Source organism: Chryseobacillus diguaensis (assembly GCF_049220665.1).
Lineage (GTDB): Bacteria > Bacillota > Bacilli > Bacillales > Bacillaceae > Metabacillus_B.
Window position 1 is genome coordinate 222,674 of sequence record NZ_JBMKNV010000005.1, and the last position, 57,671, is coordinate 280,344.

The window sequence follows — 57,671 nt, forward strand, 5'->3', positions numbered from 1 at the left end:
AATGCTCATACCCAATAAGCTTTTTGCATTAACCGTTGTTTCGCTTGTTTCCACAAGGATATAGCTGTTCAGCTGACTCATTTTCTCTACATAAGACAATATTTTCTTAAGATGAATGCCTGAAGAAATTTCACAAGGGATTGTCAGTTCCGGTGCTTTCATTTTCAAGTCATCTCCTTTTTTATAGCTGCTCTTGCAGCTTCCTTGAGAAGAGTATCCCATATGCAGGAATAGCTTTCTTTCCTTTTGTCAGATAACTTTACAAGGAATTTTAAAAAGCTGACAAAAGATCCAAAGAAAGGAGCTTCTGTCAGCTTTTTTGGAGTTATTTAGCCAGCGTGATGCCTGAATCATTTGTCTTATTCTGAGCAGGTGGATGAAATTCATTTTCTGATTTAGAAATGACGACTGTTGCCACACTGTTCCCAATAATGTTGGTAATAGCTCTCGCTTCTGACATAAAGCGGTCTATACCGATAATCAGGGCAATTCCCGCTACAGGCACCATTGGAAAGGCTGTAAGGGTCGCAGCAAGCGTAATGAATCCTGAACCAGTAACCCCAGCGGCTCCTTTTGAGGTTAGCATCAAAACAGCAATTAAGGTAATTGTCTGACCAAGGGACAGATTTTTATGGTAGGCCTGTGCGATAAACATCGCTGCCATGGACAAATAGATGGATGTTCCATCTAAGTTAAACGAGTAGCCAGTAGGCACAACGAGTCCGACAACAGACTTAGAACATCCATAATTCTCGAGCTTCTTCATAAGGCTTGGAAGAGCAGATTCGGAAGAAGATGTTCCTAAAACAAGAAGCAGCTCTTCTTTTATATAAGAAATAAACTTAAAAATATTGAATCCATAAAATTTCGCGATTCCTCCGAGAATGACGATAATAAACAAAAACATTGTTAAATAGACAGAGCCCATTAATTTTCCAAGAGATACAAGTGAGCCCAGGCCAAACTGACCTATTGTATAGGCCATGGCACCAGCTGCAGCTATAGGTGAAACCTTCATCACAATTTTGACAATTCCAAAAAAGATATCTGTCAGCCTTTCAAAAAAATTTAGTACTGGCTTTGATTTCTCACCTAACCCTGCTGCTGACACACCAAACAAAACAGCAAAAAAGAGAATAGGAAGCAAATCTCCGCTGGCCATTGCACTAACAACATTATCAGGCACGATATCAGTAAGAAAGCCTACAACCCCGTGGCTAGTTTCAGAGGTAGCCGCCTCAGAATACTGTGCAACATCACCTTCATTTACTGAATTTGTTGAAATCCCTGCTCCAGGCTGCACCAGATTGACAACAATGATCCCAATTGCAAGGGCCAGCGTAGTTACAATCTCAAAATAGATAAGCGCTTTTCCTCCAATGCGCCCTGCCTTTTTTAAATCCCCCATACCGCCAATCCCAACGACAATCGTCATGAATATGATCGGTGCAATTACCATTTTGATCATTTTAATAAAAACGTCAGCAAGAACCTTTAGCTGAACGCCGAATGATGGAAAAATAAATCCCACGCCGATCCCGATCAGAATCCCAATGATTACCTGTATGGTGAGATTCTTAAAATTAACTCTCACTCCTATTCACACCTTCCCTCTGTTTGTCACCGCTTACACAAGTAATTCTATCAATATGTACGGAAAATTTAAACTTAAGGGCCCTAAGAGGATTTCTAATCCCTCTTCCTTCACAAGGAAAAAGGACTCAATTTTCAGAATTAAACGGATAAAAAAAAGAGGAATGCCTGTTGGCATCCCTCTTTTCTACTATTATAATATGCGCAAGCTTCATACCGTATGGACATTTGCTGGGTGTTATGAATCAAATTGCAATGGTTAGCCAAAAATTAGTTGCTGACTGGTACGACAGCACCCTTGTATTTTTGTTTAATAAAGTCTTGAATTTCTTTGCTGTGAAGAACCTCAACAAGTGTTTTGATTTCTTTTCTGTTCTCGTCGCCTTTGCGCACTGCAATGATGTTTACATATGGAGAATCCGCACCTTCAAGCGCAATAGCATCTTTAAGAGGATTCAAGCCTGCAGAGATGGCATAGTTTGTGTTGATTAGGACTGCATCCCCTTCACCGCTTTTGTAAGCTTGAGGAAGATAACTTGCTTCTACATCTGTTTTAAACTTAAGGTTTTTAGGATTTTCAGCAATGTCTTTTACTGTAGCTGTTGTTTTATCAACGCCTGGCTTTAATTTAATCAAACCTTTGCTCTCAAGAAGTGTCAGCATGCGGCCATGATCGGCTACAGAAGAACTCATGATAATTTGGGCGTTGTTAGGAAGCTCTTCAAGCTTTTTATATTTTTTAGAATAAACACCGATCGGCTCAATGTGAATACCGCCTGCATTTACAAAATTGTAATCTTTGTTTTCAGCCATTTGGGCCTTCATATAAGGCATGTGCTGGAAGTAGTTGGCATCAAGTTCTTTGCTTGCTAAAGATTTGTTCGGCAATACATAGTCTTTGAATTTAATAATTTTCAGCTTAACGCCTTTTTTCTCAAGAAGCGGTTCCGCTTTTTCAAGTATTTCAGCATGTGGTACGTTGGATGCCCCAATGACAAGGGTTCCTTTTTGGCCAGCTCCACCGCTTGTGCCGCATGCAGCAAGCGCTGCAACAGTTAAAACAGTAATAAAGGTTAATAATAATTTTCTCATTCTTTTTTCCCCCTAGCGTTTATCCAGTTTTTTAGTAAGTAAGTCTCCAATAATTTGGATGATAAAAACAATGATCAATATGAACACGGTGGCAATAGCCGTTACCTGGATGCTGTCGCGCTGGAATCCGTCTAAGAATGCGTAATCCCCAAGTCCGCCAGCACCAACGAACCCTGCCATTGCAGTAAAGCCTACAGTCGCAATCGCTGTTACGGTAATGCCTGATACTAAAGCAGGCATTGCTTCAGGCAGCAGCACTTTAAAAATAATTGTACTGGTTTTTGCCCCCATTGATTTAGCTGCTTCAATAACACCTTTATCAATTTCTCGAAGGGCAATTTCAACCATTCTTCCATAGAAGGGTGCCGCACCGATAATTAAAGCGGGCAGGGCAGCATCTGCACCAAGAATGGTACCAACAAGAATTTTAGTAAATGGAAGGAGCAATATGATTAAGATAATGAATGGAATCGACCGGAACACATTGACAATGGCTGAGACGATAATATATAAAACTTTGTTTTCCCACAGGTTTCCCCGTCCTGTTAAAAACAGAAGCAATCCTAGGAGCATTCCGAGGACAAAGGTAAACACAACGGAAATGACTGTCATATAGAGCGTTTCATAGGTGGCATTCCAAAGATCACTCCAAACCACGTCAGGTAAAAGCTGACTAAGCATTCGGAATCACCTCCACTTCTACTTTCTGCTGTTTAAGAAAGACAAGAGCATGGTTCAATTCGCTGTCTTCTCCTTCAAGATGAAGAAATAATGTTCCATATGCACCGCTTTGGGTCTGAGTAATTTTCCCATGAAGAATGTTTACGTTCACTTGGTGCTCTCTGATCAGCTCATTAATGACCGGCTGGCCGGTTGAGTCTCCTACAAATGTCAGCTGAACCACTTTGCCTGTCTGATATTGCTTGATCAATAGGTCAATGGTTTCTTTTGCATCTTCCGGCTCTGTAATCTGCTGAACGAACCGCTTTGTAATTGGCTGTTCAGGACGCTGGAAAACCTGCAGCACTTTACCCTCTTCTACAATTCTTCCGTTTTCCATAACCGCTACCCTGTGGCAGATTTTCCTGATTACATGCATCTCATGTGTTATTAAAACAATCGTCAAGCCAAGTCTTTTGTTAATATCTACCAAAAGATCTAAGATTGAATCTGTTGTTTGAGGATCCAGCGCTGAGGTAGCCTCATCACAAAGGAGTACCTGAGGATTGTTGGCCAGCGCTCTCGCAATGCCGACACGCTGTTTTTGTCCTCCGCTTAGCTGTGATGGGTAGGCATTTTCTCTGCCTTCAAGTCCAACCAGATTAATTAATTCTTTCACCCGCTGCAGCCTTTTAGCTTTTGGAACTCCCGCAATTTCAAGAGGAAACCCAATATTTTCACTGACGGTTCTGGACCAGAGGAGATTAAAATGCTGGAAGATCATACTGATTTGCTGCCGTGCTTTTCTTAATCCAGATTCTCCGATCTGATCCATCCTTTTCCCCGCAACCTCAACAGTCCCGCCAGTAGGTTTTTCCAAGCCATTGAGCAGGCGGATCAAGGAACTTTTTCCAGCACCGCTGTATCCAATAATGCCGTATATCTCGCCTTTATCAACTTGAATGTTTACATTGTCAACAGCTGTAATATTCCCTGTTTTTGTAGAATAGGTTTTTGAAACTTCGGATAGTTTAATCATTAAATCACCTTCTTTAGCATTTAAATTAGTAAACGATTGGGAACAGAAAAAGCCTTTCTGCACAAATGAGCAGAAAGGCTTGAATAGGAGTCTTCGCCTTTCTCTCATCTTTCAAAACAGCCAGCTGCTTTGAGTGAATTGGCACCATTTCAGATTAACTGACGGTTGCCGGGTTTCATAGGGCACGTCCCTCCACCTCTCTTGATAAGAGAACAATCGTTTATTCAATTAGCGCATTAATACGCTTAATTAGGTTCGAAGGTGATTATAACACGGATATTTTCTTCCGTCAACTATTAGAATTGTTTTTTCAGAAGGTTTTGTCATGCCTGAGGCACAAGGTAATCCGATTTTTTTCCTGTCGCTTTCTCAATTGCCTGCTCTAAATCCTCAAGCAGATCATCAATGTGTTCAATCCCTACAGAGAGTCGAATGAGGTCTTCCGTCACTCCTGATTGAATCAGCTCATCATGGTCAAGCTGCTGATGAGTTGTGCTCGCAGGATGAATAATCAGGCTCTTCGCATCTCCTACGTTGGCAACATGCGACCATAGCTTGACATTGTTGATGAGTTCGCTGCCTGCCTCTCTTCCGCCGGATATCCCAAACACCGCTACAGCGCCGGCCCCTTTTGGCAAATACTTGTCTGCAAGCGGCTTTGAAGGATGATTTTCGAGACCTGGATATAACACCCAGTCAACGCCTGGATGTTCCTCTAAATAGGCAACCACTTTTTTCGTATTGGCAATATGTTCTTTCATTCTGACATGCAGAGTTTCAAGGCCAAGGGTAAATTGAAAGGCATTGAACGGGCTAATTGCTGGACCTAAATCCCTAAGCAGCTGAACCCTTGCTTTTGCTATGTAAGCAGCCTCCCCAAGTGCTTCAGCATATACGAGGTTGTTATAGCTCGGATCAGGTGTGACAAATCCAGGGAACTTTTCAGAATTCCAATTAAATTTACCGCCATCAACAATAATTCCCCCAAGTGTTGTTCCATTCCCTAAGAGCCACTTCGTTGCAGAGTGGACAACAATGTCCGCTCCAAAATCGATCGGCTTGCATAAATAAGGGGTACCAAATGTGTTATCCACGATTAACGGAATATTTGATTCATGAGCTATATCTGCTATAGCTTCAATATCAATAACCAGTAAACTTGGATTTCCAATTGTTTCTGCAAATACAGCCTTTGTTTTTGGCGTAATAGCACTGCGGAAATTTTCAGGGTTTGAAGGATTGACGAAGGTCGTTTTTATACCATATTTCGGAAGGGTGTTTGCAAATAAATTATAGGTTCCGCCATATAAAGTAGAAGCCGCAACTACTTCATCACCAGCTTCTGCAATATTCAAAATGGAAAGAGTAATAGCCGCCATCCCGCTTGCAACGGCAAGCGCCCCGATTCCTCCTTCAAGTTCTGCTATTCTCTCCTCAAGTACTGTTGCTGTCGGATTATGAATTCGTGTATAAATATAACCCTGTTCCTGCAAAGCAAATAAATTGGCTGCATGATCTGTATTGTTAAATAAATAGGCATTAGACTGATAAATGGGCACAGCTCTCGCACCTGTTATCGGGTCCGCATTCAATCCTCCATGAATTCCAACTGTTTCCTGGCGATATTGTTTGTCTGACATTTTTCTTCCTCCTTCTCATTGTTCAAGCTTATTTTCATGCTGTTCTGAACACACTCGAGTTGTAAAAATTGGACATTATGCTGCAAACAAATTCGGATTCATGCAAAAAACCTCTTCAAAGAAGAGGCTTTCATCCGCTCACCCTTCTTATCTGTCAGAGCATTTCACTCTGCTGGAATTAGCACCGTGTCAATTGACCGGTTGCCGGGCTTCATCGGGCCATTCCCTCCGCCACTCTTGATAAGTAATACGATTGAATTTTCTTAATTTTAAATCAAATTAAAAAAGATTTCAACTAAAACGGTTTTTCTTTTGATCACTATTTTTTTAAAAGCCACAATATGGATTCCAGCCGGAGGAGATTGTGAATCGTTCCCTCAGCTTTAACACGTTTATGATTAACACCATCCTGGAGCTTTACTTCTCCTTTGAAAATATCCATTAAGTCTTCTTCAATACCGATCAAAATCACATCTACATCAGGAACAAACTTTTTTTGGTGTATACCTGCCTGGTTAATTTCAACATACATAACGTCTTCTGAATCACTGGCTAAAAGCTTTAAATAGATAGGTGATTTCCTTAATAAGGGTTTCACATGTCTTGCAGGATCATACACTTTTTCAGCGGTAAATCCCAGTTCCATCCTATTCCTCCATTACCTTTTATGAAGGAGTTCCGTAAACATTTCGAATTTCCTTTTATTTTCCATCGACAATTTCATCATGGGAATTTATTTTCCGGGAAATATGTCATTTCTGCTGAATGTCGTGTTAAGTTTACTGAAGATTTGTGATGTTTCATGTCGGTGATAAAAGGCATGGTGGAAAGTTGTAAAACATGACAACTGTTAAGCAAAAATACGAGAATATAATGTCGAATTTTTAGAATGCTACAAAAAATATAAGAAAAGAAAACGTTGAAAAACCAATTTGATTGTTTCCATCTTCGTAAATCAGCAGACTTTATTATGTTACTTTGTTTTATTGGAGACATAAAGTGTTACCAGCTCTCAAACAAATGGACTTCAACACATTTTCAGGGATTGTAGAGATGGATTCTCAACTAATGTTACATATGATACGCTTAGATTAACAAAATTTGGTATTCAAAGGTACCTTGCATTAGTTTCTCATTTCAATAGCCACTCAAAACCGTCACGGGAATTTTCTTCATCCAATAAAACCTCCCTAAATCGTAAACATTACGATTTAACAATAATACAATATTCATTTTGTGAAAAGTTTTATATGTTCTTTGGTATTATTTATTATTTATTTAGCTATCGTTAATTCTGCATACGCATCGTGAAGATGAATCGACTCTTCATTTCTGCATTCCACCCGGAATGCATTGATATACTCGATTTCATATAGATCCTTAAAATAGGAGGCTTTCTTCGATTTTAACTCGTGTTAAGGAACATTTTTATTTAACAGGGGGATGATTTTTTTGCTAATTTCCACTATTGTTTTGCGGATACATTTATCTCTTTACTTTTCAAAGAAACACTCAAAATCAAGAGGTGGGTTTGTACATAAGATTCAGTTCCTGACCTTTTTTGAGAGCATTTCCAGGTTTATTTTCTTATTTCCATCTTTTATTTGCTATTTTCGACATTTTTAATCAATATCCAACTTTTTTTCTTATAGGGATGCCGATTATGTTATTAATCATTTTCTGCATGTTTTTATTTTCTGTTGGTTTACTTATGATATGGCTCGCTATTTTCGGAAAAGGGTCTAGCATGAATGTAATTCGTTCTATTTATTTTCTGATTGCTTTTCGCAATTGATTAAAAATAAAAAAACGGCACTTAAGAAGGACCGTTCTCTATTTGAGCAAATTATATAAGTATTCTACAGACTGAAACCCATAAACCTTATCTGTAGGCTTCCCATTTTGAAAAATTAACAAACAAGGAACACTTTCAATTTCCCAGGCTGCGGCTTGCTCAGGGAGATAATTCAAATTACTTGAATAGAGCTCCAAATCAGGCAATGTTTCTTCTACTATAGTCAGCATGCGCTTAGCAAGCTGGCATGTTCCGCAAAAAGGGGTATACAAATAAAGGATAAAACGGTCTTTGTCTGTCATTGCAGAAGTTATTTCCTGTTTCGTTAAGTCAATCATTTTAAAGAAAGGTACACCTCTTTATTTGTGCATGGCATTCAATCTTATAAAAATTTTGCCTGCACATCTATATTAGCGCCAAGCAGGATGGAAGCAATATGCTGTTCTGGTGCTGAAGCAACTTCTCTGTACATTTTATCGACATATAAATGAGAGGCCTTCGGGAATTCCCTTTTAAATTGCTTTCTCAGCTTTTCACCTGCTTCGTCCGAATCAACGAGTACATAAACATCTTTATTAAAATAAATATCAATTAACTCATCAAGCTTTGTTAGGCTAATGGTTCCGTTTGTACAAATAATTTCAACATTTTCATTAATAACATCCATGAGTTTTCTTTTATCTGATTTACCCTCGACGATAATTACTTTTTCCAGCTCAGCTAATGACATATAATCACCTGTTAAAAGAGTATTTCTTTACTATATTCATTAAACAAAGGGTGTTTCCTTATTTTTTAAGTTTGGTTCTGCTAAACTTGACTGCTGATTTCCGCTTCAGGCACTCATCTTAAGCGGGCGGTCCGGGAGTCTCGCGCCTTCCCTCCTTAATCAGCACAGAATCAACATTTAGCTTTAACTGGGACTTAAGTTTAATAAGCAATAAAGAAAGTAAGAAGCCCTTTTGAAGAAAACGCAAAACAGCAGTGGAACAATCCACTGCCGTCAAGCTTAGCACCAGCCGTTTTCGTCATCACAGTCAACATACTGCTGGGTTGTTCCTGAAGGTATATCTGCCATTTGATAAAAGCGGTTCTGATCGTGTTCATAGCCCTCTTTTAATTCAAATTTGCTCCCATCAGGTCCAGATGTCATGCGGCCGATTTGTTCGTCATTTGCATATAAATGAAATTGTCCATCAGAAAACTTTCCAGTTACACGGTTTGTTATTTCTACTCTCTGTTTTTCTATAGCCAACTTGAACACCCCCCTTACTGGTAGGTTGTCCAAGTCAAGAATTCATCATGCTTATTACGCTTCTTTTGTCATTTCCTCATATTGCTCAGAAGTCATCAGGTTTTCAATTTCAGTTGCATCTTTCGGTTCGATCACGATCATCCATGCTTTTTCATATGGTGACTCATTTACGAATTCTGGGCTGTCATCAAGGTCTTCATTAATTTCAACAACCTTGCCGCTGATTGGTGCATATAGCTCAGAAACGGTTTTAACTGATTCGACGCTGCCGAATGGCTCGTCTGCTTTAATTTCGTCTCCAACTGAAGGAAGTTCAACAAATACGATATCGCCTAATTCAGATTGTGCAAAATCGGTAATCCCAACGCGTACTTTATCGCCTTCTACTTTAACCCATTCGTGTTCTTCAGAATAACGCAAGTCTTTTGGTGTACTCATTTTATTTCCCTCCAGATTACTCATTAGTATTTATGGAAAAGGCAGCAATGACCTTCCCTTTATAACCAAACTTCTTGAAATTGCTCTTCTTTGAAGCCAACCGTTACGCTTTTTCCATCAGTTGTAATAGGACGCTTAATAAGCATTCCGTCTGATGCAAGAATCTCACGCATCTCTTCTTCCTTCATATGAGGCAGCTTATCTTTTAAGCCAAGCTCACGGTATTTCTGGCCGCTTGTATTAAAAAATTTTTTTAATTCAATACCGCTTTTTTCCTGCAATGATTTCAATTCTTCTTTTGAAGGCGGATGCTCCACAATATGTATCTCATTTACAGACTTATTATGGTCTTCTAGCCACTTTTTGGCTTTTCGGCATGTACCGCATTTTGGATACCAATAAAATGATAGGCTCATGTATTCACCACCTGAAATCAACAATCCATATCAACATATTATCACAATCAACTGTACAAGCATAACAGGAAGTGCCGAAAGTTTCTTCATTCCTTTTCCTAGCTTCACTTTTTGATGATGAAGAGATATTTCCTATGAAAACAAATCAGCCCATCCATATAGGATGGGCTGATTTGTTCAAATTTATTAATTTACATAACGGTTTGCTTCATTAATTTTCGCTGCAATCTCGCGTTTCTTCGCAATCACGTTAATTGGAGTGTGACGTGTGAATTTTCTTAGAGCTGAGATCATCATGCGAAGCGTATCTCCATTTTCGATTGCTACAAGGGATTCTTTCGCATGGCCTTCAATTTGGTTAAATGCTTCCTGGCAGAAAACTTGTGTATAAAGAAGTTTTTGCTTGCTTTTTTCTTCTCCTGATACTGAAATAGCTTTTTCAGTTCGAAGGATTGCAGATTCCATTGCATATACTGCACTGACAATGTCAGCGATATTCACAAGGATCTCTTGTTCCTGCTGAAGTTTTTCGCCATATTTCTGAGCAGCAAGGCCCATAATCATCAAACCGATTTTTTTCGCATTTTTCAGCAAGTATTTTTCTTGCTCAAGTGTACCTTCGCCAACTTCTTCAGGCATCAGCATCATTAGCTCTTCCTGCAGAGCCTGTGCTTTTTGAAGCAATGGAAGCTCACCCTTCATTGCTTTGCGCAGGTAAGTTCCGGGAACAATCAAACGGTTAATTTCATTTGTTCCTTCGAAAATACGGTTAATACGGGAATCGCGGTAAGCTCTTTCTACTTCATACTCCTGCATAAATCCATATCCTCCGTGAATTTGTACGCCTTCATCCACAATATAATCAAGTGTTTCAGATCCAAACACTTTATTTAAAGAGCATTCAATCGCGTATTCTGCAATTGATGCTGCGACTGCACGGCCGTCCTTTGCCTCTTCTTCTGATAAGAGGCTCATGCGGCTTTCAAATAAACCAACTGTACGGTATACAGAGCTTTCCATTGCATACAGTCTGGAAGCCATGTTAGCGAGCTTTTCCTGAATAAGAGAGAATTTAGCGATAGGTGTTTTAAATTGCTGGCGCTGATTGGCATAATTGACGGAAACATCAATGATGCGTTTTGAACCGCCGATCGTTCCAACAGCCAATTTGTAGCGGCCGATGTTCAAAATGTTGAATGCAATCACATGGCCTTTTCCAAGTTCGCCAAGAAGATTTTCTTTTGGAACCTGTGCATCTTCAAGGATTAATGTCCTTGTAGAAGACCCTTTAATCCCCATTTTCTTTTCTTCAGGCCCTGTTGAAACGCCAGGGAATTCGCGTTCTACAATAAATGCTGAGAAATGCTCGCCGTCAACTTTTGCATATACAACGAATACGTCAGCAAAAGCTGAGTTTGTAATCCATTGTTTTTCTCCATTTAGGATGTAGTGAGTTCCTTCGGCATTCAATTTAGCTGTTGTTTTTGCACCAAGTGCGTCAGAACCTGAACCTGGTTCAGTAAGGGCATAAGCAGCCAATTTTTCTCCAGTAGCGAGATATGGAAGATATTTTTTCTTCTGGTCTTCGTTACCGAACAAAACGATTGGAAGTGACCCTATCCCTACATGAGCACCATAGGACAAGGCAAATCCTCCAGCACGAGAGAATTTCTCGTTAATCAATGCTGAACTGATTTTATCCAGGCCGATGCCGCCGTATTCTTCAGGAACATCTGCACCTAGCAATCCTAGTTCTCCAGCCTGCTTCAAAAGTTTTACAGAAAGATCAAACTGATGGTTTTCAATTTCATCAATGTGCGGCAAAACGTCATTTACAACAAAATCTTCTGTTGTTTTCGCAATCATTTTATGTTCTTCAGTAAAGTCCTCCGGAGTAAAAACCTGATCGTATGTGACTTCCTCAATCAGAAAGCTTCCGCCCTTAAAAATCTTTTGTTCCGTTTGTGCCATGATATGATCCCCCATCTTCTTATTAGTTTTTCCAAATTGAAAAAGTGGTTTAAACGAGTTCAAATACTCCTGCTGCTCCCATACCGCCGCCGATACACATCGTTACAACACCAAATTGCTGGTTACGGCGCTTCATTTCATGAATGAGTGAAAGAGTCAGCTTAGCACCAGTACAGCCAAGCGGATGTCCTAGTGCAATAGCTCCGCCGTTAACATTCACCTTTTCTTCATCAATTCCAAGCTCGCGTATAACTTGAATCGCCTGTGAAGCAAATGCTTCATTTAATTCAAAGAGACCAATATCATTCAGCTCAAGTCCTGCAAGCTTTAATGCTTTTGGAATAGCAGCAACAGGGCCTATTCCCATAATTTCGGGCGGCACTCCTCCTACAGCAAAAGAGCGGAATTTAACCATCGGTGCCAGGCCAAGAGCATTTGCTTTTTCAGCATCCATAACCATTACGGCTGCTGCCCCGTCACTTGTTTGGGATGAGTTTCCTGCAGTAACTGTTCCTCTTGCTGAGAAAGCTGTTTTAAGCTTTCCAAGAGTTTGGATATTCGTGTCTGCCCGAACACCTTCGTCTTTTGAAAACAGAATCGTTTTTTCTTTCAGTTTGTTATCTGGTCCAACCGTTCGGCGTGTGACTTCAACCGGAACAATTTCATCATCAAATTTTCCTTCTTTAATGGCTGCTGCTGCTTTTTGATGGCTTCGTACAGCAAAAGCATCCTGATCTTCTCTGGATACGCCGAACTTGTTCGCTACCTGTTCCGCTGTATGCCCCATGCTCATGTAGTATTCCGGCGCTTCTTCAGCCAGCCTGATGTTAGGACGGACTGTGTGGCCCATCATTGGCACAAGGCTCATGGATTCGGCTCCGCCTGCAATAATCGTATCAGCGTGGCCAAGCATAATTCTTTCCGCTGCATAGGCAATGGTTTGAAGACCAGAAGAACAGTATCTGTTTATCGTGATTCCCGGTACATCTTCCGGAAGTCCAGCAAGAGCCCCAATATTTCTGGCCATGTTCAATCCCTGCTCAGCCTCCGGCATTGCGCATCCAATAATTAAGTCATCAATATTGCCTTCATATCCGCTTGCACGCTTAAGAGTTTCTCTTACTGTAAGTGCTCCTAAATCATCAGGCCGGACACTTGCCAATGTTCCTTTTTTTGCTTTTCCAACAGGCGTCCTTGCACCTGCTACGATAACCGCTTCCCTCATTTTTGCTGCCCCCTTTTAGTTGCGTAACGGTTTGCCTTTCACGAGCATATGCTGCATCCGCTGCTGTGATTTCCCTTCGCTAACAAGACTTAAAAACGCTTCTTTCTCAAGATCCAGCAGGTATTGCTCATCAACTTCCGTGCCAAACGGAACTCTTCCTCCTGCAATGACAAAAGCAAGCTTGTTGGCAATTTTCACATCGTGTTCAGAAATAAAGCCTGAAAGCTGCATAGAGTGTGCCGCTAATCGTAATGCTGCATATCCAGATTCACCTGTCACAGGTATTTTCTTGCGTGCAGGCGGCAAATAGCCATTATCATGCAGCTGAAGAACTGAGCGTTTCGCATCATGAAGAAGATGATCGGCATTATGGCTGATAAGATCTCTTGCATTCAGGAAGTTTGTTTCCCTTGCTTCTGCTGCAGAAGTAGAGACCTTAGCCATTGCAATGGTTTCGAAAACTTTATTCGCTACATCCTGCAGATCATAATGCATGCCTTTAGGAATATTATCGAGATGGCTAATGTACAATTCTTTATTGCCTCCGCCTCCAGGAATCAGGCCCACCCCTACCTCAACAAGCCCCATGTAGGTTTCCGGCGCTGCCTGAACTCTAGCTGCAGGAAGACAAATTTCCGCTCCCCCTCCAAGAGTCATTGCAAATGGTGCTGCTACTACAGGCTTTGGACTGTATTTGATTTTCATCATTGCCTGCTGAAAATGACTGACAACCATTTCAATTTCAAAGAAATTATCATCCTGAGCTTCCATCAGCATCATCGCAAGATTAGCGCCTACACAGAAGTTCTTTCCTTGGTTGCCGATGACAAGCCCTTTATAATTCCGGTCTGCTTCATCTACTGCATAGTTGATCATTTGTATAATATCAAGGCCGATTGCATTATTCGGAGAATGGAATTCAAGAAGAGCTACATCATCCCCGATATCAATGAGGCTTGCCCCCGTATTCTTTTTAATAACTCCATTTGTTTGCTTGAGTGCTTTCAAATGAATGGTTTTCGGATTTTGGTTAATACGGCGATATTCTCCGTCCTTATAGTAAAACTGGACCCCATTTTCATTTATATAGAAAGAATGTTGATCCTTAGACAGCATATCCTTAATCCAGCCAGGTACTTCAAGTCCTTCTTCTTCAGCACGCAGCACAGATTTTTCAAGTCCGATAGCATCCCAGATTTCAAAGGGTCCTTTATCCCAGCCAAATCCCCATTTCATTGCCTGGTCGATTGCTACAATGTCATCAGATATTTCCCCTAATAATTTTGCAGAATAGAGCAATGTAGGAAGGGTGATTTTCCATAGCAGGGAGCCCGCTTTGTCCCCAGAATAAATAAGCGCATTCAATTTTGCCTCTAAACCCTTAGCCTGCTTGGCAGCTTCCATGCTAGGTGTTTGAAGCCTTTTACGCTGGCCATATTCGAGCGTTTCTGGATCCAATTCAAGAATTTCTTTTCCTTCCTTCTTGAAAAATCCCTGTCCTGACTTGCTTCCAAGCCAGCCATTATCGATCATTTTTTTCATAAATTCCGGTATATTAAAGACCTCTTTTTCTTTGTCTTCAATGCTATCATATACGTTTTTAGTCACGTGGTTAAACGTATCCAATCCAACGACATCAAGCGTTCTGAATGTCGCACTTTTCGGGCGCCCGACCAAAGGACCTGTTACGGAATCAACTTCGCCTACACTGTATCCGCCCTCAAGCATTTCTTTCACAGTCACAAGAATTCCGTATGTGCCGATTCTGTTGGCAATAAAGTTCGGAGTATCTTTAGCAAGAACAACTCCTTTACCGAGTACATTTTCACCAAATTGCTTCATAAACTGAACAATATCCGGATCTGTTTCGTCAGTTGGGATGACCTCCAAAAGCTTAAGATAGCGAGGGGGATTAAAAAAGTGTGTACCCAAAAAGTTTTTTCTGAAATCTTCGGAACATCCTTCTGCCATCGCGTTCACAGAAATCCCGGATGTATTGGAGCTGATAATGCTTCCTTGCTTTCTGTACTGGTCTACCTGCTCGAAAACCTTTTTCTTTATGTCCAGATTCTCAACGACAACCTCTATTACCCAATCAACATCGTTCAGACGATTCATGTCATCTTCAAAATTTCCAGGTTCTATAAGATTCAAACTGTCCCGGGAAGCAAGCGGTGCGGGCTTTTGCTTAATCAGTTTCTGAATGGCACCAGCGGAAAGCCGGTTTCGGACAGCCTTATCTTCTATTGATAAGCCTTTTTTCTTTTCTTCTTCCGTAGCTTCTTTCGGTACGATATCCAAAAGCATTACAGGGATTCCGATGTTTGCCAAATGTGCGGCAATACCTGAACCCATAACCCCTGAGCCCAGGACAGCTGCCTTCTTAATTTGCTGGACCATTTGTTTTCCCCCTCATTTGAATGAATACTCATTCATTTTTTTTACAAAAAAAATGTTCCTCTGTTACTAATATAAAAGATTTAGAAAATTTGTTCAATACAATTCCCCAAATTTCATGTAAAGATTTGGCACATTCCTGAATGATCTTAGATTCATATGGCATGTTAAGAATGGGAGGTGATTGATTATGGCAAGGTTAAAAAAAGACCCATCAAAGGCAGGCGTCAGCTCTGCAAGTGTAAAGGGCAATGCAGGGCCGACAAATGAAATGGATGGCGGCGGCAAAAGAACAAGCACCAACCAGCAATACGGAAAGCAGAATATGGATCGAAACAAATAACCGATAATGGGTCATTTATTCATCAAGGTGAGGATGGCCCATTCCATTTAATGTATAAAGGGATCCCTTTCATCATTTAAAAGGTTCCGATGATAAGCTGCAGAGACGCCTTAAAATATGAAGCGAGCGTTTTGATGCAAATGCTGCCTCTACGATTAATGCAGAAATTCTCAGCTCCTTCTTGAAATTGTGATTGAAGAATAAAGATAGATAAAAATCCAAAAGAAAAACCGCCTTATTATAAGGCGGCCTAGTCATTTATTTTTTTAATACGCCTTTAAGTACAAACGCAACATTTGCAGGACGTTCAGCAAGCCTTCTCATGAAATATCCGTACCAGTCTGTTCCGTATGGTACATATACTCTCATCCTGTAGCCTTCATTGACAAGCTCAAGCTGTCTTTCAGGGCGGATGCCGTATAGCATTTGGAACTCGAACTGATCATATGGAATGTTATGCTCTTCAACAAGCTGCTTTGTATATTCGATAATGGCTTCATCATGGGAAGCGATTGCTGTGTAATTTCCATTCAGCAGGTGCATTTTAATGATTTTTTTGAAATTCTCGTCTACATCCTTTTTCTCAGGAAAAGCAACCTTTGGCGATTCTTTGTAAGCGCCTTTTACGAGTCTGAGATTTGGGCTGTATGGATTGAGGTCTTTCATATCATTCTCTGTTCTGTACAAGTAAGCTTGAATGACCGTTCCAATATTGTCATAGTCTTTTTTCAATTCTTTAAAAATCTCAATGGTTTTGCCGCAGCGAGAATAATCTTCCATATCAATCGTGACAAAAACACCATTTCTTTTTGCTGCCTCGAGTATTCTGCGCATATTATCCATTACAAGCTGCTCAGAAATATCCAGCCCCATTGATGTCAGTTTTAAAGACAGCTGGGATTTAAGATTATTTTTTCCGATCGCTTCAATAGCTTTAATTGAATTATCTGCCATTTCATTGGCTTCACTAGCATTATCCACAAACTCTCCCAAGTAATCAATCGTAACATCCAATCCTTTAGTGTTAAGTTTCTGAATAACCTGGACTGCTTTATCAACTGTTTCTCCTGCAACAAAACGGCCTGCACCAAAGCGTAAACCATATTTCTTTGCCACTTTAGTCAAACCGCGGTTTTTAGAAAGAAATAAGAAGAAATCACGCATAACTTGTTCCATAAGATGGACCCCCTTGCAACCGCATACATTAATATTTTTAAAAAATAAAATTTTACAAATTTACCTTATAAAGCGCATTCATTCATTATTTTAATTGTATCATCTTTTTTAAAATTTGGATATATGAAAACGAACATTCTGTCGTATATTGTCACTTCAATTTTTATATGGCATTTCGTATAAATTCTTCCTTTCGAGGAACGCTAATTCTGAATCTATTCTCTAGGAGGAATTTGATACATGCAGCAGCAAAACAGCCAAAATCAGCAGGGTATTATGCAGCAGCCCCCTGCTATGATCTCTTCTAAGGATCATTTGTATATTACTGACATGCTTACATGGAATCTGCTTGCCATGAAAAAAGCTCATTTTTTCGCTTCCCAATGTCAAAATCAGGAACTTTCAGACTCCTTGAACAAGGCAGGAGAAATGCACAGCAGGCACTATGAGCAAATTTTAAATCTTTTGCAGACAAATAATAATCAGCAGCAAGTTCAATAATGAAAGAGGTGAATCTGTTATGAATCAGAATCAGAAGCAAAGTCAGAACAAGGTCGGAAATCCAGAAACCCAGATTCCAAAAACTCCCCAAATGAATGAACGGGATTTCGTCAATGATATGCTTGCAACGGAGAAATATATGACTAATTCCTACAGCACAGCTTTGCATGAATTCTCGAACAGCCATCTCTATCAGGAAGTGCTTGGGATTTATAATGAAACAGAAAAATGCCAAAGAGACTTATATGACTTGATGTTTAAAAATGGCTGGTATAATCTTGAAATGGCTGAGCAGCAAAAATTGCAGCAAAGCTACAAGCAATTCTCGGATTATGCTGAGCAGCAGTCTCCTTATAAAAATATGAAGCATTAATAACAGAGTGATTTTAATCAAGAGCCCGGAATATTATTTTCCGGGCTTTTTGCCATTCACTTCTCTATGCAGATCATTCAGCTTTTTTATTTCTTTTATGATCTTCATTATCTTTTCTTTTCCTTCAGGGTACTCACTGTTCCAATGCTTAACCAATGGAGGCATTGACTTGGATATAAAGGTATAAAGAGCCCACATTTGTATCTTCTCCTTATATTCAGGAGCAGTCTCACCAAGCATTAATTCAGTATATTTTTCAAGCAATCCATCAAATTGCTCTTTCAGCCTTTCTTCCATAATATAATGCACTCTCCTTTACTCACTTTTTAGAACAGGTTTCACATTTTGGGCTATTTGCATACAGCAGGCGGTTTAGCTGTTTTTAGTGATTTTTATTTAAGAAGACCGATGCTCTGTCCCCATTGTACTAGCAAACTAAAGATATGTCCCCCATTCCTTTATACCCTTAATATTATTGTGCCAATTATCTTTAGGACCTGTCCACGCTGCTTTAAAGGGTCCTGGTTAATGGGTACAGTATAACAATCAACAACCCGTTTACTCATCTGCCAGTGCACCTTAAAATCCGAGTTTACGCCCTGCCTCAAAGTGGAAATAGGGTATAGAAATGATTTTATCGAGAGCAGGTGGGGGTTATGACCAATAGTAGGCATGATCTCCTCGCTTGGCCTATTGTGCTCGCTCGTACTTTCTCAGCTGCAATGAGTTCAATAGTAAAAAACAAAAGGCTGCAGAATGTCTGCAGCCTTTTGGATTCACCCTGTAAGAATATCCTCCTGAGGGTGAACTGTCCGCTCTTTTCTTCTATACTATTTCTTTTTTGCCTTTTCTCTTTACCAAAATATAAACAACCATAACAATGATAAAAATCACAATAAGCGGCACAACAAAAGGCTGTGCCTTTTCCTTCACTTCTTTCCAGTTGCCGCCAAGCCTCATGCCGAGATTCAAAAATAGTATTGTCCACGGTATGATCGCAGCTACTGTATAGCCGGTAAAGCGCCAAACAGACATTTTGGCAATTCCCGCAGGAATGGAAATCGCATGCCTGACGACAGGTATGAATCTCGCTGAAAAAATAACACCAGGCCCGTACCTTTGAAACCATTTTTCAGAAAGATCCAGATGCTTTTTTCTTATTAATAGATATTTCCCATACTTTTCAAGAACAGGTCTCCCGCCATAGTACCCAATCCAATAAAGGAATAACTGGGCAATGGTCCCACCGATTGTACCTGCAAGTAAAGCACCAAAGAAATTTATTTTGCCCAGGGAAATCAGATAACCCCCGTAACCGAGGACGATCTCACTCGGAATAATTTCAATCATTAAGCCGATTGCCACACCAAAATAACCAAGTCCGGCAAGCCAATCCAGAATGCTGTAAAATAAAGTCCCCATATTGTACTCCTCTTCTTATCAATCTACTCTTTCTATCTTACTTCTCATCGTAATATCTATTCAACCATTAATTAATAGATGTTTTCAATAGGAAACATCATAAGAGTGATTTTTTAGGAGATTTAGGGAAACTTGATTACTATCAAAAAATTTGAAATGATTGCTGAAATTAATAAAAAGACTTCTCTACAAAATTCCACACTGAGATGGAATTGGCAACTCAAGGCCAAAAAGTTAACATGACTCAGAAAATGGATGGTACAATCAATGACTATAATAAAGTAGGGGCATTAGATTCCTAAAGAAGTTATGGAGAAATGCTTTTGATATGAAGGAAGCGGGGAAATAAACAGAGTTCATCAAAGGCTGCTTTCGCAAAGATTGTTGCTATTGGTATGGGTTTAGAACTAGGAACAAAAAGTTTTGATTTTTCAAAAAATAAAGGCTAGACCATCTGGCCCAGCCATTCTAAGAAAATTATTCAGGTTTTTTAACCTGTTTCTCATCTTCATCCTCCATAATGCCTTTAGTAGCATTCTTGAACTCCCTGAGTGTTTTCCCTGCTGCTTTCCCTAATTCAGGAAGTTTCTTTGGACCGAACAAAAGCAGTGCCACAAAAACAATTAATAGAATTTCCCCAAATCCTAAGTTTGGCATTTTTTCTCCCACCTTTTGCGGTCAGTTTTTCATACATTTACTATAGAAAATTATAGGCTATTGCTTTATAATTTGCAAAGTGAATTCTTTTTTTCACAAGAAAAATATTCCATAAGTCAGAGGATGTGTACGAAGGTATATGGACATTATTAAAGCAATAATTATGGGTCTGGTTGAAGGACTGACCGAATTTTTGCCAGTTTCCTCCACAGGCCATTTAATTTTAGTGGGAAGTTTACTTGGTTTTACCGGTGAAAAAGCATCAGTTTTCGAAGTAGTGATCCAGCTGGGTTCCATTCTGGCTGTTGTCGTCGTTTTCTGGAAAAGGCTATGGAGTTTATTCGGATTTTATAAAAATGATCACCATTCTGTAAGCGGAAAACTGAATCTGATCCATGTTATTTTGGCAATGATTCCGGCAGTAATCGTAGGGCTCTTGCTGCGTGATTTCATTAAAAATGTCTTGTTCCACCCAATTCCTGTGCTTTGCGCTCTTGTTGTCGGCGGTATTTTCATGATTTTTGCAGAAAAAAAGAAAACACCTGTTACGGCTGCAAGTCTTGATGAAGTCACTTATAAGCAAGCCTTTGGCGTTGGGCTGTTCCAAGTACTTGCTCTCTGGTCAGGTTTTTCCCGTTCAGGTGCAACGATTGCAGGCGGACTTCTTCTTGGAATGACGCATAAAACAGCTGCAGAATTTACCTTTATCGTTGCAGTTCCGATCATGTTTGCAGCAAGCGGACTTGATCTTGTCAAAAGCATGGACATTCTTTCAGCAAGTGACATTCCAATGTTTGCTGCTGGTTTTATTTCAGCCTTCATCGTTGCGATGATTGCAATTGTTTCCTTCTTGAGACTTCTATCAAAAGTGAAACTGACTCCTTTTGCCATCTATCGTTTCGTACTGGCCATTGTATTCTTGATTTTCCAAGTACTATAAGATTGATTTACTTTTATAAAAAATGGCTGTCACATATTGTGACAGCCATTTTTATTTTATGCAGATTTCACTTTTGACTCTTTCAATGCATCTGGATTTTGTTTAAATTGACCTTCCCATTTTGCAATAACAACAGTAGCGAGTGAGTTTCCAACTACGTTAACGACTGTTCTTGCCATATCAAGAATCCGGTCAATCCCTGCAATAATGGCTAATCCTTCCGGCGGTATGCCTACAGAACCTAATGTAGCCAGGAGGACGACAAAGGAAACGCCAGGAACGCCTGCAATACCTTTAGACGTAACCATAAGTACAAGCACTAATGTAATTTGTGTACCAATCGACAAATGAATATTATACATTTGAGCTATAAAGACCGCTGCGATCGCCTGATAGAGTGTGGATCCATCCAGGTTGAAAGAGTAGCCTGTTGGCACGACAAAGGATACGATCGGCTTTGGCACTCCGAACTTCTCCATTTTCTCCATAATTCTAGGCAAAACCGTTTCAGAGCTTGATGTTGAGTAGGCTAAAATCAATTCGTCTTTGAGAAGACGGATAATGTGAAAAATATTAACCCCAACAAATTTTGCAACAAGCCCCAGCACCACGATAATAAAGAAGGCCATACTGACGTACACAAGAACTGCCAGCTTACTTAAAGAAACGAGAGAATCGAGTCCGAATTTCGACACCGTTACCCCAATCAATGCAAAAACCCCTAAGGGCGCAAACTTCATGACTTGATTCGTTACATAGAACATAGCGTTAGCTGTTCCCTCGAAAAAAGCCAAAACTGGTTTGCCTTTTTCTCCAATGGCCGTAATTCCCAAACCGAATAGTACAGAGAAGAAAATAATCGGCAGCATATCGCCTTTTACGATAGATTCAAACACATTGCTTGGAACAATATGAACGAAGGTTTCCGCAAGGCCTTGACTGCCAACTTCACTAGCTGTTCCTTTATAGCTAGAAATATCTGTTTTTTGCATGTGATTCATATCTATGCCGCTGCCTGGATGAAATACGTTAGCGGCGAATAATCCGATAACAATCGCTGCCGTTGTAATAATTTCAAAATAGAGGATGGTTTTAAAGCCCAGCTTCCCAAGCTTTTTTGTATCTCCTACACTTGCTACCCCAACAATGATGGTAGAAATGACAATTGGAATAACAATCATTTTGATCAAGTGAAGAAAGATATCACCGATCGGCTGAAGATATGTTGGAAGATCAGGATTGCCGTAAAAAATTGCGCCAACCGTAATTCCGAGAATCAGACCTATTAAGATTTGCCATGCCAGTCCAATTTTCTTCAATAAAATCACCCCTGAATCATAAATTTTTTAATTAAGGCTGGTTCTAAAGCCTGGTTGCGTTCAACTCTTATTTAGATATTCTAAAAAGAGATTTTTCCTGAATAATTAAGAAGAGATGCCTCATGGAAAAGTGCTGGTTCGAGCTTCTTAAGGTCATGGAACCTTAATGACTCTTGTGAGACAGCCTAAATAAAAGAGAACATTGCCAAAAAACGAGGTTTATACAGCATGAGGACAAGTATAAAAAAGCGCTGATATTTCTGTATATTATATTAAAAATTAAATTTTCTCAACATTTTTTCGACAAATTCCGTAAATTTTGCGCTCTCAATTGCGCTTATTTTTCGTTTACACCCTTTAAAATCAAGATTTTCCTAGTGGATTTTATCCACAAATTACTAGAAATATTTAATTCATTTTATACTTTTTTAAACTAAAAAATCTAGAATGTGCTATTTAACATTATATTTGAAAAAGGTTTTTTTGTATACATAGAATTGCACAATATAGAAGAAAATTGTGGTACACCTAAAATGAAATGGCGTGCCAATCGGCACGCCATTCTTCTATTGCTAGTTTATAACTAACCATTATTCACTATAACGGAAAACTTTCATAACCTCTTAGCCTGCAGAAAAAATACTGCGCCAAATAGCATGACGAATACGATCGAGAGCAGGATAACCCAGTGAAAATGACTGGTCAGAATGGCTGAAGGAGATACGTCTTTTGAAACTGTTGCTGCACTCAGGAGCTTTTCTTTCATTTGCTTTTTATCAGGTTCTAAAGAGCTGGAAGTTAGTACTCTGCCATCCTCGCCTTTCACTTCCAGTACTCCCGCAGATGTCACATTCGTTTTAATGGTTTCATTTTTTCTTTTCGTATAAAAGAGCGGCTCCTTCAGATGGAATTCCTTCCCTTGATCATTTTCAAAAGCAATTGAATTTGAAATTCTCCCTGATTGAAAGTGAGAGAATCCATCATTCAGCAGTCTGATTGTATCATCATACGAGGCTTGATCAGATGGCGCTTTGAGAGTTACTGCGATCAGATTTAAACCATTTTTTTCAGCTGCCGTTACTAGAGTAAAACCTGCCTGAGCAACATAGCCGTTCTTCCCGCCAGTAATGTTACTGTAGTGTTCATGCAGAAGCCTGTGATGATTATAAAGAGTTGTTTTCCACTTTTCGCCTGTCCATTTCAGCTTAACTGTTCCAAAGATTTTCCTGAATTCCGGATATTGCAGCGCGTGCTTCGTAATGATAGCCATATCTTCAGCAGTGGTGTAATGTTCTGGGTTGTAGAGTCCATGAGGATTAGTGAAATGAGTATGTTTAACTCCAATTTCATTCGCTAAATAGGCATTTAAATCCTTTGCAAAAGCTTCCGTGCTCCCGCTCATATGCTCAGCAATAGCCACTCCTGCATCGTTTCCTGAATTAATAAGCAGCCCTTGAATAAGATGCTTGAGAGTGACCCTCTCGCCAGCTTCAAGATAAACTCTTGTTCCGTCTACATTCCTTGCTTTTTGGCTTACTGTTACTTCATCATTCAGATTTCCTTTTTCGATCGCGTATATCGCTGTTGCTACTTTTGTGATACTTGCCGGACTCATTTTCGAACGGCTGTTTTTTGCATCTAGTATCTGTCCTGATTTGCTGTCAATCAGTACTGCTGCCTCGCTCTCTAAATGAGGGCTTTTCTGTTCTGCAGCTTTAGCTGGCAGCTGGTTGGCAGCCAGTATCATTGCGGTTATAAAAAAGGTCATCCATCTGAAAATTTTGTTCATGTTATGTACCCCTCAAGTATCCTGTTCCTTAAAATCCTACATTAGGATAACAACTGAAAAGATAAATAACAATGTAAAAATATTCAATGATTTGTATATTGTTTCATTAAAAGCAATGATCAGGAAGTGATTGAAATAAGTAACTTTCGGAAACAGGACTATTTATCTATCATTCAAATATCTATTTCTTTCCCAGTAGATCATTTCCTCGTCAGAGTGCGTCTGCATCATACCAAGCTTTTTCAAAACCTTTATAGAAGCCGCATTTTCCTTCAGACATTGAGCAATGACTTTATGTACTTTACCTGTTGCGAAAGCCCATTCCATTAAAGCTTTGGCAGCCTCTGTAGCATAGCCATTATTCCGGACTGAAGGCGCTAAACCATAACCAATTTCAACACTGCCATCAAGATTTGGTTTCCCTTTAAACCCTAAATCACCAATCATATGATCATCTTCTCTTCGAATGATTGCCCATACTCCCCACCCTATAATGGCATTATTTGCAGCAACATCACGAAGGTAATTTTTAACATGGTCCCCTAGTTCATAATCCGATACAAGCTGTAAAGGTTTATTAGGTACTGGTAAAAGCTTTAGTCTTTCCGTTAAAATCTCCATTATTTTCCCCCATCGCGTTGTTATGTCCTATATTTATTTTAGTTTTTCAAGGATGTTAATACTAGATAAACTAATACAAAACTTATTTCTAAGCCTTTTTTCTCAAATTAGTTAAAAAAGTTCTTTTTTTGTAATATCACTCAATTGTGAAGTCTAAAACTGCTTTAACAGCTCCATTGATCATAATAGATAAAGTGTGAATTCCTTTGTAATGTTTTCTTGTCGTTAAATTTTTAAAAGAGTGACTGCGGTTTATGACTGCAGATTCGTTTTCCTTCAATTCAAATGTTTTCAAATGAAAGATCTTGCGGCTTCTTTCCCCCCTCGATTTTACATAATCAATTCCATATTCCACTCTTAAAGGCAGTGTTTTTAAAGTGGTTATCTCAAATGAAAAGCTGATGCTTTCACCAATCCTAATCGTTTCGTGATCAGCAGCTAAATTGTTTATTATGATCCCTGGTTCATCATTGTATCCAAAGAGTGACAGAGCTTGCTTGTTCCCCTTCTTCAGTAAAGACCGGCAAGCATGCTTGATGATCCAATTTGTATGTTTACTCGCGCCAAACCATTCGCCAGCAAGTCTAAGGACAAGCTCCGGTTTGATGTAAGAAATATCATTTAGATGATTAGCAACGCTTTTGCGGACATAAAGAGAAGGATCTTCCTTTAGATTGTTAAGAATGGGAAGAGTTTGTTTAGGATTTTGTTTTATAGAAGGAACGGCCATTCCCCATGGAAGCCGCGGCCTGCTTCCTTCGCTTGCTAATCTTCTGACATGTTCATTTGAATCAAGTGACCATGTGATCATTTGGCCCATCATTCGCTGATGATCCTTTAGAAAAAAAGAACGGACTGCAAATTCAGCTGTCGAATATTTTGTTAAAAAGGCCAATGCCTCTATTGATTCATTCCAGTAATCCAGTCCAAATTGTTCAACATAATCAGGGAAAATAATACCTCTCAGCCCTCCTGAGAATTGTGGAGCAGTGATGCATATAATTTTCAGTGCTCTTGTATATTCACTTGGCAGTACTTCTTTTAATGAATTGGTTATTCTTCTCATACGCTGTTTGAGGGTAAGATCTTTCCAGTCCTCTTGAAAAATTAGGTTATAAAATTTCAGACTGTCAAATAAGCTGTACTCTTTTTTAAAAGACAGACTCAACTCTTTTATAAACTCCTCATTAAAAACATTTCGTAATTCTTCAGCCATCTAATTACCTCATTTCCTTTTCTCTGCTTCTATCATTTTGACGATTTTATTATTCATAAGTCAAATCTCTAGAGGGTTCTAAGTAGCACATCTAAATGGTATAAAACCACAGGTAAAGAAAATTCGACATAACGAGGCATTCGATTTCAAAGCCTGTTATTAATGCTCATCGAAATGGAATGCTGACTAAAAAAGGTTCTAGCTGTAAATCTTAAAACTAAAGAGAATCTAGATAGGAGTTGATGCACTTGTCGAATAATCAAACACAGTCGGCTATTGAGGAAGCAGGCTTCACCCCTTTTCATCTAAGGCTCACCATCTATTCCTCAGGAGGACCCTTTTTGGATGGCTATATATTAAGCATTATTGGGGTGGCCTTAACCCAGTTAACGCCTCAATTGCATTTGGGTCCTTTCTGGAGCGGATTGATTGGAGCATCTGCTTTGCTTGGAATTTTCTTAGGCGGTTTTTTCGGATATTTGACTGACAAGATTGGAAGGCAATTAATGTATACGCTGGATTTTATCATTTTAATTGTTGCTTCTGTTTTGCAGTTTTGGGTTCAAGAGGGATGGCAGCTGTTTCTCCTCAGGCTCATTCTAGGAATAGCCGTTGGAGCAGATTACCCGATCGCTACCTCCCTGCTGACGGAATTTGCACCTAAAAAACATCGGGGAGCAATGGTTGGAGTAACACTTTTTTCATACTATATTGGAGCTACAGTTGCCTACTTAGCGGGGGAGTGGATGTTACAGATTGGGCCTGATGCCTGGAGATGGATACTGGCCAGCAGTGCAATTCCTGCTGTTATTCTTGTTTTATTAAGAGCTGGAACACCTGAATCTCCCCGCTGGCTGCTAAGCAGGGGACGGAAAGATGAAGCAGATAGAATTATTAAAAAAGTCTATGGCCCTGAAGCTTCCGTAGACGAAATTGATGTACCTGATAAAGAACTGGAAAAAACAAGCTTTAAAAAAGTTTTTTCCAAAGGTTATTTTAAAAGGATTATGTATATTGGGTTGTTTGAAATGTGTCAGGTAGCTCCGCTATTCGCTATGCTCACCTTTGGTCCTGATATGCTGAAGGCCTATCATTTATTTGAAGGGTCTGCCGGATACGGACTTGCTATCATCAGTTCCTTCTTCCTTGTTGGCTGCATACCTGCTTTGCTTCTTGTGAATAAATTGGGGCGCAGGCCTTTGATGATTACTTCATTTTCGGCAATGACAGTCGGAATATTGCTTCTTGGCATTTTCCCTAAAGGGCCTGCGTTCATCATTCTTGCCGGTTTCCTTATTTATGCTATTTTTTCCGGGGGCCCGAATGTAATGGACTGGCTTGCACCTAATGAGTTATTTCCAACGGAAATTCGAGGAACAGCAGTCGGAGCAGCAACCTCAATCAGCAGGGTAGGCGCATTCTTCGGAACTTATTTATTCCCTATAGGCCTCGGAAGACTTGGCATCGGTCCAACGATGCTCATCGGAGCAGCTATCACCTTTCTTGGGTTGATTGTGTGTATCGCACTCGCTCCTGAAACAACGAATAAAACTCTCAATGAATCGAGCTCCATCTAACAAAAAGAATCCGCTGGCAAACGCCAGCGGGTTCTTTTGTAATATCAGAATTTATATCATTTCTTAAGCTTTAGGACCAATCATCTCTTCAGGACGGACAATTCTATCAAAATCTTCTTCTGAAAGAAGGTCAAGCTTTAATGCAGCTTCTTTTAAGGTAAGCCCTTCCTTATGAGCATACTTGGCTATTTTAGCGGCATTTTCATAACCGATATGAGGATTCAAAGCCGTGACAAGCATCAGGGAATTGCTTAAATTTCTGCTGATGACTTCTGTGTTGGGCTCGATGCCGATTGCACAGTGATCATTAAAGGAATGAATCGCATCACTCAGCAGGTTGACCGACTGCAGGAAGTTGTATAGAATGACTGGCTTAAACACGTTCAGTTCAAAATTACCCTGACTTGCAGCAAACCCGATCGCTGCGTCATTTCCCATAACCTGTACAGCAACCATTGTTAATGCTTCACATTGAGTAGGATTGACTTTTCCCGGCATAATTGAGCTGCCTGGCTCATTTTCCGGAATGAGGATTTCACCTAACCCGCTTCTTGGACCGCTTGCAAGCCATCTGACATCATTGGCAATCTTCATTAAGTCAGCAGCAAGCCCCTTTATCGCCCCATGTACAAAAACGGTCTCATCATGGGAGGTTAACGCATGAAATTTGTTAACTGATGACCGGAAAGGAATGGTTGTATAGCTCTCAATTTCCTTCGCAACCATCTTTCCGAACTCAGGATGTGCATTGATTCCTGTGCCGACTGCAGTTCCTCCGATTGCTAGATCTAATAGATGCTCTGATGACTCCTGAATCATCTTTTTGGATTTGGACAGCATATGTACCCATCCGCTAATTTCCTGCCCAAGTGTGAGCGGCGTTGCATCCTGAAGATGTGTCCGGCCGATCTTTACCACAGACGAAAATGCCTCAGATTTTTCTTTCAGCGTTTTTTCCAGAACTTTTATGGAATCCAAAAGCTTGTCTTTTACTGCGAGCACTGCTGCTATGTGCATGGCTGTCGGATAGGTATCATTCGAGCTTTGGCTCATGTTAACGTCATCATTTGGGTGAATGGAGGCATCAATGCCTTTTTCCTTAAGCCATTGGTTACCGCGCCGGGCCACAACTTCATTAACGTTCATGTTGCTTTGCGTACCGCTCCCTGTTTGCCATACAGCTAAAGGGAAATGGTCATCCAGCCTCCCTGACAGGATCTCATCGCATGCCAGCTGAATCGCCGCAGATTTTTCTTCGCTTAATTTCCCAAGCTCTTTATTGGCCAGGGCAGCACTTCTTTTTAGTACAGCAAAAGCACGAATAGCCTCCATTGGCATTTTTTCCGAACCGATGCGAAAGTTCTGCTTGCTCCTCTGTGTCTGTGCTCCCCATAGCTTATCGGCAGGTACTTCTATTTCTCCCATTGTATCTTTTTCAATTCTCGTTTCCATCTTTATCCCTCCTAATTTGTCATTTCCCCTAAAGCAGCCAAAAAAATCCCTTTTTTCTGTCTTTTTCGAGCAATATCTAGTAAAGTCCTTCCTCTTTTAGCTTTGAATACATGGCTACATCCTGGTAAATATCCTTTGTATATTCGTGCTGTCTGAGAATTCCTTCAAAATAGAACCCTAGTTTTTCAAGAAGCCTGATTGAATTTTTATTTTCAGGCATTACTTTAGCTTCAATCCGGTTATAGCCCATTTCTTCGGTGATGATTTGAAGAATCCATAATAGAGCCTCACGCATCAGGCCTTTTCCCCATTGTTCTCTCGCAAGTTCATAGCCGATTTCTGTTCTTTTATTATACTCATCTAAATAATTAAAACCGCACGTTCCTATAATTCTGCTTGAATCCTTTAGCATAATCGTCCATCTGAAGCCTGCCTTTTTTTCAGTAAGCGCCTCTAGAATAAGAATCATAGAGCGTGCATCCTCAATAGTCTCCATCGCAGAAATATTCATAAATTTAATGACCTCAGGGTGGGACCAGATTTCGAATAGCGCTTCAGAATCCCGTTCTTTTATTGCTCTTAATATTAGCCGATCTGTTTCGATAATTTTTGGAATTCCCATCCGGCTCCCCCATTCACCATCTGTTATTTGCCAAAGTTTTAATCCTTCAGCTTTTTTTCCATCATAATCATATCCGCTGCCTTTATGCCATTTTCCAAAATGGCCTCCGGGTACTTGTCTAGCTGCAAGCTATACATTCTTCCTTTATTGATACCCTTGTATTATTTTTTTCGCTTTCATCAGCAAGAAGAAGCAAATTCAAGTAATTCTTTCTTTCTGCACGGTTTATTTCTTTCATCTGCAATCTTATTTCTTTTTCACCTTAATCACTGAAACTGCCATCTTTCATCCGCTTCATAAACCGGAAAAACTCCATTATTAAAATACTCAGGCTTAACCATAGGCCTCCAAAGGCATAGCCTCCTGAAATATCACTTGGATACTGCAGGTGAAAATAGACCCTGCTAATGCCGATAAACGCAAGAAGAGCGATAACAAGAAGAGGTATGGCGGTTTGAGCAATTGCCCTTTTTGAGTGTCTGACAAGCAAGTATGCGACAGCCCCATAAATAATAAAGGCCAATAGGGTTTGTTCATTTGGAAATGGCGAAGAATCACTTGCTGCCAATGCTGTCAGATCCGGATGAAAATATTGAAAAATTCGTCTTACCAATTCTTCGTAATAAACGCCGCCAGCAGCAGCTCCAGCAAGAAATATTCCTTCGATTACTCTTTCCCTGCCTCTGAACATAATCCAAATTAAAGAAACAGCAGTGAGAGAAATCAATACTCTTGGAGAGGTGCAATAATAGAAAAAGGACATGACCGGTTTCCACTTTTCATCAAAAACAAGCGGAACAATAGTATCGATAAATATATTAAATTTCTGAAATTCATTATCAAGGTAACTTTCTGAAAGACTAATAACTGAAACAGTAAAAAGAAGGAAAATCAGTGAAGCAGCTACCATAAGAATTTTCATTTTCCTTATCGAATGAAACCTTTTTACTCCTCTGCCCAGCTGATTTAAAAAATAAGATTCAATCTGCTTCCGATAGTTTTTGTAAATATATATCAGAGCAAATAGAATAATGGCAATCAGACTGCCGATCAGAAGATACTTTTTTATTGAGCTGTGAAATTGCTCCCATTTAGGCCCAAGCAGCTTCCCCAGTGATATAAATGAACCTGTCCAAATGAACGCTCCAATATAGGCATAAACAGCATATGTACGAAAAGAGGTCTGGGTCATGCCGGAAAAGTAGCCGGTAATATGCCTGATTCCTGGTATAAAGTAGGCAATAATCAGCAATTTGTTTCCATATTCTTCAAACCAGGAAGATAGTTTTTCAAGCCTTTCGGGCCCCATATGTACGCGATGGCCATATTTTTGGAAAAAGCGCGGACCTAGCTTGTAGCCGATCCAATAAGATATGGTCATACCGATGCATGCGCCAAGGGATGCAGCGCCAATGGAAAGCACCCAATTCAATTTATGCTGATAGATTAAAAAGCCGCTGTACCCCATTAGAAATTCACCTGGAAGGGGCAAAGCAATAAGCTCTAATAGAAGGGCAATAACCAGGACAGCATAACCATACTGTTCAATTAAACCCGTAAAAAACTGCATCATATTAATCACCTTTAACTGGCTTGCCGCTGTATTGAAACAGCATTGCCCCATTTATGAACCTTTTTAAAAGGATCGCTCGTATTTAATATAGAAAAAAGAGTTTTGATACAGAATAGCTCGCCTTATTATTGTCCTCATTTTATCAAAATAAAGAAACATTTACATTTTTGCCGAATTCCTTCTTCTGCAAGCTGTCAACTTTTTGGTTTTGCAGGGTATATAGGGAATAATAGCAATATACTCCATTTAAGAGAGAGGTTTTGCATTTGATCGAATCAAAAGAAGAATTGCTTGGTTATTTAAAAGAAATTGAAAAATGGGAAAAAGACCAAAAAGGCCTTTGGTTTTGGGAGCGCATCGGGAGAATTCCCTTTAAAATTCTGGACAAGCTGACTCCGGCTTTTATTCAGAATAAAATCAGCGCTGTGCTTGATGAATTAGGGCATTATCTTTAATCAGGCGGAAAGTACCTGACTCAAACGAAATGGGTGCTGAAAAAACTCCAGGAAGAAACCCCTTCAGAAACTGTTCAATCTATTGAAGACGTTAAAAAAGTTCCTCTCTCTTCTATGAAGAAGGTTTGCCTTAGCTTAATCACCAGCCGAAAAACTGCGGCAACACTGCAAGGAGCTACAACCGGTTTCGGAGGAATGTTTACACTGGCTGCAGACATTCCAGTTCTTCTTGGTTTGTCTCTTAAAACCCTTCAGGAAATTGCTGTTGCTCATGGATATGAACCAAACTCTAAGGAAGAGAGAGTTTTTATCGTCAAATGTCTTCAGTTTGCATCAGCAGACACGATAGGAAAAGAATCCATTTTAAACGAACTGGCGGCTTATCACAATAGAACTCCTTCGAGTGAAATGGTTTCCCAGCTTCAGGGCTGGCGGGAAGTGATTTATACCTACAGGGATAATTATGGATGGAAAAAGCTGCTTCAAATGGTTCCAGTGGCAGGAATGGTGTTCGGCGCATTTACAAACCGGTCAATGATTAAAGACATTGCTGAAACAGGAACGATGCTTTATCAAAAGAGAAGAACTCTCAATCGCTTGGAGAAATTGGAGGAATCTATTTCATTGCCTGCTCCTGAATAATGAATTGATAAAAATGAATGGTTGAATCGATTTAAACATGGTTTAATAAAACACCCCTAGCATATTAGTCATATGTTTAAGTTTATCTTCCTGTTTTTCGGGAATCTAATAAGCATAAACTCAGGAGGTGGTAAAAAATGGAGAACCAAACGAAAGATTCATCCATTAATGAAGAGAAGGTCACTTCAAAACTCGACTCTATGGGTAAAGAGGATATGGATCAAGTCCTTAGCAATTTTCAGCATTTCAAAGGTTATTTAGCTGACAAAGTCAGCAAAGGAGAAAAATTGGGGCTTAGTGAAGATGTTATGGCTACAGCAGCAAAAAAGACAGCTGATTATTTAGCTGACAATGAGGAGCCAAGAAATCGCGAAGAATATTTGCTGAATCAGTTATGGAATGTAAGCAATGAGGAAGAGAAAAAGCATTTCAGTCACATTCTGGTGAAACTCGCACAAGATGAAAAATAAGCTTGCATGCAAATTGAATCCGGAAATTCAGGAGTTACCGGACTGAAAATGCTTTTCATAAGAAGTGAACCGAACTGCTTTTTTTGAAAAGTGCAGTAAAAACTTTGTTTTATTCATACCTGCAGCCCTGCCTAAGGATGCAGGTTTTTTAAATCTTTAATTTTTTGGCACAGACCTTAATTTTACTTTCAAGCGTATCAGCCATTCCCAAAAGCAATATTTATTATAACTGCTGATATAGAAATTCTTTTTCATTTGTTTCTATAAGACAATGAACATTATACAGTTACTCCCACCCTTTTTAAGAAGCTAATCAAGTAACCTATTAAACCTCCTGCGATAGCAGGAAGAATCCATCCCATTCCTTCTTTATATAAAGGAATCAATCTCATTATAGGATCGAGCGAATTCGAAAGTAAGTTGTGATTAGCAAACTCGATCACGCTGTAGATTCCTGTAAAAGCAATCCCGGCAGAATAGACAGTCTGATGTTCGCGCAAATAAGGATACATTAATCCCAGCAAGATTAATACGACAATTACCGGATAGATAATGCTTAAGATTGGTGCAGAGACACTTAGGATCTGATCTAAGCCAAGATTGGCAATCAGCATGCTCACCAGAGTAAAAATAATGACCCATTTATGATACGCAATTTTTGGCAGCAGTTTATGAAAATATTGACTGCAGGAGATCACAAGACCAATTGAAACACATAAACACGCCAATATAAACAAGATCCCCAAGAAAACTAAACCAGTTTCTCCAAACAGATTATTGACGATAATGCTTAAGACACCTGCACCGTTTTTGGCATTTCCTGTTCCTGAAACCGACGCTCCCAAATAGGCAAGAATACTGTAAATAGATGCCAAAAGCACACCTGCTCCAATTCCAATCCAGATCATATTTCTAGAAACGCTATTTTGATTTGCAATGCCTCTTGAACGGACTGTATTGGCGATAAAAACCCCAAACACAAGTGCCCCAAGTGCATCCATCGTTAAATAGCCGTCCAGAAAGCCCTGGAAAAATGAATTCCCCTGATAAAGCTCAGCTGGTGCAGCAAACTTTCCACCCGGAATAAATAATTTTCTAATAAAAATAAGAGCGATAATGCCAAGCGTAACTGGCGCCAGGATTTTTCCAAATCGATCCACTAACTTAGAAGGGCTTAGTGAAAACCATAAAACAATGGCGAAAAAAACCAGACTGAAGCCTGCAAGCATAAATGGACTGCCTGCAAGAGTCACCGGTAAAAAAGGCTTCATCCCCATTTCGTAAGCAATTGTACCGGCTCTTGGAATAGCAAGGCCTGGTCCAATACAAAGGTAAATGATGATCGGGAAAATAAGGGCAAATAGCGGATGAACCCGCTTATTTAAATCCTCAAAACTTCCATTTACAGCCACTGCTATAACAGCTAAAACTGGAAGTCCTACTGCAGAAAAAATAAATCCAGTCATGGAAGACCATACAGATTCCCCTGCCGAATATCCTAAATAGGTAGGAAAGATGAGGTTGCCTGCACCAAAAAACATTGAAAATAACATAAAACTGATCAAAATAATTTCATTTCTCCTAAGAAGCTCCATTTTTCTCTCTTCCCTTCCTAATTAGACAGGCCAATACTCCTTTATCGCCCTAAAGCAAACACGCACTAAAAACTATTAATGTAGTATAACAACTACACAAGAGTTTTTCTACTATATTTGTAAAATACTAAAATTTGATAGTTTTCGGTGTGGTTTGCTGAATTTTATTTTCATAGAGAAAATAGAATTCAGTATTTTGGATGAGTATCTGTTCGTTATAAAAGAATTAGAGGTAATTAAATTTTATTGTATCTTTCCTATAAAGCATCACTCGCTGAAGAGAAAGCTATTGTTTTTAATAATATAAAAAGAAGTTAGGGTGCTCAGGGTATTTTTCCCAATACTTTAATCTAGTCAGCAAATTATAGGGGCCTATTAGAGACTGTAATAGGCATCTGGAACTTAGATTTCACTAAGCAAATCTTTAAGAATATTTCAAGATAGATAGCAGCAATCTATACCCAAACATCCAAAAGTAATAGCAAGCCTCTAGTATACACCTGGCTAACTCTAATTGATTCCTGTCTTTCAACACTGCAAAGTTCCATTTTATCGTTTATTTTATGCTCCTTAAAAGCCTTACTGCCCGGAACTGGGGTTTAATGTCCAAACTCAGCTTTTTACTGGCCGGAACCATCTTCTTAACCGAACTGCTTATCTAACAAGCCAAACACGCCTTCTTACAAGCGGAACTCAACCTGTTGCAAGCGGGGACGGAGTACACAAACAAACTCCGGTTTTATATGAACCAAGCATAAAAAAACCAGCACCTCCGAAGAAGTGCTGGTCTCATCTACACGTATCTCATTACTTGCCGATATAAACCATTCCTGCTGAATTATCCCTTGCTTCTCCAAGAACAGTGATCTTAAGACCATTGTTTGGAAGGATGCGTCCTGCGTCAGGAAGCAGGGAATCGATGTAAGAATTGGAATCACTGAAGCGTTTTACTCCAGGCAGGCTGTCAAATTGGAACAATCCTCTTGTAGGAGAGTTAATAGTGAAGCCAGGAGTCTTGTCATAAGAGAATGCTGCATCTGCTATTTGGTAGCGAGTGCTGTTTGCAACAGTTGGTTTTCCATTCAAGCTTCCAACTACAACATTCGGATGAGAATCAACTACACCAAGGAAGCCATATCCAGGATGGTAACCAGGGCCTGTCCAGTTGTCAGTGTAGCTTTCGTCACCATACCATACAACCATTCCAGTATTATATGGGACGCCGCGTCCATATTTCAATGATTCGTCAGAGCCCGCATAGTTTCTCCACTCGAGGTAATAGTAGTTGTCTTTGTAGAAGTTACCGTTAGATTGAATAAAACCGTTCAAAGTCATTTTTGGCGTTCCTTCAGCATCATCAGAGAATACAGTTTTGCCGTCAACAGTCAGCTCTGCATTATCAAGAGCAAAACCATCCATTGCAAGGCCTCCGTCTGTAATATAGTCAAACTGAAGCTTCACTTTCTTTCCTTTGAACTGGCTTAGGTCATAGGATTTGTCTACCCATTGGCCTTTTGTAGAATCAGCGCCATTATTCGTGTCTTCATCACCAATTTTATCAATCAGTGTTTTTGTTCCATCACTTGTAACTGCATTTACTTCAAGAAAATCATAATCATATTCCACATCGTAATGCGCTTTAAAGTTAAATGTCGCATTAGTCGCATTTGTCAGATCAAACTCAGGCGTGCTCATAGAGGTATGAAGGTCGTCACCTTTGTTGCTGTAGTAATACTTCTGTCCGAAAGCAGGTGCAATGCCTTTTACTGCTTTCTTAGGAAGATTTACTCTCACGATACCAGGGTTTTTAGATTTCGTTACAGCCTGGTCAATAACTGTTGCAACACCATGATTTTGCAGGTCATCATAGTTTACTTCAGCAATATTAGCCCAGTTGCCGCCAATTGTTTTCTGAAAGAACTCACGGTTTTGAGGTGAGAAGCTTGTTGGCTGTGTGCCGGCAATTTTTCCTGCCCAGCTTCCGCCGCTCATAATAGACCATGCTTCAACCGGTTCACCTGCTCCTGTATATTGTGTATCATACTCATCAGGAAGACCAAGGTCATGGCCGAATTCATGAGCGAATACGCCGACTGCACCGTCTTCAGGCTCTACTGTGTAATCGAATGCAGCCATTTGTCCCTTCCAGTAAGGAACAGATGCTGTTGTATTTGGAATAGCATAAGGCTGTTGGCCAATTGTCCAGCGGTGGGACCAGATCGCATCGTTTCCTAGTTTGCCTCCGCCAGCTTCTTGTCCAACACCTGCATGGATAACCATCAAGTGATCAACAAGGCCGTCCGGCTCATTGTAGTTTCCGTCGCCATCCAAATCATACTTATCGAAATGGTCATAATCTGATATATTCACACCAGCTTGCACCGCTGCATTTAAAGAATCCTTAATCAAGTCGCGAGGCCCTTTTGGACCTAAGTTATCATGACCAGTCTTAGCATCTGCGCCGTAATCTGCTGCTTTACCAGGCACTGTCAGCCAGTCATGAACCGTCCCCTCTACATCATAGCTTCCGCCGGATTGCTCATTATAGTATTGTTTAAATGTTTTGATTTTATCTCCATTGAACAGTTTGAAGTCTTTATCACCAAAAATCATATTTTGATAGTGCTGCTGATTAAAGTCACTTGACCACATATAGCCAGGTGTCTGGTCAATATTGTTGTGTTTATAATCTTGGAAATCTACTAATAATACAAGTACTTTATCAGTGCGAACAGATCCGTTATATTTGGCTTGTTTGGCAGGATCTACTTTTACATATCCATTGCCGCTGTTAGGACCTAAGTTCCCGTGGCCCTTGCGCTTAAATTTATTAAACGCTTCTTTCTTAGTATCCTTTGCTTTTACGTTCACACCATTCAAGCTTTGATCTTCTTGTGCTTTTGGGCCTTGTTTAGATTGTACATAATTCTTGATTGCTGCCTGTGTTTCAGCAACAGTGGCATTGTTTTTAAGCAGGCCATTTTTCTTTAAGGCTTCTGCAAGTCTATCCTCAGGGATTAACCCTGCATCAATAGGAGCAGACTCTGCTACCTGTTCTGAATTTGAAGCTGTCTTGGCTGATGCATGTGCAGCAGGCAGGAGACTTCCTAAAAAGAATCCGCCTGACAGCATGGCTGCTGCTGTTACCTTAGCGGCTTTCTTCCATTTTCTCTTGTTTCTCTCGATCGAACGTCTTAACTTTCTCAACTGTGAACCCCCTCCATTTTTTTAAAGAAAACGATTAATAATCTGGAAATTATTCTATTATTTTCTAAATAAAGAATATTCCTACAATATTATTATAGATTCTATCAGAATTTAATAAATAGTCCGAATTTTCTATTTCTAATAGATTATTACTAGTTATATCTATCTATTAATTCATTCTTTATTTCGACTAATGTTATTAATCTGTAAAAAAATTGGGGGATTTTGCATCCATTATTTTTCATTTTTATAAACCGGTCAATTACGAGGAACAAATATGGAACGGCACCATTTGCTTATGTTGCATTCATGAGGATTTATAGTCATTACTTTTTCTTTTTTACCTGAATTTTTGATACTTACAGCGAGTTTTGAGGAAAAATTATTTTCATGTGCATTTTTCGCACAAAAAAAGCCGGTATAAGAACCAGCTTCATACTTCTTCCGATTTAGGAAAAATCATTTTAACAGTTGTTCCTTCTCCTTCAATGCTCGTTATTTTTAAAGCACCAGCATACTTTTCGACAAGGCGTTTCGCAATAGCAAGCCCCAGTCCATGGCCTCCCATTTTTCTGCTGCGGGCTTTATCAACACGGTAAAACCGATTTAGAATGTATGGCAGGTCTTCTTCAGGGATTCCAATTCCATAATCCATTACTTCAATTGCAGCTGTATCTCCATCTTGATAGCTCCTCACAGTAATTTCTTTCTTATCTTCTTGTGAGTACTTCAATGCATTATCTAAAACAATGATTAGTACCTGTTCAAGATGCCTTGGATTTACTCCAGCATAAAGATCCGAAGACCTTTCATAACGAAAGATAAAATCAGGGTGGAGCATTTCAAAATTTCTTATCACATGTGAAATAGTGGTACTTAGTTGAATTGGCTTACTTTTTAACTGCTTCGCCTCACTTGAATCTGCCCGCGTAAGTTCAAGCAGCTCCTGAACGAGAGCGTTCAACCGCTCCGTCTCTTTTAAACTGGATTGCAGCGATTTATCCAGCACAGCAGGATCATCCTTCCCCCACCTGTTCAGCATTGTCAAATGACCATGAATAATTGCAAGAGGAGTCCGCAATTCATGTGAGGCATCCTCAACGAATTGCTTCTGCTGCAAAAATGACTCCTCCAGCTCGTCCATAAGCTGATTAAACAGCTTGCCTAATTGAGCCAGTTCATCATTCGTGTCATTTACCGGAACTCTTTCCTGCATGCCATTGACAGTAATTTTTTTCATGGTATCTGTCACAGCCTGCACATTTGAAAGCAGTTTTCTTGAGATAATGGATCCTCCCATAAAGCTTAAAAGGAGAGCGCCAATGCTCGCAGCAATCATCAGCAGATGAATTGTATCCGTAAAATCATCAAACGTTTCTAGGTTACTGGAAACTTCCACTGTTCCTGAAAATTGCTTACTATGGATAGGAGCCCGAAGAACCAGAATTCTGTTATCCCAATGCTGAATGACTTTAAATGATCGGTGGTCCGTGTGGATAGGCATTATATAGGACAAGTTCACCCCATCTGTCACACTTAAAATGGGAATTCCCTTTTTATTAAGAATTCGAATAGCCTGATGTTTATCATTTATCCCCTTAATAATAGAAGATTCTTCTTTAATCTGTTCCACATTGACCTTTTCCGAATCAGAGGAAAGAACTTGCTCAATTTCATTCAGCTGGTGAGTTAAACTTTGTTTTTCATAAGAAAACGTCCAGCTGTTTATCACAAAATATTGAAGAACGTTATAAGAAGCAAATAAAATAAAAATGAGCAGAGAAGACCATAATGTCAGCTTCCACCTTAACGGAAGGCTGTTCCATTTTTTCATGATCCGGTTCACTCTCTCATCACATATCCTGCACCCCGTACTGTATGAATATATTGCTCTTTATCCTCAGAATTAAGCTTATTGCGGAGATACCTTACATAAACATCCACCACATTTGTTTCGATAATGGCATCATATCCCCAAACCTTTTCAAGCAATATATCCCTTGTCAGGACTCTATTTATATTCTTCATAAAAACAGCAAGCAGTTCAAATTCTTTATTCGTTAATTCAATTGACTCCTGATCCTTCATCAAAATTCTGGACTCCAAATTCAGTTCAATATCCTTAAATGTGAGACTATTTTGATGGTGCTCTGTTTTTTTCTCTGCACGCCTCAATATGACACGTATTCTCGCCAACAGCTCCTCAATAGCAAATGGCTTCGGTAAATAATCATCTGCCCCGCTCTCAAGTCCCATCACCCTGTCCATGATACTGTCTCTTGCCGTCAGCATGATAATTGGGGTATCCTTGGAGGCTCTTATTCGTCTGCACACTTCCATGCCATTTAGTTCAGGAAGCATCAGGTCCAGTAAAATAACATCATAATCCTGCTTTTCAGCAAGCTCCAAACCGCTTCTGCCATCAAAGGTCGATTCTACTTCATACCCTTCATGCCTCAGCTCCAGTTCAACAAACTCAACGATGCTTTCTTCATCTTCTATAAGCAAAATTTTGTACATATCTATACCTCCTGCCATCGGTGCATCCATGAAAATATCAAACCTGCATTTCCAGTTCCTTCATTATAATATACATCCTTGGTTTCATGTTTAAACGGTTTTCTTATCCTTTGGATTTTCTCGCTTTCATAGACACAATAATCAAATAAATAATCATTCCTGCAATGGCTGCTGCAAGCACTATTTGCAGATAAGGTCCTGCAGAGTTCTGTGCATCCTTCCAATGAGGGCCAAGCTTTTTTCCTAAATAGATAAACAGCATGCTCCATGGAATAATCGCACCAGCTGTCAGCAAAGTAAACTTCCAAAAAGACATCCTGGCAATCCCAGCCGGAATGGAGATAGCATGCCTGACAACCGGTATAAATCTTGCTGTAAAAATAACACCGGCTCCGTATCTTTCAAACCAGCTTTCTGCTAAAGCCAGATGACGCTGTGATATAAGGAGAAATTTACCGAATTTATTTAAGAATGGCCTGCCGCCAAGCATTCCAATCCAATATAAGAACAGCTGCGCCGCCGTTCCTCCTATAGTACCTGCAATGATGGCACCAATAAAAGAGATTTCTCCTTTTGACACTAGATATCCGGCATAAGCCAAAACAATTTCACTTGGTATAATTTCCACCATTAATCCAAGCATGACGCCTAAGTACCCCATCTTGGAAAGCAGGATAAAAATTGAGCTGATAAAATGATTCATATTCTTTTCTCCCTCGCCTTTTTACTTTTTGATACTGGCGATTACGATCTCACTAGTATTCAGTATGCTTATAATGGAATGCATTAAACGAATATCTTCTATTATAATAGGCAGAAATGAGAAGAGGATGAAAAAATAGTAATAAAGTGAACAGAGAGAGGTGTGAACTTTTAGGAAAGTGGTGCTTTAGTTGTTTAATGCAGTTGGGGTCAGGCACTTCAAAAAGGTGGCTCCTGTCCCCTGTAACACTAAAGCATTGGGGGACAGAGGAAGGTCGTCGTAAATATTTTAATGACAAGGTCTTCAGAAAGCAGGGACAGGTCTTTTACCCTCTGCCATGTTGGGGGACAGGCACTTAAAAAGGATCACCTGTCCCCTATTGCTTTAACAAGTTTGGGGACAGGTCACCGTCCTACTCATCCATTGCCCTGTCTGTGTTTTGAGAGAAAAGGGACAGGTCTTTAACTCTATTAAGCATCAAGGGACAGGCACCAAGTGGTTAGTGGGGACAGACCCCCACCCACAAAAAACAAGCCCTCCACTCAAAAAAGTACACAGGGCTTATTCCCGCCTAAACATTGTTAGCTTCCTGTTTTCTCAGTTGCCGGCTTTTGCTGATCTTGTTTGTTTCCAGAGACAGAGCTTCTTTAACCTGTTGTTTGGCAGCCATGGCTGTTGCCTGCAGCTGCTTTAGCTTACCGAAATATTCATGCTGGATAAGTGTCTGGGCAATCACCATTGGGATTCTTTTTCCGCCCGGCGTTCCTATTCCTACCGTTTCATCCTTGCTGGATAAAATCGTTGGTGTGATATAGCTGTTTGGTCTCTTTACTGATCCCTGTGTATTCGGTGAGGAGGGGTTATTGCTGAAGAGGGTTAAGTCATTATTCAGAAAAACTCGCCTGTATGATTCCCTGATCAAAAGAAATTCCCTAGAGTGTTTGGAACGGAAACAACAGTACCTTCGCTGTCTTTAATAGCAAAATGAGTCGTATTGTCATAGTCTTTTATATCAGCTTCAGAGTCATTGATGTCTATGATAAAAGAAACCTTGTCAAAGTTTATGTCCTTTGCTTCCTGTTCAATATGGCTGGCCGATAGCATTTGATTTATATTCACTTTGGTGTGCGATGGATCCCCGGCTTTTTGTTATCTGTCCTGATAAGCCTGCTTGGTTATTTCTCCCGCAAGGTGAACATAATCCGTTCTTTAAATTCACCTTTATATAGCTCAGCCATTTTTAATATTTGGATTAGTGTTACTCCTCCAGTCGGAGGAGGTAATGTAAGGACATCATAATTTCCAAACTTTCCTTCAACAGGCTCTGATTTTTCAACCTTGTATTTCTTAAAATCATCTATTGTCACTGCGTCAGCACGCTCAGCAATTTTCTTGCCTATTTTTCCTCCGTAGACTGCTTTGCTCCCTTCTAAAGATTAAAAAATTTTAATTGTTTTTTAATGGAAGAAGACTAGATGTATACTCACCTTTGAATTTTTTTAAATTCTATAAGTAGTACGAAAGGATGATAGAAGATATTGATGAAAGGTTTCAAAGATATGCTTTTGATTATTTAGGTATTTATGCGCCTAAAATGTCTTAGAAAGTATATTTTCCAACCGATCATTCTTCACTTTACAAAACTTTATCTTATTATGATTTCTTAAAATTTTTTTAATCTCTTTCTCATTTTTCTTATTAACATCACTTTTGAACGAGCGAAAGCCGGTCGCACGAGAAGAACCAAAAAAGACTGCCTAAGGCAGTCTTTAAGTGGGTTGGTGGATAAATATGAATTTTACCTGTACATTTGGATAAATAGGGGGTTTTAGTATTTTTTAGTTAGTTTGGATTACTTTGAAAAATTGATTTCTAATTTAGAGTTGTTTTCGAATTTTGCGTCAATATCTGCTTTTGTCAATTCAGATGGCTTGATTCCCAATTCATTTGAAAGAGTTGTTAAATAAGCTTTCAAATCTGTGTTTGGAGCAGGTGCCAGCACTGATTTTAAACGGGCCATTTCAAGAAGAGCCTGAAGGCCTTTATACGATTTTGTGCCTTTGGATGTTTTTTCTTCGATTTTTGCTGTAACGTTTTCATCCTTAATCGCTAAGATGGCATGGAAGTATTCTCCATTTTTGCCTTCAAGGGAAACATCTAGATGATTTGGCAAGTAAGAACCAGCTGCTTCTTTGTTTCCTTTTTTGTAGGAGAAAGTAAGATCTGCATTGTTCTGAAAAGAAATTGCTGCTTTAGTACGCAAAACATCTGATGGTTTAACTCCAATAGCTGCAGAAAGCTTTTGAACAATTTCTTCCTTGCTCATTTGTTTGTTCAAATTAAGTTCTTTTACAAATTGAACAACTTTTTCCTTTGCCTGCTGTTCAGTGACTTCTACTTTTTTATTGCCAGACGCTTTAATAATGTGTACCTTAACTGTGCCTTTTTCTTGCGAATACTGAACGCTGTACCTTGCATCTTTAAGCTTTACATCAGCTTTAAGCGCACTTACACTGTCCAATAGCTCCTGAGCTTTTTGTTTTGCCATTTGGACTTGTTCTTTTGAAACGGAAGGCATGGTTTGAGCATGGCTGACACCTGTGAAGTTTACTGCAAGAGCAGCTGCTAATACAGTTGAAGTAACCAATTTCTTCATACAGATCTTCCTCTCACTATTTAGTTTTTTTGTTCATTTTGCGCTTTTTTCAGAGTCAGGCAGCTCCAGCACGATTTAGGCTGAAGCTGCAATTGGCTCTGAAAGAAAGCTTTATTGAATCATTTAAAATGATGCAACCATTTGATTTTTTTCTTTGCTGTTTTCATCCTGATAGATAGCTTTTCGTCCGACAGAATAGTACTCTATCTGGTATTTTTTTGCTTCTTCCAGGTCATAGCAATTGCGTCCGTCAAAGATAACCGGATTCTTCATGAAGAGGCTGGACATAATAAGAGCTTTCTCCACGATTTCTTTCCAGTCTGTCAAAATGAAGACGATGTCTGACTGCTTTATGGCATCTTCAATTTGATCAGCATAAACGACTGATTCCGGAAGAATTCTCTTCGCATTGTCAGCTGCAATTGGATCAAATCCGATGATTTCGGCTTCTTCTTCTACAAGTCTCTCAGAGATGGAGATAGAAGCTGCCTCACGCATATCATCTGTTTCAGGTTTGAAAGCAAGTCCTAAGAGCGCAACACGTTTCCCTTTCAAAGAACCGAAACGCTCCTTAGCTTTATCAACCAAAACGGTTTTTTGCTGATCGTTAATTTCAATAACTGATTTCAGAAGATGGAAATTATGTTCATAGTCTTCAGAAATTTTCACTAGAGCATGAGTATCTTTAGGGAAGCAAGAACCGCCATAACCGATTCCTGCATTCAGGAATTTAGATCCGATCCGCGCATCGTGCCCCATACCTTTTGCTACCTCTGCTACGTCTGCTCCAACCTTCTCACTAAGGTTGGCAATTTCGTTAATAAATGAAATTTTAGTAGCAAGAAACGCATTGGCTGCATATTTTATCATTTCTGCTGAGTTGATGCTTGTTTTTAAGATTGGAAGATTGAAAGGTTTATTGATTTCCTCAATAATAGCTGCAGCTTCTTCATTATCTGCACCAATAACAATACGGTCTCCGTTGAAGGAATCGTGGATTGCCTGTCCTTCACGAAGGAATTCTGGATTTGATACAACTTCCACAAGATGATTGCCTTGCAGATTGGCAAGCACCAAATCTCTCACTTTGTAATTCGTTCCTAGAGGAACTGTGCTTTTTGTAACGACAACAACATCACGGGTGATATTCTGTCCGATATCTCTGGCAGCCTTGAATATGTAAGTCAGGTCAGCAGATCCATCTTCATCCTGAGGAGTACCGACTGCAATATAAACAACGTCTGCTTCTTTAAGTCCGACAATATGGCTTGTTGTGAAATCAAGTCTCCCAGCTTCCATATTCTTCAGCATCAATTCATCAAGGCCCGGCTCATATATAGGGGATACGCCTTCTTTTAATAATCTTACTTTTTCTTCGTTTATATCAAGGCAAGTAACGTCATGACCTACTTCTGAAAGGCAGACACCTGTCACAAGTCCAACATATCCTGTACCAATAATGGCGATTTTCATAGAAAACTCCTCCTTAAGAAAGAATAAATTCCTTGCGTCTTGCGAGTTCTTTTAAATAATCCTGGACCTGCTGGCTTAAATCATTTCTTTCCAGGGCAAAATCGATCGTAGCTTTCACAAACCCGAATTTATCGCCAACGTCATATCTTTTTCCTAAGAAATCATATGCCAATACATTTTGTGTTTCGTTCAAAATTTTGATGGCATCTGTCAGCTGAATTTCATTTCCTGATCCAGGAGGAAGAGTATTCAGAATATCGAAAATTTCAGGAGTTAGAATATAACGGCCCATAATGGCATAATTGGACGGTGCTTCCTCAAGGGCAGGCTTCTCTACTACAGAAGCAAGCGAGATAATCCCTTCATCGAGTGTTACATTTTCAAGAGGAGCAATGATTCCGTATTTGGATACATCCTCATGAGCAACCTCTTGCACACCTACTACTGAAGATTCATATTTATCGTACACATCGATCAGCTGCTTCAGGCATGGCTTGTCTGCTTTCACAATATCGTCTCCAAGGAGCACGGCAAACGGCTCATTGCCGATGAAGCTGCTCGCGCAATTGATTGCATGCCCAAGTCCTCTTGGCTCCTTCTGACGGATATAATGAATGTTCGCCATATTGGAAATCGCCTGGATTTCTTCAAGTCTTTTAAACTTCTCTTTTTTCAAAAGAGTTTCTTCCAGTTCATACGCTTTGTCGAAATGATCCTCGATAGCTCGCTTTCCGCGTCCGCTAATAACCAGAATATCTTCAATACCGGATTGGATGGCTTCTTCCACAATATATTGGATAGTTGGTTTATCTACTATTGGAAGCATTTCTTTCGGCTGAGCTTTTGTAGCCGGAAGAAATCTTGTCCCAAGTCCTGCAGCAGGTATTATAGCTTTGCGAATTTTCATAGAAACATCTCCAATCAAGTTGTTATCGATAGAATAGATAAGCTACTGTTCGGCTTACCCTCTAGTTCCCCAAGAAGTAGAACGAAGAGTCAGCAGAGCCCAGAAACGAAGCGGGCAAAGCAACATTAAGAAAAGGATTCCATATATAGGTGCCATCAGGAACGTAAACGGCCTTTTATAAGCGTAAAATACATTTCGGGCATAAGCAGAAATCGTAACGTAAGCAAGGTAATAAATCAGCATAATCCATCCCATAGTAGAAGAAGTGTAGTACACAGCGGCTACTAGAGAAACACCAAAGGCAATCCAAAGGAACATTTCAAGAAGGACCCATACAAATACATTCGGCTTCGTTAATCCGATCTTCAAAGCAATTAAGCTTTCACGGAAGAAGGATTTATTCCAGCGGGACTGCTGTTTCAATAACGTGCGCAGCGTAGTCGGCGCATCAGTAATGCAGCGAGCTGTTGATTGATAAAGTGTTTTTCCTTCACGGATTGCGTAGTTCGTCAGACAGCGGTCATCTCCAAGCTGCACTTGCTGTCCAAGGAAAGTCTGTGTTCCATAATGATGCAGGTTTTTTAAAACAACTTCACTCTTGTATGCACTTAACGGCCCTGAGCAGACAAGAACATTGTTGGTCACAGAGTGAGCCGCACGTTCTACACGGAATGCGTTATCGTAGCGCATATCAATTAGTCTGGTAAGAACATTATCTGTACGGTTACGAATATTAACATGGCCTGTTGTTGCAGCAACTTCTTTATCATTGAACGGTTTCAGCAATTCACGTACTGCGTTAGGGAAAACGGTGCAATCAGAATCAACCGTTACGAAGATGTCACCAGTTGCCCGTTCAAAAGCCCAAATTTGCGCATGGCGCTTGCCTGCATTTTTAGGAAGGCGGTGCACAATCAGGTTAGGCAGTTTATATGATGGATCCGCCGCAGCTAGAGCAGCAAGTGTTTCACTGGATCCTGATGCCAAATTTTCTTTCAGCTTCAAAGTAGCTTCATAAGCAGAAATATCTTTACTTCCATCATCGATTACGAAAATCTCATGGATTGGATAATCCTGTTTTAATATGCTTTCAATCGTGCCCAATACAGCGTCAGGCGCTTCGTTATAAGAGGGGATAATTACCGATACTTTCATGTCAGGGGGATCTAAATCCACTGTATTGTATTTGAATGACAGCAGCATTTTGCCAAGAAGGTAAGCAATCATTACAGAACCGTAAATACCAATTGTCAGGTTAAGTCCAGTTGATGCTGTCCAGTTTACGTAGAAAAGAGCCGCTACTGTAATAATGAAAAGTGTAATAACAAAGGTCTTTTCTTTCATGGAAAGCTTTTTCTCCGTGGTAACCTTTTGCTCATCCAGCATGCGTGATGCCAGATCTTGTTCAACTTTAGCCATTGTAGTTCTCCTCTCAAATGTTGGTTCTTAAATTTTTACCAGACGCACTCCGAAAGATTTCACCTCTTTTTTCTGCCTCGGCACAAAGCCTTTCTTCGTACTCAGATTAATGAATTTTCAAACCACTTTTCAATCTGCCGTATTTCCCGTGACAAATTTCATCCCTTTTCGCTAAAAACTCTAGAATCCTTACAAACATTGAAATGAAAGCGTTATATGTATTTGTGTAAATTTTGAAATATTTTTGTAATATTATTAAACCTTTTGTGTAAAGGGAATGTAAAAACTTTTATTCTCAATACAACTATTAGATTCTGCAAGGTGTAACCAACTTTACAATTTTGTAATATTTTATTTTTAAATTTTTTGCTTTTTCTATCGGAATCCACGATCAACTTGTCAAACCGAGTGAAATTAAGCATTTGTTAAGAAAAATGAGAAAAGTTATCTAAAAAACAATAACTAATTCTCCAATATTCGACATAATTTGATATTTTTCTGAGTAAAAAAGCACAATTAGTAATAAAGAGTTGGAATTTAATTGAAAAAAATGCTCTTTAATTACAGGAAAACCTATGTAAAAGGTATTACTAATTGGAATCAATCGCTTTTTGGAAATAATATGTAGGTTGCGGCAATGGGTGTGCCATGATATTTAATGAGACGAGAGATATTTTAAGTACCCTTATAGATATGGAATAAAATCGTATTACCTGTATATAGAGAGGAGAGTGCAGCCAAGGGATGATACAACTGCAAAATGTGACAAAAATCTACTCGAATGGAAAAACCTCTTGTCCTGCTCTGGACAAAGTAAGCTTTGAAATAGGAAAAGGAGAATTTATCGGCATCATCGGAAAATCCGGAAGCGGAAAATCAACTTTGCTGAATATTCTTTCCGGGGTGGATCACCCTTCTGCGGGATCGGTAGAAATCAATGGCACACTTGTGTCAGCCCTTTCCAGCAAAAAACTGACAAAATGGCGAGCAGCAAATATCGGCATCGTTTTTCAGGCTTTTCATCTGATTCCTACCCTGACATTGATGGAAAATGTCATGCTCCCTATGGAATTTAATAAAAAGGGATCGAGAAAGAAAAGAAGGCTTCGAGCGGCAGAGCTCCTTGAATCAGTTGGATTGGCAGAAAGAATGAACCATTTTCCTGATCATGTTTCAGGGGGAGAAAAACAGCGGGCTGCCATTGCTCGGTCGCTGGCAAATGATCCGCCTATCATTATGGCAGATGAACCAACCGGAAATCTGGATTCTGAGAACGCCTTCCACATTTTTTCCCTTTTTGAATCACTTGTTGATGAAGGTAAAACAGTTATCATCGTAACCCATGATCAGGATTTGGCTATAAGAGCTGACAGGACTTTGCAAGTTAAGGATGGCCGTATTATGAATCCATTAAGCCGCGAAAGGGAGCTATCATGATTCCCGTTTATATGAAAAAAGCGATAAACGATTTATCGAAGCATAAAGCAAGAACATTTATCATCATTGTTTCCATAACTTTATGCTTGTCCATTGTAGGCACCCTTCTCAATACGAAACTTCTCTTTGAGCAGGTTCAGGTCCAAAGTATGAAAAGCACAAATGCGGCTGATCTTACTTACTATACAAATACATTCCAAGGAAATATCTCATTTATAAACAAAATAGATGGAGTCAAATCCGCTGAACCAAAATTCGAAACAAGAGCCCGGGCGGAAATTGGCCAATCAGAGAAAAATTTTGAACTTTCGGCTCTTCCAAAAGCAGGAGCATTTCATATTAATCAGATCCAACTTCCTGAGCAGCACACACCAGGGCAAAATGAAATTTATCTTGATCAATCCACCCTATCTTCCCTTCATCTTAAAAAGGGCGATCAAATAAACATAACAATGCCGGGTGAAAGCAAAAAGACGCTGAAAATAAAGGGTGCAGTAAAAGACTATTACAGAACCCCCATTACTTACAGCGGCATCGGTTTTGGGTATTTGTCAAACGCTGCATTCCAAAAGCTCGGTGTGGAGCCAGGTTTTAATAAAGTGCAAATTACGCTGAAAAGCGGCTTGAATCAGCAAAAAGCAAGCGGGATTTCCGGAAAAGTTTCAAGCGCTTTAAAGCAGCACGGTATTTCTGTTTCCAGAACAGAGCAATCTCTCGAGCCATTCTTTCTTCGAAAAACGATGGCTGATTCGATTCTCTTGCTGTTAATCATCCTTGGCGGTTTATCCTTAATTCTCGGCATTATTCTTGTCATTCACCTTTTTTACCGAATGATTGCAGAACAGACTTTTGAAATGAGTGTGATGAAAGTTCTTGGTGCCAGACCGTTTCACTTTTGGTTCCAATATGGTGCTGCACTTACTTTAATCGGCACAATGGTTTTTGTCTTTTCATCTCTTATCAGCGGTGCTGCATCCTGGTATTTCTCTAATTTATTGATTCAGCAATTAAATATGGGAGAACTGCATTTCTCGTATTCTCGATTTGTTCTTGCAGCATCCTTTCTATTATCTTTTCTTGTACCGACATTTGCGGCCATTTTTCCAATTGCACATATTGTAAGAATCAAAGCAGCAGACGGCCTTCAGAAAATGAGCACCAAAACATTCAAGCGGACAAAAAAACGAAACTCCGGGCATTTTTTCAATTATCGTGTACTTTCTTACAGAAATGCTTTCACAAAAAAGTTTCAGCTGCTGACAAATATTCTTATGCTTTCATTCGGCGGCGCTGTCATTATTGCCTGTATTGCTCTTAACAGCTCATTGCTTTCCACTTTGAAGGGGATTCAGAACTACTGGAATTACAATCTTGAATGGGATGTGAAGGCCCCTCTTCCATCTGACAGGCTTATAAGCTTAACAGAAAAGATCGATCATGTGGAGAAAGCGGAAGGATGGACAACCAGAAATACTGAATTAACCCTTTCCGGCTCAAAAGAGAACCATAACGCTTTGCTCATAGCACTTCCTTCTCAAACCAAAATGATCCGTCCAACGATAAAAAGCGGGAACTGGTTTAAAGACAAAAATTCGATTGTTGTAAATAAAGATCTGGAACAGCTTGTGGGAAATGTTAAACCTGGCGACCAGGTAACGTTGAAAATAGGAGATAAAACGAAAAAATGGAAGATTGGCGGCATTATGAATGGCCAGCTGAACGGGCCTGCCATCTATATGGATCAAAATGCATACAGCGGATGGATGAAAAATTCTTTTTCTAACCGGATTGTTGCAAAAATTGCTTCTCCTGAAGAAAAATACTCGCACAAAGCATTAAATGATGCTGATCGTATATTCAGCAGGAATCACATTGACATTGAAGGAGTTGATACAGCATCTGGCATGACGGATCGGCCGCTCCAGATCATTCAATTGATTTATTACGCCATCTTGGCAGTAGGAGCTCTTTTTGTTATCGTGGGAGCTTTCAATTTGATGACAGCAATGAGTGTGAATGTTCTGGAGAGAAGAAAGGAAATAGGTGTGATTCGAAGCATGGGAGGTTCCAGAAGCAAAATATATGGCTTATTTATGGGCGAAGGCATTTTAATTGCCGTAATCAGCTGGGGATTATCTGTTGCTCTTGCCTATCCTCTTCATCTGTTTTTAAGCCGAAAAGTGGGCGAATCGCTTCTTCATGATTCTCTAACGAATGTATTTCCATTGTCCGGTATTGTTTTCTGGCTTACGGCGAGTATTCTAATTGGCATTTTCGCAAGCGTCTTGCCAGCAAACAAAGCAGCAAGCGAGCCTCTTCGGAAACTGCTATAGGAACAGGACTTTAAACGAAAAAAAGACAAGCATCCATCAGAAGGAGCACCAGCTTCTTCTGATGGATGGACTAATGTCTGAAGGCGATTATTAGCGGAGCAGCGTTCCTGAATCATCAAAGAAATTGGAGGGATAACAGTGAAAAAAGTCTTGTTTTTACCACTTTTTCAAATGGAATCTGGCCATCATCAAACTGCCCATGCACTTATGGAAGCATACAGCGAACAGCATCCCGAGGTTATTTGTGAAAAAATTGATTTTTTAAATTATATGAATCCGGCTCTTGAAAAAAAAGTATCTAAGTTTTATCTTAAGTGGATTAAAAAAAAGCCAGGATTTTACAGCAGTTTTTACAAAAAATTTTTCAAAGGGAAGTCCGGTTTTTTACAATCATTTTATGGGGCATTATTTCTGGAAAAAATGGAGCAGCTGCTTGGACAAAAACAGCCTGATCTTATTATTTGCACCCATAGTTTTTCTTCATTTCTTGTGAGCAAACTTAAAGAATATGGTGTGTGCAAAGCGCCTGTTATAAATATTTATACAGACTTTTTCATTAATAGTTTATGGGGAAAAAGCGGAATAGACTGGCACTTTGTACCAAGCAGGCATATCAGGGAGCAGCTTATTCGTACTGGGATTCCTGAAGACCGCATTGTGATCAGCGGAATTATATCAGATGATCGAATTGTTACCCAGAAGAAGAGAAAGAAAATCACGGGGAAACTCAACATCCTGGCTGCAGGCGGCAGTCACGGCCTTGGAAAAAATCTCGACACTTTATCAAGGATTGAAGAAAATTATCCAATCGAATACAGAATCCTTTGCGGTTCAAATGAACAGCTTTATAAAAGCTATGCAGCAATGGGATCTTCTTCTGTCAAACCGCTTTCTTATATCTCATGCCGCAACACAATGAATCAGCTCTATGACTGGGCTGATGCCATTATAACTAAACCGGGCGGGGTTACCATTGGTGAAGCATTAAAAAAGAGAGTTCCGATCTTTATTCACTCAGCTCTCCCAGGGCAAGAGGAAATTAATCTTTCTTATTTGAAAGAAAAAGGGCTTGTCTATCAATTAAATGAAAATTTGCCATTTGAGGATCAGATTATCAGCGTACTAAATAACCAGCCGCTTTTATTTAAAATGCATAAGTCAGTAAACGAGTATGCGGGGGAATTGGAGTTAAGCAGCTGCAAGGAAGCTGTAAATTTCATTAATCGTCAAATTGTTCATAAACCAGCTGTTGTGCAGCAGGATTATATTGACGGACTTTTTTCAAGACTTTACAGCAATGGGAACTATTAATTTAGCTATTTTTGCAATGATTCGTAATATAGTAAAACACGGTTTCTTTTCTTAAAATTTGCAGATATACAAAGTTTAAGAAAAGAACGTTAATTTTTAAGGATATTAAAATAAATAAAGAAACAGCCGATTGCAAGTACTAATATATGCAGCCAGGTAAATGTGGAATGAAACAAATCCATAAAAGAATGCATAGTCTGTCAGCTCCTATCAATTATTATTCAGAAATACAGGAAAGGACGTTCTAGTATTCATTGTATGGCTGAAGTTCTTATTCCATACATGCCTTTAAAAAACCCTATGCTCCCATATTATAGCGAATAACGATTCCTCATGACTGATCCTTTTGTCACGCTGGATTCGTTGTTCTTTTTTTATATCGGAACATTTCCCTAGATCTTTAGAGAAAATTAGGTTTTTATTCTCAGAACTTTTATCCTGTTCTATCGGACGTTTTTCAATCTATATGGAAATTCTTCCACCAGACAATACACATAATACGATAAATTATATCTCTTAAAACATCATTCGCTATCAATACCCGCTAAATGACTGTCCATCACTAGTTTTTTTCAGTTTGCGAAACTTCCATATATAAAATAAAGCGTTTACAGTTACTTACCCTATCTTTCAAAAAATAGTCAAAAAAAGAAAGAAAATTTTCCAAAGAAGATCACCCGGTTGTTTAGTCCGCACCTCTATGCGGATAATAGTAAATCTGTCTTACTTTTTAGGTGGTGTCAATTGAAGATAAATGACGATTTGCTTAGTAGAATTGCAGGAAAAGACGATCATTGCTTGAAAAGATTTATGATAAATATAGTTTTTATTTATACAATTACCTTCTTTCCCTCGAGAACTTATTCTTCATAAGAACTTCAAAGAAATATGGAGCAATCCTGCTATTCTTTCCGGAGAAAAATATTTATCTGCGGCAAATATGAAAATATGTCTCTCTATGGCCAGGAATTTTTAAAGAACATCTGGATGGTCATATTCCCTGTCCATCCCTCAGCTAACTTGGCAACTGTCTTTGATTAATCTGCCTATAATTAATTCCTTATATCCCATTAATAAAACCCCTTATCCAATTGGATAAGAGGTTTTAAGTCCTAATTTATTTCAGCTGCTGTAAGCTGCAGAGCCTGATCTGCAAGCAGGAGAGAACCTATTATACCAGCTTCATCTCCAAGTCCTGGGGAAACAATGTACTGACTGATATCTTCTGCAAGTTCAGGAAGATCAACGTAGTGATTCATTAAATCTTTGAAATGCTCATGAATGTAAGGGAAAATTTGTTTCTGTTTCATAACGCCTCCGCCTAAAATGATTTTTTTAGGAGACAGGATTAAAACGTATTGCATGAGCGCTTGAGCAATATAATATCCTTCCATTTCCCAAACTTCTTCTCTATCTGAAAGCTCCATTCCCTTTTGCCCCCACCTTTCCTCGATTGCAGGACCAGCTGCAAGTCCTTCGAGACAATCTCCATGGTAAGGGCATTTTCCCAGATAGCTGTCTTTAGGATGCTTTCTCACCAGAATATGGCCCATCTCTGGATGAGAAAGTCCCTGAAGGACATCTCCGCGCACGATCGCACCGCCTCCAATTCCAGTTCCCACCGTTATATACAAGCAGCTGTCAAGGCCTTTTGCAGCACCAAAAGCTGCTTCTGAAAGCGCCGCCGCATTTACATCAGTATTGAATCCCACTGGAACGTGAAATTGTGTTTTCAAAGCTTCGACAAGCTGAAAATTCCTCCAGGGAGCTTTCGGTGTAGAGGTAATGGAACCATATGTATCACTGAAAGGATTCACATCAATCGGACCAAAGGAACCTGCTCCTATGGCAGTCAGATTGTATCTGCTGAAAAAATCATACACAGCAGGCATTGTCTCGTCTGGTGTAGTTGTTGGAACCTGTATTTTACTAATAATATTGCCGTTTTTATCACCGACTGCACAGATAAATTTTGTTCCGCCGGCTTCAATTCCTCCAAGATACATACATATTCCTCCGTTTCATTCCATTGTATTTATTGGCTGTTTTCTTAAAAGATTGTTGTTATCATATGGGCTTTGAAAACACGTAAAAGACAAGCTTTGGATCAAAAATTTTCTTCTAGATTGCAGGTATTTACAAGAAAAAGAGAGGGGAAAGCAACATATTAACTGTTATAAAACAAATTTATCATACATGTGCTGTAAAGCCGGTAAAAAGAAGAAAATAAATAAGGCTCTTTTCTTAAACTTTGTTGCTCATGACCCTATATTTAGCCCTCGAAACCATTGGGATGGCAAAAACTTTAAGAAAAGATGCCCCGATGCTAGTCTAAATGCGTGATAAAAGCATGTACGAAAAACAACAATCTCTGCGAAAACAGCCATAAATAAAAACTGCCAGAAATTTTTGCGGCAGTTTTTATTAAGGTGAATATTAGATTTTATCACTTGGATAGAAAATCCCCATTTGTTTGCGGGCTTCATCCATTGTTTCCATAACAGAAACAGATAGTTCGTGGGTATTGATGGATGACTCCAGCTGCCCTTCCTGAATCAGCCTTACAAACTCACGGGCCTCGTAAACCATCGTATTTTCCATTTGCGGGACAGATATGTCTTCCATCCGGCCGTCTCTGTAATGGATCACTGCTTTAAACGGGCTGCTGATTCTGTCTATAGTGATGGAGCCGTTCTCTCCTTGTATCTCAGAAGGCAAATTGGAGTCTGCTATTTTGGAATACATAGCAACAGCATCCAGCTCCTCATATCCTAAAATGATACTTCCTTCCCCATCAGCTCCTGTTTCTAGAAGCATTCCATCTGCCTTAATTCTATTTGGTTTTCCGAAAAGTGCGATTGCAGGATACAGGCAATACACACCAATATCCATTAGTGCTCCATTTGACAACTCAGGCTTGAAAGCATTTAGTACCGTACCTTCTTTGTATGCATCATAGCGGGACGAATATTGAGAATAGCTCCCGATAAACCGGCGGACTTTGCCGATCTTATGCAGGTTTTCTTTTACACTCAGGAAGGTTGGATGAAAGGTGGATTTCATCGCTTCCATCAGCAAAACACCATTTTTCCTTGCTGTATTGATCATGTCTTTTACTTCGTATGTATTGGATGCAATAGGCTTTTCACACAGAACGTGCTTTCCATTTTCCATAAAAAGTTTTGCCTGATCGGCATGAAAAGAATTAGGAGATGCAATATAAACAGCGTCAAGTTCAGGGCTTTTTGCCATTTCTTCCAGTTCCGTGTATATGCTGTTCACATGATATTTTTCGGCAAATTCTTCTGCCCGCTCTTTTGTCCTGCTGTAAATACAGCTAAGTTCAAACTGTTCGACATGCTGAGCGGCATCCAATAACTTTTCGGTGATCCAGTTTGTGCCGACTATTCCAAATCGTATCATGGTATATGATCTCCCCCTTTTGTTCTCCAGCTATAAAACTATCATAACCCTGCTTAATCTAACGTGACAAATAGGAGGCAGGCATTTGCATGCAGCTTTTACCGCAAGAGGAAATTTAGGCTCCCTGGCTGCTGTTATTTAGAATTTGCATTGTACATTGCTGCTGCTCTTATATTTTTGCATGGGCTTTTAATTTCTGTGTGTGCTCTTAAATTTCTGTGGGCGCTCTTAAATCTCTGTATCTCATAGTTCAGCCATTTATTTATCCATTACAACAATGTAAGCAGCCTTTACTGGTCCATGTACGCCTACGACTAAATTCATTTCAATATCGGCAGAATTGCTTGGACCGGTGATAAAATTGATGCAGGAGGAAATCGTTTCTCCGTCTTCGATCATTTGATGAATCTTCTGGCCTGCCTGCGTCATGCGCGGAACTAATGAACTGAGCGGAACAATAGAGATATAGGCTTCAGGCAAAAAGCTGACTGAACGTCCCTTACCCTCTCCACTGAACAAAACGATTGTTCCTGATTCAGCAAGGGTGATATCGCTGAATGTGATGCCAAGGTTGGCTTTTTCAGCAATATGGATATTTTCCTCTCCAAGTGCCGAGTTCCATTTATGAACCTGAATATTTTCTTCTGGCCATTCCTTATACAGAAGATCTGAAAGCCCATATTCCTCAAAACGGGGATCATTCCATGTGATAACAGGACCGCCGCCGAATGAAGCAGCAGCTTCCTTAAGCTTCTTTTTTACATTCTCCTGATTGGCTTCATAGTAGTCTGTATGAATATTTTTGCAATGCTCTTTAAATATTTCCAGGAGTTCTGACTTGCCTAGCCCCTGGTATATGGCATGCTGCGGCTGAACCTTCCAGTCTGGCCTGACGACTCCTTCTGTTCGTCTCGTTCTGCCAAGATTCGATGCGATGTTATTCAGAAATGGATCTTTATTATGAAGACTGCCTGCTTGTCTCATCGGTTATTATCCATCCTTTCTGTTTTTATACCAGTCTCTTAACCTCTCTTTTTTTGGTGCAGGAAAATCACGGATTAATGTCCACGCCTTTAGCGGCCCCGGTCCTTTTGAGATTTTACCTCCTGTCGTATAAGGACGCATCATTCCTGGTGCCATTTTTCCGCCCAAATTGTAAAGGGAAAATGAGGCTGCTCCTAATCCGAAGGCTTTCATAACTGCTTTTTCTGAAACTGGTGATTTCCCTTCCTTTTCAACGATGACCTGCCTATGCTTATGCAGCAGTTCATGCAGCGGGATTTTCACCGGACAGGATTCCGAACAGGCGGCACATAAAGTGGATGCGTAGGGCAATTCCTTATATTCTTCGTAGCCGCCCAGAAGAGGAGCAAGTACTGCGCCTATTGGACCTGAATAGATGGAACCGTAGGAATGGCCGCCTACATGGCGATAGACTGGACAAACATTCACACATGCTGCACATCTAATACACTGCAGAACGGATTGGAATTCAGTACCCAATATATTTGAACGGCCATTATCGACCACTACGAGATGAAAATCTTCTGGTCCGTCAGAATCTCCCTCTTCTCTCGGCCCTGTCAAAGTTGTTATATAGCTTGTCAGTCTTTGGCCAACGGCACTTCTTGTCAGCATACTGACCAATACTTCCATTTCTTCAAACGTGGGAACAATCCGTTCCATTCCCATCACTGTTATTTGCGTTTTGGGCAAGGCTGCTGTCAGGTCGGCATTTCCTTCGTTCGTCACGATGGTGACAGAGCCGGATTCCGCAATGGCAAAATTGCAGCCGGTTATGCCAATGTCTGCTGCAAGGAATTCTTTTCTCAGGGTTTCCCTTGCATGAAGAGCCAGTTCTTCCGGTTTTTCGGTTTTGCTGTACCCTAATTTTTTCTCAAAAACGTCACGGATCTGTTCTTTATTTTTATGAAGCGCTGGAGCAACTATATGAGAAGGCGGGTCATTTTCATCAATCTGCAGGATATATTCTCCAAGATCTGTTTCGATTACCTCGC

General features: G+C 39.7%; 50 protein-coding genes, 5 pseudogenes and 2 riboswitches (2 of these 57 running past the window's edge). Of the genes and pseudogenes, 12 read left to right on the forward strand and 43 right to left on the reverse strand.

From position 1 onward, the window contains the following. The 7 genes from ACOT8F_RS10710 to ACOT8F_RS10740 form a co-directional block, all read right to left on the reverse strand. Positions 1-162, reverse strand: partial view of an HPr family phosphocarrier protein gene (locus ACOT8F_RS10710; protein WP_421651819.1) — the 5' portion only. It extends 132 nt beyond the left edge of the window; 162 of the gene's 294 nt are visible here — the first part of the coding sequence; it begins with the start codon at positions 160-162; the stop codon falls past the left edge of the window. 163 nt (positions 163-325) lie between these two features. After that, positions 326-1,594 (reverse strand): dicarboxylate/amino acid:cation symporter, encoded by a 1,269-nt coding sequence (locus ACOT8F_RS10715; protein ID WP_421651820.1) that lies wholly within the window; start codon positions 1,592-1,594, stop codon positions 326-328. A gap of 269 nt (positions 1,595-1,863) precedes the next feature. Next, positions 1,864-2,685: a MetQ/NlpA family ABC transporter substrate-binding protein gene (locus tag ACOT8F_RS10720; protein ID WP_421651821.1), complete on the reverse strand. Its 822-nt coding sequence runs from the start codon at positions 2,683-2,685 to the stop codon at positions 1,864-1,866. 12 nt (positions 2,686-2,697) lie between these two features. Continuing rightward, complete coding sequence (locus tag ACOT8F_RS10725; RefSeq protein ID WP_421651822.1) at positions 2,698-3,366, reverse strand: methionine ABC transporter permease; 669 nt, start codon at positions 3,364-3,366, stop codon at positions 2,698-2,700. Continuing rightward, the gene (locus ACOT8F_RS10730; RefSeq protein ID WP_421651823.1) at positions 3,359-4,384 is read right to left on the reverse strand and encodes a methionine ABC transporter ATP-binding protein; all 1,026 of its coding nucleotides are present in this window, start codon (positions 4,382-4,384) and stop codon (positions 3,359-3,361) included. Before ACOT8F_RS10730 ends, ACOT8F_RS10725 begins: the two co-directional genes overlap by 8 nt. Before the next feature lie 101 nt (positions 4,385-4,485). After that, positions 4,486-4,595: riboswitch (SAM riboswitch) on the reverse strand. 112 nt (positions 4,596-4,707) lie between these two features. Next, positions 4,708-6,024, reverse strand: a complete 1,317-nt coding sequence (locus ACOT8F_RS10735; protein WP_421651824.1) for an O-acetylhomoserine aminocarboxypropyltransferase/cysteine synthase family protein — start codon at positions 6,022-6,024, stop codon at positions 4,708-4,710. 144 nt (positions 6,025-6,168) lie between these two features. Then, positions 6,169-6,271, reverse strand: a riboswitch (SAM riboswitch). 72 nt (positions 6,272-6,343) lie between these two features. Next, on the reverse strand, positions 6,344-6,670 hold the full coding sequence (locus ACOT8F_RS10740) for an SCP2 sterol-binding domain-containing protein (protein ID WP_421651825.1): 327 nt from the start codon (positions 6,668-6,670) through the stop codon (positions 6,344-6,346). A gap of 317 nt (positions 6,671-6,987) precedes the next feature. Here ACOT8F_RS10740 and ACOT8F_RS10745 point away from each other — a divergent pair. Then, a pseudogene (locus tag ACOT8F_RS10745) lies at positions 6,988-7,101 on the forward strand (IS1595 family transposase); the annotation flags it as partial. A gap of 197 nt (positions 7,102-7,298) precedes the next feature. Here ACOT8F_RS10745 and ACOT8F_RS10750 read toward each other — a convergent pair. The 9 genes and pseudogenes from ACOT8F_RS10750 to ACOT8F_RS10790 form a co-directional block, all read right to left on the reverse strand. Next, positions 7,299-7,403, reverse strand: a pseudogene (locus ACOT8F_RS10750) (GTP cyclohydrolase, FolE2/MptA family); the annotation flags it as partial. 454 nt (positions 7,404-7,857) lie between these two features. Continuing rightward, entirely contained in the window at positions 7,858-8,157 is a 300-nt protein-coding gene (locus tag ACOT8F_RS10755; protein WP_421651826.1) for a thioredoxin family protein, read from the reverse strand. A gap of 44 nt (positions 8,158-8,201) precedes the next feature. Further along, positions 8,202-8,549: a toprim domain-containing protein gene (locus ACOT8F_RS10760; RefSeq protein WP_421651828.1), complete on the reverse strand. Its 348-nt coding sequence runs from the start codon at positions 8,547-8,549 to the stop codon at positions 8,202-8,204. Positions 8,550-8,828: 279 nt separating this feature from the next. Further along, positions 8,829-9,083 carry a YusG family protein gene (locus tag ACOT8F_RS10765; RefSeq protein ID WP_421651830.1) on the reverse strand — a complete coding sequence of 85 codons (255 nt, stop codon included), beginning with the start codon at positions 9,081-9,083 and terminating at the stop codon, positions 8,829-8,831. A gap of 45 nt (positions 9,084-9,128) precedes the next feature. Then, on the reverse strand, positions 9,129-9,512 hold the full coding sequence (gene gcvH, locus ACOT8F_RS10770) for a glycine cleavage system protein GcvH (RefSeq protein WP_421651831.1): 384 nt from the start codon (positions 9,510-9,512) through the stop codon (positions 9,129-9,131). Positions 9,513-9,571: 59 nt separating this feature from the next. Beyond that, a complete protein-coding gene (locus tag ACOT8F_RS10775) occupies positions 9,572-9,928 on the reverse strand; it encodes an arsenate reductase family protein (protein ID WP_421651832.1) in 357 nt (118 codons plus the stop codon). Positions 9,929-10,114: 186 nt separating this feature from the next. Continuing rightward, complete coding sequence (locus ACOT8F_RS10780) at positions 10,115-11,899, reverse strand: acyl-CoA dehydrogenase FadE (protein ID WP_421651833.1); 1,785 nt, start codon at positions 11,897-11,899, stop codon at positions 10,115-10,117. 49 nt (positions 11,900-11,948) lie between these two features. Then, positions 11,949-13,124 carry an acetyl-CoA C-acetyltransferase gene (locus ACOT8F_RS10785; protein WP_421651834.1) on the reverse strand — a complete coding sequence of 392 codons (1,176 nt, stop codon included), beginning with the start codon at positions 13,122-13,124 and terminating at the stop codon, positions 11,949-11,951. 15 nt (positions 13,125-13,139) lie between these two features. Beyond that, entirely contained in the window at positions 13,140-15,524 is a 2,385-nt protein-coding gene (locus tag ACOT8F_RS10790) for a 3-hydroxyacyl-CoA dehydrogenase/enoyl-CoA hydratase family protein (protein WP_421651835.1), read from the reverse strand. A 187-nt stretch (positions 15,525-15,711) separates the two neighbouring features. Here ACOT8F_RS10790 and ACOT8F_RS10795 point away from each other — a divergent pair, with 187 nt between their 5' ends. Then, complete coding sequence (locus ACOT8F_RS10795) at positions 15,712-15,864, forward strand: YuzL family protein (protein ID WP_421651836.1); 153 nt, start codon at positions 15,712-15,714, stop codon at positions 15,862-15,864. Between the two features lie 258 nt (positions 15,865-16,122). Here the strand turns inward: ACOT8F_RS10795 and ACOT8F_RS10800 are convergent, their stop codons facing one another. Next, the gene (locus ACOT8F_RS10800; RefSeq protein WP_421651838.1) at positions 16,123-17,040 is read right to left on the reverse strand and encodes a proline dehydrogenase family protein; all 918 of its coding nucleotides are present in this window, start codon (positions 17,038-17,040) and stop codon (positions 16,123-16,125) included. 240 nt (positions 17,041-17,280) lie between these two features. Here ACOT8F_RS10800 and ACOT8F_RS10805 point away from each other — a divergent pair, with 240 nt between their 5' ends. Both ACOT8F_RS10805 and ACOT8F_RS10810 read left to right on the forward strand, forming a co-directional pair. Beyond that, entirely contained in the window at positions 17,281-17,541 is a 261-nt protein-coding gene (locus ACOT8F_RS10805; protein WP_421651840.1) for a hypothetical protein, read from the forward strand. Between the two features lie 19 nt (positions 17,542-17,560). Further along, positions 17,561-17,914, forward strand: a complete 354-nt coding sequence (locus tag ACOT8F_RS10810) for a spore coat protein (protein ID WP_421651842.1) — start codon at positions 17,561-17,563, stop codon at positions 17,912-17,914. A gap of 33 nt (positions 17,915-17,947) precedes the next feature. Here the strand turns inward: ACOT8F_RS10810 and ACOT8F_RS10815 are convergent, their stop codons facing one another. Both ACOT8F_RS10815 and uptA (ACOT8F_RS10820) read right to left on the reverse strand, forming a co-directional pair. Continuing rightward, on the reverse strand, positions 17,948-18,211 hold the full coding sequence (locus ACOT8F_RS10815; protein WP_421651843.1) for a DUF2573 family protein: 264 nt from the start codon (positions 18,209-18,211) through the stop codon (positions 17,948-17,950). A 528-nt stretch (positions 18,212-18,739) separates the two neighbouring features. After that, positions 18,740-19,336 (reverse strand): undecaprenyl phosphate transporter UptA, encoded by a 597-nt coding sequence (gene uptA, locus ACOT8F_RS10820; protein WP_421651845.1) that lies wholly within the window; start codon positions 19,334-19,336, stop codon positions 18,740-18,742. 200 nt (positions 19,337-19,536) lie between these two features. Here uptA (ACOT8F_RS10820) and ACOT8F_RS10825 point away from each other — a divergent pair. Continuing rightward, a pseudogene (locus ACOT8F_RS10825) lies at positions 19,537-19,638 on the forward strand (DUF6612 family protein); the annotation flags it as partial. Between the two features lie 175 nt (positions 19,639-19,813). Here the strand turns inward: ACOT8F_RS10825 and ACOT8F_RS10830 are convergent. Beyond that, the gene (locus ACOT8F_RS10830) at positions 19,814-19,993 is read right to left on the reverse strand and encodes a twin-arginine translocase TatA/TatE family subunit (RefSeq protein ID WP_421651846.1); all 180 of its coding nucleotides are present in this window, start codon (positions 19,991-19,993) and stop codon (positions 19,814-19,816) included. A 139-nt stretch (positions 19,994-20,132) separates the two neighbouring features. Here ACOT8F_RS10830 and bacA point away from each other — a divergent pair, with 139 nt between their 5' ends. Beyond that, positions 20,133-20,933, forward strand: coding sequence for an undecaprenyl-diphosphate phosphatase (gene bacA, locus ACOT8F_RS10835; protein ID WP_421651847.1), 801 nt, complete (start codon positions 20,133-20,135; stop codon positions 20,931-20,933). Between the two features lie 56 nt (positions 20,934-20,989). Here the strand turns inward: bacA and ACOT8F_RS10840 are convergent, their stop codons facing one another. The 4 genes from ACOT8F_RS10840 to ACOT8F_RS10855 form a co-directional block, all read right to left on the reverse strand. Further along, on the reverse strand, positions 20,990-22,252 hold the full coding sequence (locus tag ACOT8F_RS10840) for a cation:dicarboxylate symporter family transporter (protein ID WP_421651848.1): 1,263 nt from the start codon (positions 22,250-22,252) through the stop codon (positions 20,990-20,992). Positions 22,253-22,865: 613 nt separating this feature from the next. Continuing rightward, the gene (locus ACOT8F_RS10845; RefSeq protein ID WP_421651850.1) at positions 22,866-24,041 is read right to left on the reverse strand and encodes a D-alanyl-D-alanine carboxypeptidase family protein; all 1,176 of its coding nucleotides are present in this window, start codon (positions 24,039-24,041) and stop codon (positions 22,866-22,868) included. 162 nt (positions 24,042-24,203) lie between these two features. Further along, entirely contained in the window at positions 24,204-24,662 is a 459-nt protein-coding gene (locus ACOT8F_RS10850; protein ID WP_421651852.1) for a GNAT family N-acetyltransferase, read from the reverse strand. A 136-nt stretch (positions 24,663-24,798) separates the two neighbouring features. Beyond that, positions 24,799-25,878, reverse strand: a complete 1,080-nt coding sequence (locus ACOT8F_RS10855; protein WP_421651853.1) for a DNA alkylation repair protein — start codon at positions 25,876-25,878, stop codon at positions 24,799-24,801. Between the two features lie 242 nt (positions 25,879-26,120). Here ACOT8F_RS10855 and ACOT8F_RS10860 point away from each other — a divergent pair, with 242 nt between their 5' ends. Beyond that, positions 26,121-27,455, forward strand: coding sequence for an MFS transporter (locus ACOT8F_RS10860; protein WP_421651854.1), 1,335 nt, complete (start codon positions 26,121-26,123; stop codon positions 27,453-27,455). 63 nt (positions 27,456-27,518) lie between these two features. Here the strand turns inward: ACOT8F_RS10860 and fumC are convergent, their stop codons facing one another. The 3 genes from fumC to ACOT8F_RS10875 all read right to left on the reverse strand — a co-directional run bounded on the left by fumC (position 27,519) and on the right by ACOT8F_RS10875 (position 31,102). After that, entirely contained in the window at positions 27,519-28,907 is a 1,389-nt protein-coding gene (fumC, locus tag ACOT8F_RS10865; protein ID WP_421651856.1) for a class II fumarate hydratase, read from the reverse strand. 76 nt (positions 28,908-28,983) lie between these two features. Further along, a complete protein-coding gene (locus ACOT8F_RS10870) occupies positions 28,984-29,529 on the reverse strand; it encodes a GNAT family N-acetyltransferase (protein ID WP_421651857.1) in 546 nt (181 codons plus the stop codon). A gap of 262 nt (positions 29,530-29,791) precedes the next feature. Further along, positions 29,792-31,102, reverse strand: a complete 1,311-nt coding sequence (locus ACOT8F_RS10875) for a VTT domain-containing protein (RefSeq protein WP_421651859.1) — start codon at positions 31,100-31,102, stop codon at positions 29,792-29,794. Positions 31,103-31,371: 269 nt separating this feature from the next. Here ACOT8F_RS10875 and ACOT8F_RS10880 point away from each other — a divergent pair. Next, a pseudogene (locus tag ACOT8F_RS10880) lies at positions 31,372-32,199 on the forward strand (EcsC family protein). A 137-nt stretch (positions 32,200-32,336) separates the two neighbouring features. After that, on the forward strand, positions 32,337-32,669 hold the full coding sequence (locus ACOT8F_RS10885; RefSeq protein WP_421651860.1) for a DUF3243 domain-containing protein: 333 nt from the start codon (positions 32,337-32,339) through the stop codon (positions 32,667-32,669). 278 nt (positions 32,670-32,947) lie between these two features. Here the strand turns inward: ACOT8F_RS10885 and brnQ are convergent, their stop codons facing one another. The 12 genes and pseudogenes from brnQ to ACOT8F_RS10945 all read right to left on the reverse strand — a co-directional run bounded on the left by brnQ (position 32,948) and on the right by ACOT8F_RS10945 (position 47,149). Further along, positions 32,948-34,264 carry a branched-chain amino acid transport system II carrier protein gene (brnQ, locus tag ACOT8F_RS10890; protein ID WP_421651861.1) on the reverse strand — a complete coding sequence of 439 codons (1,317 nt, stop codon included), beginning with the start codon at positions 34,262-34,264 and terminating at the stop codon, positions 32,948-32,950. 807 nt (positions 34,265-35,071) lie between these two features. After that, positions 35,072-37,396: an immune inhibitor A domain-containing protein gene (locus ACOT8F_RS10895; protein WP_421651944.1), complete on the reverse strand. Its 2,325-nt coding sequence runs from the start codon at positions 37,394-37,396 to the stop codon at positions 35,072-35,074. A gap of 508 nt (positions 37,397-37,904) precedes the next feature. Then, positions 37,905-39,305 (reverse strand): HAMP domain-containing sensor histidine kinase, encoded by a 1,401-nt coding sequence (locus ACOT8F_RS10900; protein ID WP_421651862.1) that lies wholly within the window; start codon positions 39,303-39,305, stop codon positions 37,905-37,907. 8 nt (positions 39,306-39,313) lie between these two features. Further along, positions 39,314-39,991 (reverse strand): response regulator transcription factor, encoded by a 678-nt coding sequence (locus ACOT8F_RS10905; protein WP_421651863.1) that lies wholly within the window; start codon positions 39,989-39,991, stop codon positions 39,314-39,316. Positions 39,992-40,094: 103 nt separating this feature from the next. After that, positions 40,095-40,694: an undecaprenyl phosphate transporter UptA gene (uptA, locus tag ACOT8F_RS10910; RefSeq protein WP_421651865.1), complete on the reverse strand. Its 600-nt coding sequence runs from the start codon at positions 40,692-40,694 to the stop codon at positions 40,095-40,097. 571 nt (positions 40,695-41,265) lie between these two features. Beyond that, positions 41,266-41,616, reverse strand: a complete 351-nt coding sequence (locus ACOT8F_RS10915; RefSeq protein WP_421651867.1) for a gamma-glutamyltransferase — start codon at positions 41,614-41,616, stop codon at positions 41,266-41,268. Next, positions 41,613-41,813: a gamma-glutamyltransferase gene (locus ACOT8F_RS10920; protein ID WP_421651868.1), complete on the reverse strand. Its 201-nt coding sequence runs from the start codon at positions 41,811-41,813 to the stop codon at positions 41,613-41,615. Before ACOT8F_RS10920 ends, ACOT8F_RS10915 begins: the two co-directional genes overlap by 4 nt. Before the next feature lie 56 nt (positions 41,814-41,869). After that, positions 41,870-42,112: pseudogene (locus ACOT8F_RS10925) on the reverse strand (gamma-glutamyltransferase); the annotation flags it as partial. 434 nt (positions 42,113-42,546) lie between these two features. Beyond that, positions 42,547-43,350, reverse strand: a complete 804-nt coding sequence (locus tag ACOT8F_RS10930) for a YusW family protein (RefSeq protein ID WP_421651870.1) — start codon at positions 43,348-43,350, stop codon at positions 42,547-42,549. Positions 43,351-43,473: 123 nt separating this feature from the next. Next, complete coding sequence (locus ACOT8F_RS10935) at positions 43,474-44,823, reverse strand: UDP-glucose dehydrogenase family protein (RefSeq protein ID WP_421651871.1); 1,350 nt, start codon at positions 44,821-44,823, stop codon at positions 43,474-43,476. Between the two features lie 13 nt (positions 44,824-44,836). After that, the gene (galU, locus tag ACOT8F_RS10940) at positions 44,837-45,730 is read right to left on the reverse strand and encodes a UTP--glucose-1-phosphate uridylyltransferase GalU (protein ID WP_421651872.1); all 894 of its coding nucleotides are present in this window, start codon (positions 45,728-45,730) and stop codon (positions 44,837-44,839) included. 54 nt (positions 45,731-45,784) lie between these two features. Next, positions 45,785-47,149 carry a glycosyltransferase gene (locus ACOT8F_RS10945; protein ID WP_421651873.1) on the reverse strand — a complete coding sequence of 455 codons (1,365 nt, stop codon included), beginning with the start codon at positions 47,147-47,149 and terminating at the stop codon, positions 45,785-45,787. A gap of 744 nt (positions 47,150-47,893) precedes the next feature. On the opposite strand from ACOT8F_RS10945, the gene ACOT8F_RS10950 reads away from it, so the two are divergent. The 3 genes from ACOT8F_RS10950 to ACOT8F_RS10960 all read left to right on the forward strand — a co-directional run bounded on the left by ACOT8F_RS10950 (position 47,894) and on the right by ACOT8F_RS10960 (position 52,230). Continuing rightward, a complete protein-coding gene (locus tag ACOT8F_RS10950; protein ID WP_421651874.1) occupies positions 47,894-48,586 on the forward strand; it encodes an ABC transporter ATP-binding protein in 693 nt (230 codons plus the stop codon). Further along, positions 48,583-50,919: an ABC transporter permease gene (locus tag ACOT8F_RS10955; RefSeq protein ID WP_421651875.1), complete on the forward strand. Its 2,337-nt coding sequence runs from the start codon at positions 48,583-48,585 to the stop codon at positions 50,917-50,919. Before ACOT8F_RS10950 ends, ACOT8F_RS10955 begins: the two co-directional genes overlap by 4 nt. Positions 50,920-51,057: 138 nt before the next feature. Then, on the forward strand, positions 51,058-52,230 hold the full coding sequence (locus tag ACOT8F_RS10960; protein WP_421651876.1) for an MGDG synthase family glycosyltransferase: 1,173 nt from the start codon (positions 51,058-51,060) through the stop codon (positions 52,228-52,230). Between the two features lie 1,112 nt (positions 52,231-53,342). Here ACOT8F_RS10960 and ACOT8F_RS10965 read toward each other — a convergent pair. The 4 genes from ACOT8F_RS10965 to ACOT8F_RS10980 all read right to left on the reverse strand — a co-directional run. After that, positions 53,343-54,236 carry an ROK family protein gene (locus ACOT8F_RS10965; protein WP_421651877.1) on the reverse strand — a complete coding sequence of 298 codons (894 nt, stop codon included), beginning with the start codon at positions 54,234-54,236 and terminating at the stop codon, positions 53,343-53,345. Between the two features lie 430 nt (positions 54,237-54,666). Continuing rightward, positions 54,667-55,653, reverse strand: a complete 987-nt coding sequence (locus ACOT8F_RS10970) for a Gfo/Idh/MocA family protein (protein WP_421651879.1) — start codon at positions 55,651-55,653, stop codon at positions 54,667-54,669. A 258-nt stretch (positions 55,654-55,911) separates the two neighbouring features. Next, on the reverse strand, positions 55,912-56,637 hold the full coding sequence (locus ACOT8F_RS10975) for a LutC/YkgG family protein (protein ID WP_421651880.1): 726 nt from the start codon (positions 56,635-56,637) through the stop codon (positions 55,912-55,914). A 6-nt stretch (positions 56,638-56,643) separates the two neighbouring features. Further along, a protein-coding gene (locus tag ACOT8F_RS10980; protein ID WP_421651881.1) for a LutB/LldF family L-lactate oxidation iron-sulfur protein crosses the window boundary here: on the reverse strand, positions 56,644-57,671 show its 3' portion. Its footprint extends 391 nt past the window's final position; 1,028 of the gene's 1,419 nt are visible here — the last part of the coding sequence; the start codon falls outside the window, past its right edge; the stop codon is at positions 56,644-56,646.

Coding starts and splice junctions, on each gene's coding strand:
- ACOT8F_RS10720 (WP_421651821.1), bottom strand. CDS start 2,685: ATGAGAAAATTATTATTAACCTTTATTACTGTTTTAACTGTTGCAGCG.
- ACOT8F_RS10725 (WP_421651822.1), bottom strand. CDS start 3,366: ATGCTTAGTCAGCTTTTACCTGACGTGGTTTGGAGTGATCTTTGGAAT.
- ACOT8F_RS10730 (WP_421651823.1), bottom strand. CDS start 4,384: ATGATTAAACTATCCGAAGTTTCAAAAACCTATTCTACAAAAACAGGG.
- ACOT8F_RS10735 (WP_421651824.1), bottom strand. CDS start 6,024: ATGTCAGACAAACAATATCGCCAGGAAACAGTTGGAATTCATGGAGGA.
- ACOT8F_RS10740 (WP_421651825.1), bottom strand. CDS start 6,670: ATGGAACTGGGATTTACCGCTGAAAAAGTGTATGATCCTGCAAGACAT.
- ACOT8F_RS10755 (WP_421651826.1), bottom strand. CDS start 8,157: ATGATTGACTTAACGAAACAGGAAATAACTTCTGCAATGACAGACAAA.
- ACOT8F_RS10760 (WP_421651828.1), bottom strand. CDS start 8,549: ATGTCATTAGCTGAGCTGGAAAAAGTAATTATCGTCGAGGGTAAATCA.
- gcvH (WP_421651831.1), bottom strand. CDS start 9,512: ATGAGTACACCAAAAGACTTGCGTTATTCTGAAGAACACGAATGGGTT.
- ACOT8F_RS10775 (WP_421651832.1), bottom strand. CDS start 9,928: ATGAGCCTATCATTTTATTGGTATCCAAAATGCGGTACATGCCGAAAA.
- ACOT8F_RS10780 (WP_421651833.1), bottom strand. CDS start 11,899: ATGGCACAAACGGAACAAAAGATTTTTAAGGGCGGAAGCTTTCTGATT.
- ACOT8F_RS10785 (WP_421651834.1), bottom strand. CDS start 13,124: ATGAGGGAAGCGGTTATCGTAGCAGGTGCAAGGACGCCTGTTGGAAAA.
- ACOT8F_RS10790 (WP_421651835.1), bottom strand. CDS start 15,524: ATGGTCCAGCAAATTAAGAAGGCAGCTGTCCTGGGCTCAGGGGTTATG.
- ACOT8F_RS10795 (WP_421651836.1), top strand. CDS start 15,712: ATGGCAAGGTTAAAAAAAGACCCATCAAAGGCAGGCGTCAGCTCTGCA.
- ACOT8F_RS10800 (WP_421651838.1), bottom strand. CDS start 17,040: ATGGAACAAGTTATGCGTGATTTCTTCTTATTTCTTTCTAAAAACCGC.
- ACOT8F_RS10805 (WP_421651840.1), top strand. CDS start 17,281: ATGCAGCAGCAAAACAGCCAAAATCAGCAGGGTATTATGCAGCAGCCC.
- ACOT8F_RS10810 (WP_421651842.1), top strand. CDS start 17,561: ATGAATCAGAATCAGAAGCAAAGTCAGAACAAGGTCGGAAATCCAGAA.
- ACOT8F_RS10815 (WP_421651843.1), bottom strand. CDS start 18,211: ATGGAAGAAAGGCTGAAAGAGCAATTTGATGGATTGCTTGAAAAATAT.
- uptA (WP_421651845.1), bottom strand. CDS start 19,336: ATGGGGACTTTATTTTACAGCATTCTGGATTGGCTTGCCGGACTTGGT.
- ACOT8F_RS10830 (WP_421651846.1), bottom strand. CDS start 19,993: ATGCCAAACTTAGGATTTGGGGAAATTCTATTAATTGTTTTTGTGGCA.
- bacA (WP_421651847.1), top strand. CDS start 20,133: ATGGACATTATTAAAGCAATAATTATGGGTCTGGTTGAAGGACTGACC.
- ACOT8F_RS10845 (WP_421651850.1), bottom strand. CDS start 24,041: ATGAACAAAATTTTCAGATGGATGACCTTTTTTATAACCGCAATGATA.
- ACOT8F_RS10850 (WP_421651852.1), bottom strand. CDS start 24,662: ATGGAGATTTTAACGGAAAGACTAAAGCTTTTACCAGTACCTAATAAA.
- ACOT8F_RS10855 (WP_421651853.1), bottom strand. CDS start 25,878: ATGGCTGAAGAATTACGAAATGTTTTTAATGAGGAGTTTATAAAAGAG.
- ACOT8F_RS10860 (WP_421651854.1), top strand. CDS start 26,121: ATGCACTTGTCGAATAATCAAACACAGTCGGCTATTGAGGAAGCAGGC.
- fumC (WP_421651856.1), bottom strand. CDS start 28,907: ATGGAAACGAGAATTGAAAAAGATACAATGGGAGAAATAGAAGTACCT.
- ACOT8F_RS10870 (WP_421651857.1), bottom strand. CDS start 29,529: ATGGGAATTCCAAAAATTATCGAAACAGATCGGCTAATATTAAGAGCA.
- ACOT8F_RS10875 (WP_421651859.1), bottom strand. CDS start 31,102: ATGATGCAGTTTTTTACGGGTTTAATTGAACAGTATGGTTATGCTGTC.
- ACOT8F_RS10885 (WP_421651860.1), top strand. CDS start 32,337: ATGGAGAACCAAACGAAAGATTCATCCATTAATGAAGAGAAGGTCACT.
- brnQ (WP_421651861.1), bottom strand. CDS start 34,264: ATGGAGCTTCTTAGGAGAAATGAAATTATTTTGATCAGTTTTATGTTA.
- ACOT8F_RS10895 (WP_421651944.1), bottom strand. CDS start 37,396: ATGCTGTCAGGCGGATTCTTTTTAGGAAGTCTCCTGCCTGCTGCACAT.
- ACOT8F_RS10900 (WP_421651862.1), bottom strand. CDS start 39,305: ATGAAAAAATGGAACAGCCTTCCGTTAAGGTGGAAGCTGACATTATGG.
- ACOT8F_RS10905 (WP_421651863.1), bottom strand. CDS start 39,991: ATGTACAAAATTTTGCTTATAGAAGATGAAGAAAGCATCGTTGAGTTT.
- uptA (WP_421651865.1), bottom strand. CDS start 40,694: ATGAATCATTTTATCAGCTCAATTTTTATCCTGCTTTCCAAGATGGGG.
- ACOT8F_RS10930 (WP_421651870.1), bottom strand. CDS start 43,350: ATGAAGAAATTGGTTACTTCAACTGTATTAGCAGCTGCTCTTGCAGTA.
- ACOT8F_RS10935 (WP_421651871.1), bottom strand. CDS start 44,823: ATGAAAATCGCCATTATTGGTACAGGATATGTTGGACTTGTGACAGGT.
- galU (WP_421651872.1), bottom strand. CDS start 45,730: ATGAAAATTCGCAAAGCTATAATACCTGCTGCAGGACTTGGGACAAGA.
- ACOT8F_RS10945 (WP_421651873.1), bottom strand. CDS start 47,149: ATGGCTAAAGTTGAACAAGATCTGGCATCACGCATGCTGGATGAGCAA.
- ACOT8F_RS10950 (WP_421651874.1), top strand. CDS start 47,894: ATGATACAACTGCAAAATGTGACAAAAATCTACTCGAATGGAAAAACC.
- ACOT8F_RS10955 (WP_421651875.1), top strand. CDS start 48,583: ATGATTCCCGTTTATATGAAAAAAGCGATAAACGATTTATCGAAGCAT.
- ACOT8F_RS10965 (WP_421651877.1), bottom strand. CDS start 54,236: ATGTATCTTGGAGGAATTGAAGCCGGCGGAACAAAATTTATCTGTGCA.
- ACOT8F_RS10970 (WP_421651879.1), bottom strand. CDS start 55,653: ATGATACGATTTGGAATAGTCGGCACAAACTGGATCACCGAAAAGTTA.
- ACOT8F_RS10975 (WP_421651880.1), bottom strand. CDS start 56,637: ATGAGACAAGCAGGCAGTCTTCATAATAAAGATCCATTTCTGAATAAC.